Annotated in this window: 49 protein-coding genes and 3 pseudogenes (1 of these 52 running past the window's edge); 19 read left to right on the forward strand and 33 right to left on the reverse strand. The window is 71.5% G+C overall.

The genetic code is table 11. The features are described 5' to 3' along the window. Positions 1–654 precede the first annotated feature (654 nt). Entirely contained in the window at positions 655–1,182 is a 528-nt protein-coding gene (locus tag GVV04_RS03815) for a SigE family RNA polymerase sigma factor (protein WP_328822187.1), read from the forward strand. Next, the gene (locus tag GVV04_RS03820) at positions 1,179–2,360 is read left to right on the forward strand and encodes a hypothetical protein (RefSeq protein WP_161684420.1); all 1,182 of its coding nucleotides are present in this window, start codon (positions 1,179–1,181) and stop codon (positions 2,358–2,360) included. The genes GVV04_RS03815 and GVV04_RS03820 overlap by 4 nt, the downstream gene beginning before the upstream one ends. A 76-nt stretch (positions 2,361–2,436) precedes the next feature. On the opposite strand, the gene GVV04_RS03825 is transcribed toward GVV04_RS03820, so the two are convergent. The 4 genes from GVV04_RS03825 to GVV04_RS03840 form a co-directional block, all read right to left on the reverse strand. Further along, a complete protein-coding gene (locus tag GVV04_RS03825; protein WP_161684422.1) occupies positions 2,437–4,698 on the reverse strand; it encodes a peptidase domain-containing ABC transporter in 2,262 nt (753 codons plus the stop codon). Beyond that, positions 4,695–5,687 carry a TIGR04500 family putative peptide maturation system protein gene (locus GVV04_RS03830; protein WP_161684424.1) on the reverse strand — a complete coding sequence of 331 codons (993 nt, stop codon included), beginning with the start codon at positions 5,685–5,687 and terminating at the stop codon, positions 4,695–4,697. The genes GVV04_RS03825 and GVV04_RS03830 overlap by 4 nt, the downstream gene beginning before the upstream one ends. Next, positions 5,684–6,709, reverse strand: coding sequence for an ATP-grasp domain-containing protein (locus GVV04_RS03835; RefSeq protein WP_161684426.1), 1,026 nt, complete (start codon positions 6,707–6,709; stop codon positions 5,684–5,686). The genes GVV04_RS03830 and GVV04_RS03835 overlap by 4 nt, the downstream gene beginning before the upstream one ends. A 67-nt stretch (positions 6,710–6,776) precedes the next feature. Next, positions 6,777–6,947 carry a putative ATP-grasp target RiPP gene (locus GVV04_RS03840; protein ID WP_161684428.1) on the reverse strand — a complete coding sequence of 57 codons (171 nt, stop codon included), beginning with the start codon at positions 6,945–6,947 and terminating at the stop codon, positions 6,777–6,779. A gap of 137 nt (positions 6,948–7,084) precedes the next feature. On the opposite strand from GVV04_RS03840, the gene GVV04_RS34290 reads away from it, so the two are divergent. Further along, a complete protein-coding gene (locus GVV04_RS34290; protein WP_161684430.1) occupies positions 7,085–8,515 on the forward strand; it encodes a helix-turn-helix transcriptional regulator in 1,431 nt (476 codons plus the stop codon). Between the two features lie 162 nt (positions 8,516–8,677). Here GVV04_RS34290 and GVV04_RS03850 read toward each other — a convergent pair whose 3' ends face one another. Further along, the gene (locus GVV04_RS03850; RefSeq protein WP_161684432.1) at positions 8,678–8,932 is read right to left on the reverse strand and encodes a hypothetical protein; all 255 of its coding nucleotides are present in this window, start codon (positions 8,930–8,932) and stop codon (positions 8,678–8,680) included. A gap of 88 nt (positions 8,933–9,020) precedes the next feature. Further along, the gene (locus tag GVV04_RS03855) at positions 9,021–9,500 is read right to left on the reverse strand and encodes a sigma factor (RefSeq protein ID WP_161684434.1); all 480 of its coding nucleotides are present in this window, start codon (positions 9,498–9,500) and stop codon (positions 9,021–9,023) included. 238 nt (positions 9,501–9,738) lie between these two features. Here GVV04_RS03855 and GVV04_RS03860 point away from each other — a divergent pair, with 238 nt between their 5' ends. Then, complete coding sequence (locus GVV04_RS03860; protein ID WP_161684436.1) at positions 9,739–11,043, forward strand: M64 family metallopeptidase; 1,305 nt, start codon at positions 9,739–9,741, stop codon at positions 11,041–11,043. A 261-nt stretch (positions 11,044–11,304) separates the two neighbouring features. Beyond that, positions 11,305–12,213: a serine/threonine-protein kinase gene (locus GVV04_RS03865; RefSeq protein ID WP_235965561.1), complete on the forward strand. Its 909-nt coding sequence runs from the start codon at positions 11,305–11,307 to the stop codon at positions 12,211–12,213. Positions 12,214–12,223: 10 nt separating this feature from the next. On the opposite strand, the gene GVV04_RS03870 is transcribed toward GVV04_RS03865, so the two are convergent. Both GVV04_RS03870 and GVV04_RS03875 read right to left on the reverse strand, forming a co-directional pair. Then, complete coding sequence (locus GVV04_RS03870; protein WP_235965562.1) at positions 12,224–12,931, reverse strand: hypothetical protein; 708 nt, start codon at positions 12,929–12,931, stop codon at positions 12,224–12,226. A 43-nt stretch (positions 12,932–12,974) separates the two neighbouring features. Further along, a complete protein-coding gene (locus tag GVV04_RS03875) occupies positions 12,975–13,238 on the reverse strand; it encodes a hypothetical protein (RefSeq protein WP_161684440.1) in 264 nt (87 codons plus the stop codon). 2 nt (positions 13,239–13,240) lie between these two features. Here GVV04_RS03875 and GVV04_RS03880 point away from each other — a divergent pair, with 2 nt between their 5' ends. The 3 genes from GVV04_RS03880 (at position 13,241) to GVV04_RS03890 (ending at position 20,430) form a co-directional block, all read left to right on the forward strand. Further along, positions 13,241–15,337 carry an HsdM family class I SAM-dependent methyltransferase gene (locus GVV04_RS03880; RefSeq protein WP_161684442.1) on the forward strand — a complete coding sequence of 699 codons (2,097 nt, stop codon included), beginning with the start codon at positions 13,241–13,243 and terminating at the stop codon, positions 15,335–15,337. A gap of 285 nt (positions 15,338–15,622) precedes the next feature. Then, positions 15,623–16,933, forward strand: a complete 1,311-nt coding sequence (locus GVV04_RS32760; protein WP_161684444.1) for a phospholipase D-like domain-containing protein — start codon at positions 15,623–15,625, stop codon at positions 16,931–16,933. A gap of 308 nt (positions 16,934–17,241) precedes the next feature. Further along, positions 17,242–20,430: a BTAD domain-containing putative transcriptional regulator gene (locus GVV04_RS03890; RefSeq protein WP_161684446.1), complete on the forward strand. Its 3,189-nt coding sequence runs from the start codon at positions 17,242–17,244 to the stop codon at positions 20,428–20,430. 1 nt (position 20,431) lies between these two features. Here GVV04_RS03890 and GVV04_RS03895 read toward each other — a convergent pair whose 3' ends face one another. From GVV04_RS03895 to GVV04_RS03905, 3 genes are all read right to left on the reverse strand, one after another. Further along, on the reverse strand, positions 20,432–21,259 hold the full coding sequence (locus GVV04_RS03895; protein WP_161684448.1) for an ABC transporter permease: 828 nt from the start codon (positions 21,257–21,259) through the stop codon (positions 20,432–20,434). After that, complete coding sequence (locus GVV04_RS03900) at positions 21,256–22,236, reverse strand: ATP-binding cassette domain-containing protein (RefSeq protein WP_161684450.1); 981 nt, start codon at positions 22,234–22,236, stop codon at positions 21,256–21,258. Before GVV04_RS03900 ends, GVV04_RS03895 begins: the two co-directional genes overlap by 4 nt. Positions 22,237–22,318: 82 nt before the next feature. Beyond that, entirely contained in the window at positions 22,319–22,912 is a 594-nt protein-coding gene (locus GVV04_RS03905; RefSeq protein ID WP_161684452.1) for a TetR/AcrR family transcriptional regulator, read from the reverse strand. Positions 22,913–22,973: 61 nt separating this feature from the next. Here GVV04_RS03905 and GVV04_RS03910 point away from each other — a divergent pair, with 61 nt between their 5' ends. Continuing rightward, complete coding sequence (locus tag GVV04_RS03910; protein WP_161684454.1) at positions 22,974–24,635, forward strand: FAD-binding protein; 1,662 nt, start codon at positions 22,974–22,976, stop codon at positions 24,633–24,635. 86 nt (positions 24,636–24,721) lie between these two features. Here GVV04_RS03910 and GVV04_RS03915 read toward each other — a convergent pair whose 3' ends face one another. Further along, positions 24,722–26,218: a cobyric acid synthase gene (locus tag GVV04_RS03915; protein WP_201752813.1), complete on the reverse strand. Its 1,497-nt coding sequence runs from the start codon at positions 26,216–26,218 to the stop codon at positions 24,722–24,724. Between the two features lie 413 nt (positions 26,219–26,631). Between GVV04_RS03915 and GVV04_RS03925 the strand changes: the two genes are divergently transcribed. Together GVV04_RS03925 and GVV04_RS03930 are read left to right on the forward strand one after the other, a co-directional pair. After that, positions 26,632–27,735, forward strand: coding sequence for a sporulation protein (locus tag GVV04_RS03925; RefSeq protein ID WP_161684456.1), 1,104 nt, complete (start codon positions 26,632–26,634; stop codon positions 27,733–27,735). Between the two features lie 108 nt (positions 27,736–27,843). Beyond that, complete coding sequence (locus GVV04_RS03930) at positions 27,844–28,068, forward strand: hypothetical protein (RefSeq protein WP_161684458.1); 225 nt, start codon at positions 27,844–27,846, stop codon at positions 28,066–28,068. A gap of 221 nt (positions 28,069–28,289) precedes the next feature. Here the strand turns inward: GVV04_RS03930 and GVV04_RS32765 are convergent, their stop codons facing one another. The 6 genes from GVV04_RS32765 to GVV04_RS03955 form a co-directional block, all read right to left on the reverse strand. Further along, positions 28,290–28,562, reverse strand: a complete 273-nt coding sequence (locus GVV04_RS32765) for a hypothetical protein (protein ID WP_235965563.1) — start codon at positions 28,560–28,562, stop codon at positions 28,290–28,292. 61 nt (positions 28,563–28,623) lie between these two features. After that, entirely contained in the window at positions 28,624–28,836 is a 213-nt protein-coding gene (locus GVV04_RS32770; RefSeq protein ID WP_235965564.1) for a hypothetical protein, read from the reverse strand. 40 nt (positions 28,837–28,876) lie between these two features. Continuing rightward, the gene (locus GVV04_RS03940) at positions 28,877–29,329 is read right to left on the reverse strand and encodes an iron chaperone (RefSeq protein ID WP_161684460.1); all 453 of its coding nucleotides are present in this window, start codon (positions 29,327–29,329) and stop codon (positions 28,877–28,879) included. A gap of 357 nt (positions 29,330–29,686) precedes the next feature. Beyond that, positions 29,687–30,571, reverse strand: a complete 885-nt coding sequence (locus GVV04_RS03945) for a DMT family transporter (protein WP_161684462.1) — start codon at positions 30,569–30,571, stop codon at positions 29,687–29,689. 16 nt (positions 30,572–30,587) lie between these two features. Continuing rightward, complete coding sequence (locus GVV04_RS03950) at positions 30,588–31,313, reverse strand: phosphatase PAP2 family protein (RefSeq protein WP_161684464.1); 726 nt, start codon at positions 31,311–31,313, stop codon at positions 30,588–30,590. Positions 31,314–31,588: 275 nt separating this feature from the next. Beyond that, a complete protein-coding gene (locus tag GVV04_RS03955; RefSeq protein WP_161684466.1) occupies positions 31,589–32,422 on the reverse strand; it encodes a DMT family protein in 834 nt (277 codons plus the stop codon). Between the two features lie 107 nt (positions 32,423–32,529). Between GVV04_RS03955 and GVV04_RS03960 the strand changes: the two genes are divergently transcribed. Then, complete coding sequence (locus GVV04_RS03960) at positions 32,530–35,121, forward strand: wax ester/triacylglycerol synthase domain-containing protein (RefSeq protein WP_161684468.1); 2,592 nt, start codon at positions 32,530–32,532, stop codon at positions 35,119–35,121. Continuing rightward, the gene (locus GVV04_RS03965; RefSeq protein WP_161684470.1) at positions 35,112–35,861 is read left to right on the forward strand and encodes an SDR family NAD(P)-dependent oxidoreductase; all 750 of its coding nucleotides are present in this window, start codon (positions 35,112–35,114) and stop codon (positions 35,859–35,861) included. Before GVV04_RS03960 ends, GVV04_RS03965 begins: the two co-directional genes overlap by 10 nt. A gap of 28 nt (positions 35,862–35,889) precedes the next feature. On the opposite strand, the gene hpnH is transcribed toward GVV04_RS03965, so the two are convergent. From hpnH to GVV04_RS34935, 9 genes and pseudogenes are all read right to left on the reverse strand, one after another. Continuing rightward, entirely contained in the window at positions 35,890–36,888 is a 999-nt protein-coding gene (gene hpnH / locus GVV04_RS03970) for an adenosyl-hopene transferase HpnH (RefSeq protein ID WP_201752949.1), read from the reverse strand. A gap of 2 nt (positions 36,889–36,890) precedes the next feature. Next, on the reverse strand, positions 36,891–37,850 hold the full coding sequence (ispH, locus tag GVV04_RS32775) for a 4-hydroxy-3-methylbut-2-enyl diphosphate reductase (protein ID WP_235965700.1): 960 nt from the start codon (positions 37,848–37,850) through the stop codon (positions 36,891–36,893). Between the two features lie 84 nt (positions 37,851–37,934). Next, positions 37,935–38,402, reverse strand: a pseudogene (locus GVV04_RS32780) (phosphorylase family protein); the annotation flags it as partial. A 47-nt stretch (positions 38,403–38,449) separates the two neighbouring features. After that, a complete protein-coding gene (shc, locus tag GVV04_RS03980; protein WP_161684475.1) occupies positions 38,450–40,396 on the reverse strand; it encodes a squalene--hopene cyclase in 1,947 nt (648 codons plus the stop codon). Then, a complete protein-coding gene (locus GVV04_RS03985) occupies positions 40,396–41,403 on the reverse strand; it encodes a polyprenyl synthetase family protein (RefSeq protein ID WP_161684477.1) in 1,008 nt (335 codons plus the stop codon). Before GVV04_RS03985 ends, shc begins: the two co-directional genes overlap by 1 nt. Continuing rightward, entirely contained in the window at positions 41,400–42,875 is a 1,476-nt protein-coding gene (hpnE, locus tag GVV04_RS03990; protein WP_235965565.1) for a hydroxysqualene dehydroxylase HpnE, read from the reverse strand. The genes GVV04_RS03985 and hpnE overlap by 4 nt, the downstream gene beginning before the upstream one ends. Next, the gene (gene hpnD / locus GVV04_RS03995; protein ID WP_161684479.1) at positions 42,836–43,708 is read right to left on the reverse strand and encodes a presqualene diphosphate synthase HpnD; all 873 of its coding nucleotides are present in this window, start codon (positions 43,706–43,708) and stop codon (positions 42,836–42,838) included. The genes hpnE and hpnD overlap by 40 nt, the downstream gene beginning before the upstream one ends. Continuing rightward, complete coding sequence (gene hpnC, locus GVV04_RS04000) at positions 43,705–44,562, reverse strand: squalene synthase HpnC (RefSeq protein ID WP_161684481.1); 858 nt, start codon at positions 44,560–44,562, stop codon at positions 43,705–43,707. The genes hpnD and hpnC overlap by 4 nt, the downstream gene beginning before the upstream one ends. 551 nt (positions 44,563–45,113) lie before the next feature. Next, positions 45,114–45,458, reverse strand: a pseudogene (locus GVV04_RS34935) (1-deoxy-D-xylulose-5-phosphate synthase N-terminal domain-containing protein); the annotation flags it as partial. Between the two features lie 438 nt (positions 45,459–45,896). Between GVV04_RS34935 and GVV04_RS34940 the strand changes: the two are divergent. Continuing rightward, positions 45,897–46,197 (forward strand): annotated as a pseudogene (locus GVV04_RS34940) (transposase); the annotation flags it as partial. Between the two features lie 132 nt (positions 46,198–46,329). Next, positions 46,330–48,321 carry an acyl-CoA dehydrogenase family protein gene (locus tag GVV04_RS04010; RefSeq protein WP_161684485.1) on the forward strand — a complete coding sequence of 664 codons (1,992 nt, stop codon included), beginning with the start codon at positions 46,330–46,332 and terminating at the stop codon, positions 48,319–48,321. A 294-nt stretch (positions 48,322–48,615) separates the two neighbouring features. Here GVV04_RS04010 and GVV04_RS04015 read toward each other — a convergent pair whose 3' ends face one another. The 3 genes from GVV04_RS04015 to GVV04_RS04025 all read right to left on the reverse strand — a co-directional run bounded on the left by GVV04_RS04015 (position 48,616) and on the right by GVV04_RS04025 (position 50,875). Then, positions 48,616–48,771 carry a hypothetical protein gene (locus GVV04_RS04015; RefSeq protein WP_161684487.1) on the reverse strand — a complete coding sequence of 52 codons (156 nt, stop codon included), beginning with the start codon at positions 48,769–48,771 and terminating at the stop codon, positions 48,616–48,618. A gap of 512 nt (positions 48,772–49,283) precedes the next feature. Continuing rightward, positions 49,284–50,369, reverse strand: coding sequence for a hypothetical protein (locus GVV04_RS04020; RefSeq protein WP_161684489.1), 1,086 nt, complete (start codon positions 50,367–50,369; stop codon positions 49,284–49,286). Continuing rightward, the gene (locus GVV04_RS04025; RefSeq protein WP_328822189.1) at positions 50,366–50,875 is read right to left on the reverse strand and encodes a SigE family RNA polymerase sigma factor; all 510 of its coding nucleotides are present in this window, start codon (positions 50,873–50,875) and stop codon (positions 50,366–50,368) included. Before GVV04_RS04025 ends, GVV04_RS04020 begins: the two co-directional genes overlap by 4 nt. Positions 50,876–51,136: 261 nt before the next feature. Between GVV04_RS04025 and GVV04_RS04030 the strand changes: the two genes are divergently transcribed. From GVV04_RS04030 to GVV04_RS04045, 4 genes are all read left to right on the forward strand, one after another. Further along, on the forward strand, positions 51,137–51,958 hold the full coding sequence (locus tag GVV04_RS04030) for a transposase family protein (protein WP_161684493.1): 822 nt from the start codon (positions 51,137–51,139) through the stop codon (positions 51,956–51,958). A gap of 182 nt (positions 51,959–52,140) precedes the next feature. Then, positions 52,141–52,758, forward strand: a complete 618-nt coding sequence (locus GVV04_RS04035) for an RNA polymerase sigma factor (protein ID WP_161684495.1) — start codon at positions 52,141–52,143, stop codon at positions 52,756–52,758. After that, the gene (locus tag GVV04_RS04040) at positions 52,755–53,780 is read left to right on the forward strand and encodes a CU044_5270 family protein (protein ID WP_161684497.1); all 1,026 of its coding nucleotides are present in this window, start codon (positions 52,755–52,757) and stop codon (positions 53,778–53,780) included. Before GVV04_RS04035 ends, GVV04_RS04040 begins: the two co-directional genes overlap by 4 nt. Before the next feature lie 627 nt (positions 53,781–54,407). Next, on the forward strand, positions 54,408–55,235 hold the full coding sequence (locus tag GVV04_RS04045; protein WP_328822190.1) for a TIGR02569 family protein: 828 nt from the start codon (positions 54,408–54,410) through the stop codon (positions 55,233–55,235). Positions 55,236–55,263: 28 nt separating this feature from the next. Here the strand turns inward: GVV04_RS04045 and GVV04_RS04050 are convergent, their stop codons facing one another. The 3 genes from GVV04_RS04050 to GVV04_RS04060 all read right to left on the reverse strand — a co-directional run. Then, a complete protein-coding gene (locus GVV04_RS04050; protein ID WP_161684499.1) occupies positions 55,264–55,908 on the reverse strand; it encodes a hypothetical protein in 645 nt (214 codons plus the stop codon). Positions 55,909–56,065: 157 nt separating this feature from the next. Further along, the gene (locus tag GVV04_RS04055) at positions 56,066–56,608 is read right to left on the reverse strand and encodes a hypothetical protein (protein ID WP_161684501.1); all 543 of its coding nucleotides are present in this window, start codon (positions 56,606–56,608) and stop codon (positions 56,066–56,068) included. A gap of 107 nt (positions 56,609–56,715) precedes the next feature. After that, positions 56,716–57,671, reverse strand: partial view of a CHAT domain-containing protein gene (locus GVV04_RS04060; RefSeq protein WP_161684503.1) — the final stretch only. It continues 1,561 nt past the right edge of the window; only the last 956 of its 2,517 coding nucleotides appear in the window; the start codon falls outside the window, past its right edge; its stop codon occupies positions 56,716–56,718.

Raw genomic sequence — 57,671 nt, forward strand, 5'->3', positions numbered from 1 at the left:
GCGGGTCGGCCTGGACGAGGCCGAGGCCAGGGCGCGTGTCGCCGGCAGGTTCGTGCGGATGGAGCCACGGGCGACGGCCGGGCAGTTCGTGGACTGGACGCCGGCGTACCCGGTCGGATGGGTGACCGGGGTGCGACATGACTGGGCGAACGGACGGCCGGCAGCGACCTTCAGGAGCAGCGGCGAACAGGCCCCACACGGTACGTCGAACCAATCGCGCGGTCCGGTCCGGTAAAAGATCATCGACGCGCCGGGCAACGCGGCCCGGTCCCGACATCGACTCCCTCTCGAACACCCCATCGGTTCGGTAGGGAGAGACGAATGACGCGATGGAAACGGACAGTTCGGCGCGGGTCGGTTCCCGCGCTAGCCCTGTCCCTGACAATGGCCGGTGCCGTACCGGCCGCTGCCACCCCCCAGCCGACCGGTGACCCCCCGTCGGCCCCCCGCCCGGCGGCGGGTGCGCTTCCCGGCGAGCGGACCGTGACGTTGCTGACCGGCGACCGTGTACGGGCAACGCCAGCTGGACCGCGACCGTGGACCACCCGGCTGGTAGTGGGTTCGCCTCGCTTCGGGCGTTCGCCGTGGACTCGGCCGGCAACACGGTACGGCAGACGATCGTCCACGCGTACCGACTGAAGGGATGACCTGCGGGTGCTGTTCCGAAAAAGCGACAAGGCAGCGGCCGACGAGGAGTACACCGCGTACGTCCGCACCACGATGGACCGTTGGCGTCGGGTGGCGTACCTGATGGCCGGTGACTGGGACCGGGGGGACGACGTCCTGCAGCAGGTGCTGACCGAGCTCTACCGCAATTGGAGCAGGGCGCGGAAGGCGGACAGCCTCGACGCGCTCGTCCGCACCATGCTGTTGCGCCGGTTCATCGACGGGCAACGGCTCGGCTGGGCCCGGGTCCGGCTCGGCACCGAGCTGCCAGAACGGGCCGGGGCCACCGGGGCGGACCCCACCGACCGGCTGGACCTGGTGACCGCGCTACGGCAGGTGGCACCCCGGCAACGCGCCGTCCTGGTGCTGCGCTACCTCCACGACCTGTCGGTCGAGGAAACGGCGAAGACGTTGAACTGCTCGCCCGGCACGGTCAAGAGCCAGGCCCTCAAGGGTCTCGAGAAGATGCGCCACCTGCTTCCGTCCCCCGTCAGCGTGCCAAGGAGCCAGCAATGATCGATGAGGACAACGACATCGCACGTCTCATACGCGTCAACATGGAGGGGGTCGAGGCACCCCGCTCGAAGTTCCTGGACGTGAACCGGGCGATGCGCACCGGCCGCCGCCAGCGCTGGTACGGCCCTACCGCCGGCGCCGCCGTACTGGTTGCCGCACTCGCCGTCGGCGTGGCCGTCATACCCGGTCAGCTTGGGAACGATCCCGTCAAGAGCGGTGACGCGAACATGCTCGCGGTGGGTAGCTACACGGTGCTGGCTGCGCAGTCGGCCGGGTTGGCCACCCTGCCCGAGGCCCCGGCCGCAATCGACCCGATGGGGTTGTACCTCAGGTTCGGGTGGTTGCCCAACGGCTACGACCACCGGCAATACCAGGCGGGCTTCGTTCCTGGCTCGACCGGCTCGGTCGCCTACCTGTCGGCGAAGCAGGACGGGGATGCCAACTCCGACAAGGGCCGCGTCTCGGTGACCCTCTACCCCCGGGGAGTGACCCCGGATGCGCCCCAGCGTGACGACCGTAGTCGCGGCACCGAACTCGACACTGCCGCCGCCAAGTCGGTGAACGACAACGCCGCCTCGTGGATCGCCTACAGCGGAGCCGAGGGGATGGAGACGATTCTCCGCTGGCGGTACGCCCCCGACGGCTGGGCCCAGCTCCGCTTCATGGGCAACGACCCGAGCCTGGACGTCAAGGCCACCGCACACAGGATCGCAAGCTCGATCGGGCTGAACAGCAGCGAGAAGGTTCCACTGCCCGTCCAGAAAGCCTCGTTGCCGACCGGTCTCAAGCCAGTCACCGTCAACATCTCCGACTCCGTACGGACTCCTCACTCCTGGTACGCCTCCATCACGCTGGGCACGGCGATCGACCCGGCGCAGCCCTTCACGAACACGCTGGACGTCAGCGTCTCTCCGTACAAGAAGGAAGAGGACAAGACCGAGAAGGAAAGGCTCGCCCCGGCACCGAACACGACCATCGACGGTCAGCCGGCGTACAGGTTTCCCCTTGACGGACCCGCCGCGACGGTTCGGGTCGGCAAGAGCGGAGGCGTGGTGGTCAACGTGGTCGCCGCCGACTCACTGCTCGGACAGCTCGGCCCGAACGGCGTGCTGACCACGTACCAGGGCCTGAAGCTGGTCGACAAGCCGGCGGACTGGTCCAGCCCTCTGAAGGGCTGAACCGACCGACGAGCACGATGCTGGCCCGTCGGCTGACGCCGGCGGGCCAGCACGCCCCCTACCTCGGGTACGTCGATCAGGAGGATGGCCCGAGATCCTGGCCAGGGCCTCGGTCCCGCCCGTCCTCAGCCATGTCCCCTCTCCCGCGAATGCCCCGGGAGATCGCCGCCGCGCCGCCCCATGCCGCCCCGTACGCAGGGCAGTCGGGTGGCGGCCTGACGACCGCGCCCGCCAGCCGGGCGAACGGGCCGCCGGCGGCCAGCAGGACGGCGGGTGGCCCCCACTCCACCATCCGGCCGCCGTCGAACACCAGCACCAGGTCGGCGTCGGCGACCGTGGAGAGCCGGTGCGCGATGACCACCCGGGTCATGGGTAGCGCCCGCAATCCGGCCTCGACCGTGGCCTCGGTCACGGTGTCCAACGCGCTCGTCGCCTCGTCCAGGATCAGTAGCGCCGGATCGGCCAGCAGGGCCCGGGCGAGGGAGACCCGCTGGCGTTGCCCGCCGGACAGGCCGGCCCCGCCGTCGCCGACCCGGGTCTGCAGCCCCATCGGCATGGCCGCCACGTCGTGGTGCAAGGCGGCCAGGCGGATCGCTCGCGCGATCGCGGCGTCGGAGGCGTCGGGACAGGACAGGGTCAGCGCCTCACGCAGGGTGCCCGCCCCGACGTAGGTCTCCTGCAACACCACCCCGATCTGCTGGCGCACCGAGGACAGGTCCAGCGTGGCCAGGTCGAGACCGTCGAAGCGGATCTGTCCCTCGGTCGGCGCGTACAGCCCGGTCAGCAACCCGACCAGGGTGCTCTTGCCGCTGCCGGAGCCGCCGACCACCGCCACCTTCGTACCCGGCCGGAACACGGCGGTCACCCCGCGCAGCGCCCAGGGGGAACGCCGGTCGTACCGGAAGCCCACGTCGGTCAGGCTGACCAGCCCGGTCAGCACGGGCGCGGGCCGTCCCGGTGTGGGCTGTTCGACCGGCGCCTGCGCGATGTCGGCCATCCGGTCCACCGTGGGCGGCAGCAACGTGAACGACGGCAGTCGCTGCGCCAGGGCCACCGCCGGGTTGATCGCGGAGACCGCGAGCGCCGCCAGCCCGGCCGCCTGCCCCGGCGAGTCGGCCCGCCGGGCCGCCACCAGGAGTACGAGTACCGGGCTGGCAACCGACCAGGCGGCGAGGACGGCGTCCGAGACCGCCGAGAGCCGGGCCAGCCGGTGCGACGCGGAGATCCCCCGCTGGAACGACTCCTGCCACCGCCGCAGCACCCGCCGCTGCGCCCCGGCGACCCGGATCGCCGCCATGCCCTGCAACGCGTCGGCCAGCCGGGCCGACTCCTCGCCGGAGGCGAGCAGCGCCTCCCGTTGCAGGGCGCCGGATCGGCTGCCGACCCACAGCGCGGTGACGACCTGCACGGCGATGACACCGGCGGCCACCAGGCCCAGCACCGGCGCCAGCACGGACACCACGGTCAGGTAGCCGACGGCCAGCAGCGCGTCGAGCGCCGTGGCCACCAGCGACGACGCCAGCAGGTCCCGCACGGAGCCCGCCGCGCGGACCCGGTCGATCAGGTCGCCGGCCGACCGCCGGTGGAAGTACCGGTAGACCACCTCGAACAGCCGACTCGCCGTGTCGGTGCTGAGCCGGGTGCCGATCTGCCGTTGCAGGGCCGTCACGGCCAGCCCGCGCACCAGCGACAGCGTTCCGGTCACCAACGCCAGTGCGGCGGCGGCGGCGAGCCACGACGCCTGCGGGGGCGCGGCGGCGTCGATGATGGCGGCCGTCGCCCACGGCACGGTCAGCCCCGCCACGATGATCAGCAGGGACGCCGCCGCCAGCACCGCGAGCAGCCCTCTGTGCCGGCGCAACACCGACACGAGCAGCTCCCGCACCGGTGCGGGCATCGGCGTGGCCGGCGGTGCCGGGCCGGCGGGCTCGGCCAGCAGCACCACCCCGGTCGTGCCGGCCGAGAACTGCGCGGGCGACAGCCGCCGACGGCCGACGGCCGGATCGACGACATCGATGCCGCGCCGGCCGATCCGGTGCACCACCACGTAGTGGTCGCCGTTCCAGTGCGCCACCAGGGGCAGCGCCAGCTCCCGCAGGCGGGTCGCGTCCTGTCGCAGCGCCGGCAACGCGATCGCCCGGCAACGCAGCCCGAACTCCTGCGCCGCGTCCCTCAGGTCACGCAGGCTCAGCCCGTCGCGGCCGACGTCGAGCCGGGCCCGCAGGTGCGACACGGGCACCGCCCGACCCGACGCGGCCAGCAGCATGGCGAGCGCGCTGGGGCCGCAGTCGGTGGCGGTGACCTGGAGGACCACCGGCACCTGCCGCCGGCGGATCACCTGGTCGGCACCGTCCGGTCACGGGGCAGCCAGAACCACTCGACGTCGGTGGCGGCCCGCCGGTCGGCCAGCCACTCGTCGAACACGGCCCGCTCGACCAGCGCTCGCGTGGCGGTGTCCAGCGCGGCCGGTTCCCGGGCCACCACCACGGCCGTCACCGGCGCCCCGGCGACCACCGTCGACACCGGCCCGGTGGCGTCGCGTACCTCGGGTGCCGCCGAGGCGGCGATCGTCCGTAGCACCCCGGCCGCCCGACCGTCGCCGACGGCGGTGGCCACCGCCGCGAGTGCCCCCTTCCGGCTGGTGGGCAGCGTGCCCTCGGCGGTCCAGGCGACGACAAGGGTGTCGAACGAGGACCGGTGCCGCGCGAACCAGGCCGTCACCCGGTCGCCCACCACGCGCTCGCGCAGCCGGCCGACCGCCACCGTGTCGGCTACCAGGTCGGCGAAGTCCTCGGCGGACAGGCCCCGCTCCGCGAGCCACCGGGCGGTCGACGCCGGGTCGAGCAGGCCCTTCGCCCGGCGGTACGCGTCCGCCGCCGCCTGGAGTTCCTCGTCGGGTATCTCGACGGGGTGGAGTTCCAGCTCGGTGGCGATCAGGGCGGTGTCGACCAGTCGGGTGAGCACGTCGTGGTCGTACCAGAGGAAGTCGAGCGCGGTCAGGGCCTCCCCCACCCGAAGCGTCCGGGTGCCGACCCGGGCGAGGTGGTGGTCGGAGTGCCGGATCGCCCCGCGCAGCGGCCACGGCAGCGCCGGCGCCGGGCTGTACGCGACGGAGACGGTGCCGGCGGGCTCGCGGAGCAGCACGTCGAAGGAGACCGATCCGTCGCTGGTCTCCTCGTCACGCGCGACCGCGACGTCGGCCTGCGGCCAGCGCTCCCGCAGGGGCGCGAGCCGGTCCCGGGCGTCGCGCAGGCTGACGCGCCCCGTGGTCAGCTCACGCGCCAGCGCGAGAGCCGCGTCGAGCAGGGCGGGGTCCAGGGTGGTCATGAAGCAGCTCCGGGGGTGGGCACGGCGTCGGTGAGCAGGTCGACCACGGCGGCCGTGATGGGCAGTCCGGTCTCCTCCTCGACCCACAGGTACTGGCCAGTGGGGTTGATCTCGATGTACACGTACCGGCCGTCGGGGGTGACGATCAGGTCGAGGGCGCCGTAGCGCAGGCCGAGCAGGCGGGTCAGCGCCACGCAGCGCGCCGCGACGTCGTCGGGCAGGTCGTACGTGCTCATCGGCGTGTTCCGGTCGTCCTGCCGACGCCAGTCGTAGCGGGCGTGGTTGGACCGCTGCGAGTCGATGGCCGCGGTGAACACCCGGTCACCGACGACGGTGACCCGCAGCTCGACCTTCTTGGGCACCCGGGCCTGCGCGATGAACGGGCAGTGCCGTACGCCCTCGACGTGCCCGATGTCGCGATGGCTGACCGGCTCCGTGAAACGCATCAGCTCGTCACCGATGCTGGAGAGGCCGACCTGCTTGGCGATCAGCTGACCGCCGGTGCGGCCGAACAGGTCGAGCACGACGTCCGGATCGTTGCCGACCACGGTCGCCGGCACGTCGAAGCCGAGGCGCAGGGCGAGCTGGAGCTGGCGGACCTTCTGTTGCGCCCGCAGCACCACCGGTCGGGGCGCGGGCAGGGCCGGCACGTCGAGGGTCTCCCAGACGTCGCCGACGAACTGCCGGCTCTCCTCGACCACGAACCTGGCAAACGGTTCGCCGAGGTGGGCGGGCGCGACCGGTACGCCGGGCCGGCGGAACCAGACGGCGGTGACCGCGTCGAGATCGACGACCTGGCGGCCGGCCCCGTCCCGGTGGCTCCCGCCCGGGCCGGCCCCGCAGGTGCCGGGGTGCCACCCGAGGATGCGGGTCAGCCGCCCGTCCCGGATGGCGATCGACAGCGACGCACGGGACGGCACGTCGGCCGGGTCGAAGCGGACCCAGTCCGCGCCACGCCTGCGCAGCTCGGCCTCGGCCGCGTCGGCGTGCACGTCGTCGGGGGCGGTAAGGATGAGAATCATGTGCGCGCTCCGGCGGGTCGCCGTCGACGGCACGGACCGGTGCGGCCGGGCCGTCGACGGCAGTTGATCAGAAGTCGGCGTCGGTGTCCGGCCGTCCCCCGCCGGGGATGTCGTCGATGGTCTTCGACGAGCCGGTTCCGGCCGGCGGGAGGCCGCCGAGCATCCGGGCGAGCTGCTCGTCGGCCAGTTCCACCCCGTCGGCGGGGATGGCGTCGATCCGCACGGTCCTGCGCTTCATGGTCCTACCTCTATCCACATCGGTACGTCGACCGGCCAGTCGGCCGGCCGGATATGTGGAAAGCAGTGTGGGCCGGCGGGCGTCGGGCGGGCACCAGGGTGATCCCTGGGCTTGGACCCCAGTTTTAGGCTTTCCTGGTGTCTACCGAAATCGTGGCCGAGCGCTTCCTGTCGGCGGCTGACGGCGCCGACCCGGACCGGGCCGCGCGGCTGGTGTTCCAGGCGTTCGTCGCGCTGTCCCGCACCGCCGACAGTCACCAGATGATCCCGCTCATGGCCCGCGTGCGGGGAGCACGCGACGCGAGCCGTTCGGCGCGGACGGAGCTGATCTACCGCACGCTGGTGGGGATCGTGGCCACCCGGGCCCGCCTCGCCGACGGCCCGGAACACCTCGACACCGCCGTACGGATCTTCGACGAGAACGCCTTCGGGGACGATCCGGTTCTGGTCGAGTGCGCGCTGACGGCCGTGATGACCCTGATGCGCCCGCACGAGGCGCGGCGCTTCGCCCCGCTGGTCGACGCCCTCGACCTCACCCCGGCGGACCGGGCGCGCATGCTCGCGATGGTCGGTGTCGGTGACGCGTGGGCCGGCAACCTGGTTCGGGGGCAGGCCGAGCTGCGGGAGGCGGCCCGGCTCGCCGCGCTCTCCGGCAGCCTCGACGTGCAGGCCGAGGCGACGTCGTGGCTGGCCAAGTGCGATGCGCTCCGCGGCGACCTGGACCTGGCGGCGACCCACCTCGACCAGGCCCGGGAGCTGGCCGCGCGGGTCGGGTCGGCCTGGGTCGCCCGCCACCTCCCCGAGTGCACGGCCGCGCTGGCGTTCGCCCGTGGCGACCTGGATTCATGGGCGGGGCTGCTCGAACTCGTGGTCGCCACCGACGCCGGCGTGACCGCCGGCCTGCACTACGAGCACCGCTGGGAGCTGGCCACCCACCACGCCCTGGCCGGCCGGCCGGAGGTGGCCGCCGGCCTGCTCGCCGCCGTCGACGACCCACTCCCCGCGTGGCCGGGCGGGCCGGCGCTGCCGGCGTGGCGGGCCTGGATCCTCGACCCGGACGCGCCGACGACCACGGCCGCGCTGGCGGCCACGCTCGATGAGCTGACCCGGCCCGCCGAGCAGCTGCTGGCGGCCCGCATCGCCTGGCTGCTCGGCGCCCACCACGGCCGGTCCGGCCGGCGGGGCGAGGCAGCCCGGCTGCTGGAACAGGCGTGCGCGGGGTACGCCCGAACCGGTGCCGCCGGCATGCTCTCGCTGGTACTGACCGACCTGCGGCTGCTCGACGGTCCGCCGGCCACCACTCCCCCCGCCGTGGGCCCGACCCGCGCCGACGGTCCGCCGACTCTCGACGCGGCGCCGGGGTTCGCCAACCGGATCGGCCAGCCGGCGCTGACCGGCGCCGAGGCACGGGTCGCCGCCGCGATCGCCGACGGGCTCAGCAACCGGGAGGCGGCCCAGCGCCTGTTCGTCTCGGTCAAGACGATCGAGTTCCACCTCGGCAACATCTTCCGCAAGGTCGGGGTCCGCAACCGCACCGAGCTTGCCACCCGGCGGACCCGAACCGGTTGACCGGCCCCAGCGACCCCACCCGAGCCGTGCAGCGCTGAGAGAGCTGGCGACTCCCGCCAGGACATCGCCAGCGGGCGGGCGACAGCAGCTCCGACGTCGGTGACCGCGTGCCCGGCCCGTCCCCGGCAGGGTCGGACCGGGCACGCGGTCAACGTGCCGTCGTCACCAGGCCCAGACAGTCGGTTCACCGAGCTGATCGCTGCCGGCGCTGAGGCTCGGCGTGGCTTCGGTCCGCAGGACCCGGCCGTCCCTGTCGAGGATCCTGACTCTGGTGACCTGGCGGGGATCGACGCGGATCGCGCCCACACCGGCTTCCAGTCGGCCGCTGGCGATCGTCCGCCCCTTGCCGTCGAGCAACTCGGCGCGGACCGCCGACTCCGGCCCGACGACCAGCACGCCACGCGTCTCGCCTGGCATCTTGACGGCTACCAGGTCAGGCCGCCCCGTGACGACGGTCCAGAAATCAACCGGTGGCGCGGACTCTGGTTGCCGCGACGGATCCGCATCAGCCGTGAGCAGGGCGGCGCAGCCGCCGGCAGTGGAGCAGGAACTCACCAGCACGGCCGCGGGCGCGCCGGGTACCCAGTCGGGCAACCGTCCGCTCCAGATCACCTGGGGCACCGGCCCGGCGAGCCCGTCGGGCCGGCAGTCCGCGCAGGGCGTCGCGCACCTCTGCGCGTACGACGACGTCGTCCGCCACGTCCCGGCTCCGGCCCCGGTCGGCATGCAGCCGCCAGGCACCGGTCACGCCGGCCAGGAACTCCCGGGAACCGAACCGGTGCCACAGGCTGACCCGCTCGTTCACCATGATCCGGCGGACGTATGCCATCGGTTCGTCCACCTGCCGCCACCGGCGCATCGCCTGCATCAGCGCGTTCTGCACCAGATCTTCGGCCGCGTGCCGTGAACCCGTCAGCAGGTATGCGGTCCGCAGTAGATCCGCATACCGGAGTTCGACGAACTCGCGGAAGCCATCATCCGTCACATGCACCCTCCAGCCCTACGTGGGCATCTTTGCCGAGAAGATGACCCTGAGCCGGCGGAAAAGGTTGACCGCCGACGGGAACTGGCCCCGGAAGTGTCCTGATCTCCGTGTTTCGCCCAACCTGTTGACCTGTAGGAATGGGCCCGCCTGGTGTTTTGCCCAAACTGGCCACGCGCACGTGACCAGACCGTGACCCATGGACGAGACGATCTGCGCACTTCCCCAGATGGAGGATTCAGTGCGCAGATTCCCCGTGTTCATCGTCGCCGTGCTGGCCGCGACCGGCCTCTCCGTTACCCCCGCCAACGCGCAGACCCCGAGCAAGAGCAAGGTGGAGGTCTTCAACGAGTACGGCCCGCAGGGCTATGTGGCGGCGCCGACCGGGGCGGGCACCCGGCGGAGCCTGGCCACGCCGGCCGCCACCGTAACGCCGATCGAGGTCAACGGCCCCAGCGACAAGCGCATCGACCTGGTCTACCTCGGTGACGGCTTCACCGAGGCCGAGCAGGCGCTGTACGCCACCGAGGTGGCCTACAGCTGGAACATCCTGGCCCAGCGTGAGCCGTTCAAGACGTACCGCAAGCTCTTCAACGTCTGGCAGGTCAACGTCGTCTCCCACGAGTCCGGATCCGACAACGACCCCACCAAGGGCGTACTGAGGGACACCGCGCTCGACAGCACCTACTACTGCGAGGGCCTGGAACGCCTGATCTGTCTCGACATTCCGGTGGCCGAGTCCTATGCCGCGCTGGCTCCCGCGTTCGACCAGATCGCCGTTGTCATCAACAGCCCGAAGTACGGCGGCGCCGGCTACATCGAGGAAAACCTCGTCACCTTCTCCGGCGGGCACCAGTCCGGTGCGGAGATCCTGCCGCACGAGCTCGGCCACTCCCTCGGCGACCTGGCCGACGAGTACCCGTACTGGGCCTATCCCAACGACGGCAGCGTCTACACCGACGAGGAGCCGTTGTTCGCCAACGTCTCCATCCACAACGCCGAGCAGCAGGCCGCGCAGCGGACGAAGTGGTGGTATTGGGCCGGTGAGAACACCCCGGACGGCGGCATCATCGACACGTTCGAAGGCGCCTATTACCACAACCTCGGCATCTACCGGCCCAGCGACAACTCCCTGATGCGTTCCCTGCTCAAGCCGTTCAACCTGGTCGGCCGCGAGGAGATGACCCGGAAGTTCTACGAGATGACCGGCCTGGTCGACAGCGCCACCCGCAGCAACGCCCCGGTGAGGGAACCGGCCACGCTGTCGGTCACCCCGGTGCCCATCCCGACCGTGTCCACGCGCTGGTTGATCAACGGCCACGAGATCACGGAGTGGGCCGGCCGAACCTCGGTCAAGGTCGCCGGCAAGAAGCCCGAGCCGCACCCGGCGCAGCCGTGGTGCGGTCGCAGGGACCTGCGGGTCAAGGGCACCTGCACCTACACCGTGCAGGTCTTCGACTCCACCCAGTTCGTGCGTAACCCCGCCTACCGCGACGGCGCCCTGACCTCGACGATCACCTGGACGATCCAGGACAAGCACCACTAGCCACTCCGCGTAACGACGAGCTACGCCGGGTAGCCAGCCGCGCTTCGGTGCGGCGACACGCCGAATCCGTTGGGCTGCACCGAGAAGACGCGGATCCCGGCATGAAGGTGGTCCTCCCACAGATCACCTTCATGCCGGGTTCCGCGTCGACATGAGACCGGACCGTCCCGCGCCCGGCCGGGCGGGTGTCCGAGGCTGGGACGGCGGGCCGTTATGCTGAGCCTCGTGGTAGTGGGCACGGTCCTCAGGGGCCGGTACAGGTTGAGTCGGTTCCCGCTGGCACACAAGGGCATGGGCGAGGTTTGGACAGCGCAGGACACCCTGCTCGACCGACCTGTCATCGTGAAGTTCGTCGACGCCGCCATGCTGAACGTCGACCTGGTGCGACGATTCCGACGTGAGGCACTGCTGACCGCCCGGCTCGATCACCCCGGCGTGCCCGCCATCTACGACCTCGGTGAGCATGACGGCCGCCCCTACGCCGTCCTCCAGAAGATCGACGGGATCTCTCTCTCCGACCTGGTGGCCGAGCAGGGCCCACTCCCGATCGGCTGGGTGGCCGCCATCGGGGCACAGATCAGCTGCGTCCTGCTCGCCGCCCGCCAGATCGGCCTGGTGCACCGGGACATCAAGCCGAGCAACGTCATGCTGGACAGGTGCGGCGCGGTGAAGGTGCTCGACTTCGGTCTGGCTGACATGCCTGATGACGACCGCTACTCGCGGATCACACAGTCCGGACAGACCCTCGGCACGGTGGGCTACATGGCGCCCGAACAGATCCTCGGTGGCCCCATCGACCATCACACCGATTTGTACGGCCTGGGGGCCACGCTCTTCGATCTGCTCACCGCCCATCCGCCGTTCGGCGATGTCACCACCATGACCACCTTGCGGCACCAGTTGGACGGCCCCCCTCCGCGCCCTACCCATGTGCGGCCGGAGACCCCGGCTGTGCTCGATGACCTGGTCCACGCGCTGATGGCGATCCGCCCGCAGGACCGGCCAGCCACTGCCGCCGAGGTCTACGCCGTCCTGGCTCCGCTCGCCCAGGACCTGGCACCGATCCCGGGGGTGCTTGACGATCCCGCCGGGGCCGTGCGGGCGTACGCCGCGATCGTCGGGCGAATCCCACAACAGTCGCACCTCCTGGTGACAGCGCCCCCCGAGTGAACCGAGCGACTCAGCAAGGATCGACCCGCCCCGCGGCAGTCCGTTCGACACGAGCCAGGCGCGGATCGCTGAACCACCGGGGTAAGAGCGCCGCCTTCTGCTCGGGAAAGCGGGCACCGCGATAGTGGAAGATCAGGGCACAGTTCTGCCCGCGCGTCTCGGTCGTCAAGGCGCGCCGGGCCAGCGGCGAGTACATGGCGCTGTGTTTCAACCACGCCGCCTCCTCGCCGTGCCGGTCGAAGCCACGGCCGCTCGCCGCATGCCCGAACACGTCGTGGACCGCACGGAACATGTCGTTCTCGCCGTCGCTGAGGTACGGGTGCGGGTTGCCATTGGCTGCGCTGGCCCACACCTTCAGCCGACGTCGCCGCACGTCGTCGACCATGGACCCGACCTCCGCGTACGGGTCCTCGTCGACGATCCGCACGGTCACGCCGAGGCCACCGAACTCGGCTCGGCCCACCAGGAAGTGGTACTGCTGCACGGTCTCGCGACAGAACGCGGCGTACGCGGCATGGGCCCGCTCGTCCCGGTGCGGCGCGGCCATGTATGCGTCCGCGATGGCAGCGCCGACGACGGGGTCAAGGCGCACTCGCTCGTACGCCTCGGGAGAGGTGGTGCCCGTGGAGCCCGCGCCATACCGCCGCGCACCGTCGTGCACGTACGTGACCGGCGGAAAGGTCGGGGACGGGGTAGTGGGCAGCGCGGGTGCGAGCAAGGGTGTTCATGGTCCTCCTTCGGTTGTCGGGATGAGAGTCCGGTCAGCGGGCGGCCACGCCCTCTGGCATGCCGCGTGCCTCGGGGCCGTGGCTGGGCGTCGTCTGCTGCTCGCGGCGCAGCGTCTCGCCGAGCACGCGGATCTCGGACGCTCGACGGTTCTGGTGCAGCTTCGCGATCTTTCCGATGATCGTGCTGTGCCCACGACGCGGCATGGGGTCCTCCAGGGATGAGGTGTGAATCGAACCATCGACAAGCTGTCGCCTGTGAACACGATGCACAATAGATTTCGGCGTGGTAGCGTTCACGCGTGATCCAAGAGCCGAGCACGGCCCCCAGCGACGCCACTCTGACCGCCAGCGGCATCGCGCGGCTGGCCAACGTCGGCAGGGCCGCGGTGAGCAACTGGCGGCGCCGCTACGCCGACTTCCCGACACCCGTCGGCGGCACGGCGACAAGCCCGTCCTTCGGCGCACGCGAGGTGGAGAGCTGGCTCCGTCGCCACGGCCGGCTGCACGAGGCCGGCGCTGAGCAGTGGGCCTGGCGACACATCGAGAGCTACCAGCCCGCTGCGCAGATCAGTGACGCGCTCAGCATCGCCGGCGCCTACCTTCTCACCCGCTCCGATCGGGCCGAGGCCCCGGCCGACAGCCCGCCCACTCCACGAGGGCTCCTCACCCACCTGCGCACCATCGACCCCGACCTGGCCGAACTGGTCGACGACGTGCTGCCGAAGCAATGGACGCCGCAGCTCACCAGCCTGCTGGGCGCGGTCGACCAACTCAGCCGGGAACGGGGCCCCGAAGCCGCCTTCGAATACCTGCACAGCCAGTACGTCGCCTCGGCCCACTCGCTGTCCGGCCTCGCCGGCACGCCGGACAGCGTCGCCGAAGTGCTGCTGACCCTCGCCGGCTCCGGAGCCCGCACGTTCGACTTCACCAGCGGCACCGGGTCGATCCTGCGGATGGCCGCCGACCGGGCACTACGGGGTGCCGCAGTCACCCGGTGCTACGCACAGGAGATCAAGCCGCAGTACGCCCTGATCACGCTGCTGCGGCTCTGGTTCGTGCACCTGCGTGCCCGACGCGCCGGGCACGCGGCGGAGCCGCCCGTCGTACACGTCGGCGACAGTCTGCTCGCCGATGCCACGCCCGATCTGCGGGCCGACGTCGTCGTGGCGAACTTCCCGTTCGGCATTCACGACTGGGGTCACGATCGCCTCGCCTACGACCCCCGCTGGGTCTACGGCCTACCCCCGCGCACCGAGCCCGAACTCGCCTGGGTGCAGCACGCCTTGGCCCACCTCTCCCCCGGCGGCACCGCCGTTGTGCTCATGCCCCCGGCTGCCGCGTCGCGTCCGGCCGGCCGCCGCGTCCGCGCCGAACTGGTCCGCCACGGAGCGCTGCGCGCGGTCGTCGCCCTCCCCGCCGGCCTGATACCACCGACCGGCATCGGGCTGCACGTCTGGGTGCTCACACTGCCCGACCCACACCAGCCACACGCCGGAGACCTGCTCCTGGTCGATACCACTACCGCATCGGCCGGCCGGACCATCGCCGACATCGCCGGAACCGCGTGGCGCGCCTACCTGTCCGGTCACTACACCGACGTGCCCGGCGTCCACCGCGCCGTACCCGCAGTCGAGGTGCTCGATGATCAGGTCGACCTGACACCGCAGCGCTACCTGCCACAAGCCGACGAACTCGCCGCCAGCCCGGCACAGATCATCGCCAGGATCGGCGACTTCGATCAACTCCTCGACCAGGTACGACGCAGCCTGCCGGCAGTACGACAGGCACAGACAGCAGCGCTACGGGCAGCCCCCCAGGCTGACATCGCCGACCTGATCCGGTCGGGCAGCATGTCCGTACAGCGCGCGGTTTCCCGTAGCCGATCAGCCCACGCCCTCGCCAGCGGCCTGGTGCTGACCGCCGCCGACATCCTGGCCGGCGCCCCGGCAACCGGCTCCGCGGCCCGCGCCCCCGACGACGACCCCGGGCCGCGAGTACAAGCCGGCGACATCCTCATCCCGGTCATCGGTCGCAAGATCAGCGCCCGGGTGGCCACCTCGGAGCAGGTCGGAGCCGAACTGGGAATCGGCGTCCAGCTGCTACGCGTCGACCCGGCCCGTTTCGATCCGTGGTTCGTCGCCGGTGTCATCTCCCGCACAGACAACCTGCGTGTCGCCGGCCGAGCCTCCAGCACCGGCAGCGGTGCCCTGCGCATCGACATCAGGCGACTCGCCATCCCCGTGCTGCCGCTGGACCAGCAGCAAGCGTACGGACATGCCTTCTGCCGGCTCGTCGAGTTTCGCACCGGACTGGACCGGGCGGCGGCGAGCGGGGCCGTGCTGGCCCGCGAGATCGGCGACGGCCTAACCGCGGGCGCCCTCGGCCTCCCGTCCTGATCGGACCCTTTCGAGGGCGAGCCGGCGTCACCTCGGCGGCGTCGGATTCGATGCCCGCGGGTCAGTGCACACAGCCCGCACACGGGCGCCTCCGGAGGGTGGCGCGGTAACGAGACATCGGGAACACTGTGGACGTCGGCAGTCGACCCGCCAGGCGTCAGCCGGACGCGACCACCAGCCGTCCGGCCCTGAGACCCGGGTGGCGACCGCGCCGGTTGCCGCGCTTCGCGCCTACGTTGCCGCCGCAGCCGGGTCGGCCGTTCCCACCACCGAGAGGATCACCACATGATGCGCAAATCCTCAGCCGGTTTCGCCACGATGCTCATCCTCGCCGCGCTGATGGTCGCCGACCCGGGCCGCGCCACCCCGGCGACCGCGGCGACCAAGCCGGTGATCAACGGCGCCGTGTTCAACGACCCGGTCGGTACGCCGGAACAGCAGAGCGCCATCTTCACGCAGATCATCGCGCTGGTGAACGCGACGCCCTCCGGCGAGGAGATCAGGGTGTCCATGTTCGGCTTCGGCGACGCGGCCGTGGCCGACGCGCTCAACGCTGCCGCACGCCGCGGCGTGCGGGTGAAGGTGATCCTCGACGACTCGTCGTATCTCGACGACAGCGGCAAGCCCAAGGACAGCCCAGCCTGGAACACGCTGAGCAATCCGACAACCGGGCTCGGCACAGATGACAGGAAGCCGTCGTGGGTGGTGGTCTGCGACGACCAGTTCGAGGACAACGACGGCGTCGACGACGTCAGTCGCGGCTGCCTCGCCACCGCGCCACCCGGCCCGGCCTACAACCACAACAAGTTCTTCCTGTTCTCCAAGGTCGGCCCGTTCGACGACGGCACCACGTACCAGAAGGTGGTGCTCCAGACCTCGTCCAACCTCACCGACTGGTACAAGGTGGAGACGTTCAACGACGCGGTGACCTTCACCGACGCGACGGTCTACGACGCGTACGCGAAATACCACGAGGACCAGCGGCGGCTGCGGTACTCCAGCACGGGCGACAACGGCTACTACCGCAGCACCCCGACCGGCACCACATACCGCGCCTACTTCTTCCCGCGCGCCGACTCCTCGTACAACAACCCCACCAGCGACACCATCGTCAACGCGCTGGACGAGGTCAGGTGCGCCTACACCGGTGCGGACGGGAAGAAGCACCAGACCGACATCCGCATCCTGGTGCTGGACTTCCTCAAGTCACGCAAGCAGGTCGCGACCAAGCTCGCCGCGCTGCGCGCCGGGGGATGCTGGATCGACGTCATCTACGCGGAGAGCGACACGACCATCGAGGGCATGCTGGACGGTGCCGGCATCCAACGGCTGCGTTGCATGGTCAACGTGGCGCCGGGCATCGACATCCGTCCGCACAACAAGGTCATGCTGATCGACGGCGACTACAACGGCGACATCACCCCGCGCGTGTACACCGGCAGCCCGAACCTGGACGGCTCGTCGCTGCGCTCGTCGGACCAGGCGCTGCTGCGCATCACCAGCGCCTCATACCACGCCAGCTACCTGAGCTTCTTCTACAAGGTGCGCAGCCTCTGCCGCACCGGCGTGGGTGGGGCTGTCTCGGCGAGATCCTGAGTCGCCAGCGCCGTCGACGTAGCGGTTCGTGGCCTGGGTACTCGCTTCGATCAGGACCTGACGGCGGTGGCCTGACCGGCGGTGATGACGGACCGCCGCAGACACTTGCCCGGACGACGCGCGCTGGCAGGGCCGAACGCACGGCCACGGCGGCACCGCGCCCGGCGGTGGTGATCCGCCGCTGGCAACCCGCCCGCCCTGCGGGCGAGGCCAGCCCGTCCGGTCGACGGAACGCTCCCTGGCCCCCGGCTTCCGGTGATCGAGTGGGCGACCTGTGGCCCGGTGCGGCAGTGCGGGATGCTGGTTCCGTGCAGATCACGATCCTCGGCCCGCTCGCCGTCGACGGCCGGCCGGTCCGGGGCGACCGGCTCGCGACGGTGATCCGCGCCCTCGTCGACGCGCGCGGGCGGGCGGTCTCCACCCCGTTGCTCGTGGACGCCGTGTGGGGTGGCACGCCGCCCGACGACGCGGCCGGGGCCGTCCAGGCGCTCGTGTCCCGGGTGCGCCGGCTCGGGCTGCCGGTGGTCGCCGGCCCGGGGGGCTACCGCCTGCCCGCCGAGGATGTCACCGTCGACGCGGTCGAGGCACGCGCGCTCGCCGAGCGGGCACGTGCCGAACTCCGCACCGGTGACATCCCGGCCGCGCGCAGCACGGCCGACCAGGCACGGGCCCTGTTTCCCGAGGTCCCCGAGGTGGTCGACGCCGAGGAGGCGCGGCTGTTCGCGGACGTCACCGCACTGCGCGCAGAGGCGGCCCTCGCCGGCGCCGGGCCGTTCAACGAGGCCGACCTGCGCCGACTCGTCGCGCGTACGCCCCCGGACGAGCCCTCGGCCGCCCTGCTCGTTCGCGTGCTCGCCGCCCAGGGCCGGGACGCCGAGGCGCTGGAGGTGATCGAGGTGCTTCGCGCCGAACTGGCCGACCGGTACGGCACCGACCCGTCGTCCGTGATCACCCAGGCCCATCTGGCGCTGCTGCGCGGCGAGCTCACCACCCCGGCTGTGGAGACGCAGCCCCGTGCCCGGCCGACGCGGATCGCCCTGCCCGCCGCGTGGCACCGGCCCATGACCGCCCTCGTCGGCCGGGAACGGGACGTCGAGGGCGTGGGCGAGGCGCTCGTCGAGGCGGCAGTGGTGACGATCGTGGCGACCGGCGGCGCGGGCAAGACCCGCCTCGCCGCCGAGGTGGCCCGCCGCGCGGCGGCGGCCGGGCAGGCCGTACGCGTGATCGAACTCGCCGGCCTGCGCTCACCCGACGAGGTGCTGCCCACGGTGCTCGGGGCGCTCGGCGGAGCGGACACCTCGGCGACCGGCGGCAACCTGGGCCTCGAACGGCGGGTCCTCAGTCCGGCGGAGCGGTTACGCGCCGTGGCGCCCGACCTCGACGGGCTGCTCGTGCTGGACAACTGCGAGCACGTTCTCGACGCCGTGGCCACCGTCGTCGCGGACCTGGTCGCGGTGGCCTCGCCGGAGGTCACCGTGCTCGCCACGAGCCGGGCCCCGCTGGGTCTGGCCGGCGAGCTGGTCCACCGGCTGACCGTGTTGCCGGATGCCGATGCGCTGGCGCTGCTCGAATCCCGGGCGCGGGCCGGCGGCGCGGTGCCGACCTGGGACACCGTACGCGCGCTTGCGCTGTGCCACCGGCTCGACAGCCTGCCGCTGGCGCTCGAACTGGCCGCCGCGCGACTGCGGCACATGCCGATCGACGACGTGCTCGCCGGGCTGACCGACCGGTTCGCGCTGCTCGACGACGCGCTGCGCGGCCTGCCGGACCGGCACGCGAGCCTGTGGGCGATGGTCGACTGGAGCCGGGAACTGCTCGCGCCCGACGACCAGGAGTTGCTCCAGCGGGTCGCGGTCATCCCCGCGCCGTTCACCGCGGACCTCGCCGCCGCGGTGGCGCAGGCCCCCGACGTACGACGCGGCCTGGCGACGCTCGTCGAACAGTCCCTGCTGACCCTGGTCGAGGGGGACGGCCCGCCCCGCTACCGGATGCTCGAAACCGTCCGGGAGTACGGCGAAGCGCGCCTCGGCGCCGCCGGCCACCGGGATCTGGCCATGGCCGGCCTGGTCGGTTGGGCCCGCGAGCGGGCCGTCACGCTCGCCGGCCGGTTCATCGGCCCCGACCAGATCGAGGCGCTCACCCGCTGCGCCGCCGAGCAGGATAACCTGATCGCGGGACTGCGCTGGGCGCTCGGGCAGGACGACGAGCCGGCCACGGTCGACATCGCCACCGCGCTGGTGCACCTCTGGACGGTGCGCGGCCTGCACCTTGAGGTCACCGGTTGGGCGCTGGGCCTCCTGCACGTCGAGGACCCGCACCGGCGGCGGGCGTCGGCGATCCTGCGCGGGCGGGCCGCCGGCCGGCCCCTGCCCGACGCCGACCGGCTCGCCTGGCTCTGCCTGATGATCGGCGTCAACGCCGGCATCAGCGGCGAACCCCGGATCGCAGCGCTCGCCCGGCGGGCGTTACGGGCGCTCATCGCCGAGCGGCCCGCCGAGGTGTCGCCCCGGTGCACCGTGCTGGCGTCGGCGTTGCCCGCGTTCAGCGCGCCCGACCTGGACGAGACCACGAGGGGCGCCGCCGAGATGATCGCGCACCCGGACCCGTACGTGCGGGGGCTCGGCCTGTTCGCCCGCGCCGCCATCCGGGAGAACAGCGGCACGTTCGGGCCGTCGATCGCCGACGCCGAGCAGGCGTACCGGCACTTCGAGATCGCCGGTGACCACTGGGGCATGGCGATGGCGGCGGGCGCCATCGGGCAGTTCTCCGTGCCCGGCGGGGACGCGCGTTCGGCCGAGTGGCTGGCGCGCAGCGTCCGCCACATGGATCTGGTCGGCGCCACGCAGGACGCCCGCTCGATCCGGGTACGGCTGGACATGCAACGTGCCCTGGCCGGTGACCCGGAGGCGGAGCGGCGGCTGGGCGAGAGGGCGACGGCGGGTCAGGCCGAGGAGTCGGAGATCGCGCAGGCGCGCCTCGGGTTGGCCCACCTCGCCTGGCAGCGCGAGCGGTACGACGAGGTACTCGCCCACGCCGACGAGGTGATCCGGTGCCTCGCCGGGTGGACCGGGCCGCCGCCGCAGCCGCGCGTCCTCCTCCGGGTCGCGGTGGCGGTCCTTCACCTGCGGGTGGCCGAGGCCCGGCGGGTGCCGGGAGGCGACGCCGACGCCCACGCCCACGCCGTCGCGTTGCTGAGGCTCGCCCGGGACGAGGCGCTGTCATCGAGGGACCTGCCGGTGATCGGGGCGTTGGTGGTGGGCGGTGCCGAACTCGCGGCGCACCGGGGCGACGTCGCGGCCGCCCGCGAACTGGCCGCGATCGGGACCCGGCTCGGCGCCGACGACCGGACCTTCTTCCCACCCGGAGGCGGCGAGCGGCTCAACGCCGCCCTCGGTGACGAGGAGCAGCGTGAGCCGTCGCTGGCCGCCTGGCGCGAGCGGCCGATCGCCGCGGCCACCGCCCGGATCCGCGAACTGATGGAAGACCTGCTCGCCTGAATCAGATCTTCTTGCGGTACGCGCGCAGCGCCAGCGGCATGAACACCGCGACGAAGCCGGCACACCAGGCGAGCGTCCACCACACGTGCGAGCCGACCGGGGTGCCGAGGAACAGCCCGCGCACCGCCGCCACGAGGTGGGTCATCGGGTTGACGTCCACGAAGGTCTGCATCCAGCCCGGCAGGGTGTCGGCGCTGACGAACACGTTGGACGCGAAGCTCAGCGGCATGATCAGCGCGAACATCAGGCCCTGCACCGCGCCCGGGGTACGCACCTTCATCGCCACGAGGACCGGCAGCCAGCTCAGGCAGAGGGCGAACAGCACTGCGAGCAGGCAGCCGGCGATCGCCCGCAGCGGGTCGGAGTCGATTCGGAAACCGAGCACGTAGCCGCTCGCGAGGGTGGAGATCGTGACGATCACGTACCGTACGAAGTCACCCAGGACCGCGCCGACCAGTGGCGCGGAGCGGGGCACCGGCAACGACCGGAAGCGGTCGAAGATGCCCTTGGCGATGTCGGTGTTGAGGTTGACGCCGATCGCGATGGCGCCGGTGGCGATGGTCTGCGCCAGGATCCCGGGCAACAGGAACTGCAGGTAGTCGTGGGTGGATCCGGCGACCGCGCCGCCGAAGATGTAGACGAAGATGACGAGGAAGAGCACCGGTTGCAGCGTGACGTCGATGAGCGCCTCGGGCGTACGCCAGGTCTTGATGAGGCTGCGCTTGGCGAGCGCCAACGAATGTCGGACGAGCCGGAACGGTCGTGGTCTCGCCGTGACCGTCGAGAGCGGGCTGTTCGTCGCGGGCGGTGCCTCGACCAGGGTGCTCATGCCGCGACCTCCGTGCGGTTGGTGGTGTCGTCGTCGGCTGCCGTGCGCCCGGTGAGGGTGAAGAACACCTCATCCAGGCTCGGCAGGTGCAGGGAGAGTTCGGTGACCGCGATGCCGGCGGCGGCGAACCGCGCGACGCTTTCGGTCAGGGCCGCGTCGCCGGCGACCGGCACCGCGAGCACACCCTTGCGGATCTCGTCTGCCTGGGCGCCGGAGCCGACCCCGGTCAGGATCCCCGCGGTGCGGGGCAGTTGCGCGGGGTCGGCGGGCCGGACCTCAAGGGTCTGGCCGCCGACCACCCGCTTGAGACCCTCGGGTGTGTCGTACGCGATGACCCGCCCGTGGTCGATCACCGTGATCGCGTCCGCGAGCGCGTCGGCCTCCTCCAGGTACTGCGTGGTGAGCAGGACGGTCGAGCCGTTGGTGACCAGCGAGCGGACAACGTCCCACATGTCCTCGCGTTTGGCCGGGTCGAGCCCGGTCGTCGGCTCGTCCAGAAAGATCACGCCGGGTGAGCCGACGAGGCTGGCGGCCAGGTCCAGCCGTCGACGCATTCCGCCGGAGTAGGTCTTGGCCTGCCGGTCGGCGGCGGTGGTCAGGTCGAACCATTCGAGCAGTTCGGCGGCCCGCCGTCGGGAGCCCGTGCGGCCCAGCTCCAGCAGGGTGCCGAACAGCTCCAGGTTCTGCCGTCCGGTCAGGTCCTCGTCGACCGAGGCGTACTGGCCGGTGAGGCCGATGCTCTGTCGGACCCGCTCGGCGTCGCGGACGACGTCGAACCCGCTGATCCGGGCGGTGCCGCCGTCCGGGGTCAGGAGCGTGGAGAGGATGCGTACGGCGGTGGTCTTGCCGGCGCCGTTGGGGCCGAGCACCCCGAGCACCGTGCCCCGGGGCACCGCGAGGTCCACGCCCTGCAACGCCCTCGTCTTTCCGAAGGTCTTGACGAGGCCTTCGGCCTCGATCATCAGGTCAGCTGTCATGTCGCACAGCGTGCGCGAGCCGCCTGACACGGCCCTGACACGCGACCGACACGGCGCCGAGGGCGGGTTCGGGGCGCTCGGATCAGCGCGCGGGTGCGTGGCCGGTGAGGTCGCTGTCTCGTGTCCGGCGACGGAGCAGATGCAGGGCCCGCTCCACGGCCTGCCCGACTTCGGCCGGGTCCACAGCGGTGACGATGACGCCGTAGATCATCCGATGGGCGAGCAGGACGTCGTCCACGGTGATGCGGTGGTCGACCAGCCCGGCCGCCTGCGCGCGCGGGAAGGTGTCCTGGATCAGGGACTGCAGACGCGTGCCGCCGGTGTACTCCGGCACGTTGCGCCGGGCGTCCACCGCCATTTCCACGAACGCGGCGGACTCCACGGTCAGCTGGATCACGCGGTCCCAGAGCCGGCCGAACGCGCCCGCGTCGGGCTCGGCGGCGATCGCGTCGAGCTGCGCGAAGTTCTCCTCGAACACCGCGAACGCCAGATCGAGCCGGGTCGGGAAGTGCCGGTACAGCACACCCTGCCCGACCTCGGCGTCCTTGGCGATCGCGCTGAGCGGCACGTGGTAGCCGCGCGCGGTGAACATCCGGCGCGCCGAGCGGAGGATGGCCAGCCGATTCTGCGAGGCCGCAGCCGGACCACGATTGACGCGACCGCTGGTGGAGGGCATGCTGCACTATAACAACCGGACAGGCTTGTCCGGTTGTTGGGAAGCCACGGAAGGATCAGCCATGACCGACACCACCGCGCAGTCCGCCGGCACGTTCGACCACTCCTACGACGTCGTAGTCGTCGGCAGCGGCGGGGCCGGCTTCGCCACCGCCCTGGGCGCGATCGACGCGGGGCTGAGCGTGCTGATGATCGAGTCAAGCGGCAAGTGGGGCGGAAGCACAGCGATGTCCGGCGGCGGGATGTGGCTGCCGAACAACCCCCTGATGCGGCGCGCCGGTGTCGGCGACTCCCGCGAGGAGGCGCTCACCTACCTCGAGGCCACGGTCGGTGACGCCGGGCGCTCCACCTCGCGCGCGCACAAAGAGGCCTTCGTCGACGGCATCGAGGACTTCGTCGTCACCGCCGAGAAGTTCGGCTTGACCTTCGCCCGCTCCACCGACTACCCCGACTACTACCCGGAGCTGCCCGGCGGGAAGATCGGCCGCGCGATCGAGGTGAAACCACTCAACGCGAAGGTCATCGGCAAGTGGTGGGAGACCATCAGCGCGCCCGCCGGGATGCCGATCAAGACCGACGACGTGTGGCTGCTCGGCCGCGCCTGGTCCACTCCCGCCGGGTTCGTCCGCGGCGCCCAGTTCGTGTTCCGTGCGCTCGGCGGCGTCGTCCGCGGCCAGCGCCTGGTCGGCATCGGCGCCGGACTGGCCAGCGCGTTCCTGCACGCGGCGGTGCTCAAGCACCGGATGCCGCTGTGGCTCAACGCCCCGCTGGAGGAACTGCTGATCAGCGACGGCCGGGTCACCGGCGTGCGCATCACCCGCGACGGACAGCCACTGACGGTACGCGCCACGCGGGGCGTCATGCTTGCCGGCGGCGGCTTCGACCACAACACCGAGTGGCGGCGCAAGCACCACGGCATCGACGGCTCCCCGTCCGGCAACCCGGCCAACCTGGGCCGCCCCACCGAGCTGGCGCAGCAGGCGGGCGCCGCGGTCGAGCTGATGGACGACGCCTGGTGGGGTGCCTCCGTCGCCGCCACCGCCGGCCACGATCCGTCCTTCATCGTCGGCGAGCGCTCACTGCCGTACTCGATCATCGTGGACGCCCGCGGCGACCGGTTCGCCAACGAGTCGGAGTCCTACGTCGACCTCGGCCACCACATGCTCGAACACGACAAGGACGGCGCGTACTGGATGATCGCCGACGTCCGCCACGCCCGCCGCTACCTGCGTACCTTCGCGCTGGACCCGAAGAACAACAAGGCGATGCGCGCGGCCGGGATCATGGCCAAGGGCAGCACCCTCGCCGAACTCGCGGGCCGGATCGGTATTCAACCGGCGCGGCTCCAGGCCACCGTCGACCGGTTCAACGGCTTCGCCCGCTCCGGCGTCGACGGCGACTTCGGCCGCGGGAACTCGGCGTACGACCGCTACTACGGCGACCCGAGCGTGCACCCCAACGCCTGCCTCGGCCCGCTCGAGAAGGGCCCGTTCACCGCCTTCAAAGTCGTCATCGGTGACCTCGGCACCAAGGGCGGCGTGCTCACCGACCCCGATGGCCGGGCGCTACGCGAGGACGGCACCGTGATCGAGGGCCTCTACGCCGCGGGCAACAACTCCGCCTCGGTGATGGGCCGCACCTACCCCGGCCCGGGATCCACGATCGGCCCCGCCGTGGTGTTCGGGATGCGCGCCGCCCGGCACATGGCCCGCCCCGACGCCTGACGGCAGCACCGCCGCGGACAGGTGGGACAGATCCAGAAATAGCCGTCGCGCGGTCGCCGGACAACCGGCGGCCGACGCGACGACTCTCACGCGTGCGGCCCGATCACGGGGACGGCGGGAACGCCACGCTCGGCCAGGGCCAGCAACGCATCGACGTCGAGATGCATCTCTGCCAGGTCCCCGAGCAGGTCCAGCCGAGCCTCGCGGGCAGCATCGAAGCTGACGCCCGACGGCGCGAACGAGCCGCCGCGAACGCGCGCGGCGAGGTCGAGCACGGCCGTGCGCAGGGCGTCGGACTCCAGGCTGCCGTGCCACATCGTGCCCAGGACGTTGCCGTCCTGAGCCCCGCCCAGAAACTCGGCGGCGCCCGCGTCGCGGCTGATGCGCCCGTGATGGATCTCGTAGCCCGACGCGGGCGCGCCGAACGCCTCGCCCTGCGGGAGACGCAGCACCTTCTGCGCCGCGAACGTCGTCTCGACCCGCAGGAGACCCAGCCCGGCCACGCTCGTCGGCTCCCCGGCCTCGACGCCGTCGGGATCGTGCACGTGGCGGCCGAGCATCTGGAACCCGCCGCAGACGCCGAACACCGCGCGTCCCGCCTCGGCGTGCCGGACGATCGCCCGGTCCAGCCCACGGGAGCGAAGCCAAGCGAGGTCGGAGATGGTGGCCCGGGTGCCGGGCAGGACGACGAGGTCGGCGTCGGCCACATCGTGCGGGTCGGCGGTGAAGACGACGTCCACACCGGGCTCGAGCCCCAGCGCGTCGACGTCGGTGAAGTTGCTGATGCGTGGCAGCCGCACGACGACCACCCGCAGGCCGCCCCCGGCACCGGCACGCCGGCCCTGCAGGTCGAGCGCGTCCTCGGAGTCCAGCCACACGTCGGAACTCCAGGGCAGGGTGCCCAGGACCGGACGCCCCGCAATCTCCTCCAGCCGCCGCAGCCCGGGCGCGAGCAGCGTGTCGTCGCCGCGAAACTTGTTGACGACGAAGCCGGCGACGAGCGCCTGGTCGGCCGGCTCGAGCAGCGCCACTGTGCCGTACAGCGCCGCGAAGACGCCACCGCGGTCGATGTCCCCGACGACCACCACCGGCATGTCCGCGTGTCGCGCGAGGCCCATGTTCACATAGTCACCGGCTCGCAGGTTGATCTCCGCCGGGCTGCCTGCCCCCTCGGCCACGACAAGGTCGTAGCGCGACGACAGGTCGTCGTAGGCGGCGTAGGCCGCCGCGGCCAGGTGGGTCCGGCCGCCGACGAACTCCTTGCTGCTGATCTCACCCGCCGGTCTACCCATCACGACGACGTGACTGCGCCGCTCCCCGCCCGGCTTCAACAGCACGGGGTTCATGGCCGCCTCCGGCTCCGCACCCGCGGCCAGCGCCTGCACCCACTGCGCGCGGCCGATCTCCGTCCCGTCCGCGCACACCATCGAGTTGTTCGACATGTTCTGCGACTTGAACGGGGCGACCTTGACTCCGCGCCGCGCGAACGCTCGACACAGCGCGGTCGTCACGAGGCTCTTGCCTGCGTCAGAAGCCGTGCCCGCCACCATCAGCCGGGCGGTACGGCGAGCCTGCGCGTCCATCGTCCCAGTATCGCTTCTCGTCTGCCCGTCGGACCGGCGGGCCCGAACTCTCCGAGCCGGCCCTCGTTTCCTTCCCTGCCCGGGCCCCTGGGCGCGTCAGCGTGGAGTGCCGCGCTGGCGGCCTGGGCCGGGAACTCGCCCAGCCGGTCGCGGGCGAGGGCCGACGCCTGTCGCCGGAGTAGCCCTCGTTGACGCTGGACCGAAACGTGGGCGCATCCCCACCTTGAGCGCGACACAATCTTACGGTAGCCGGCTGAATGCATTCAGCTACCTTTCAGGTTGCGCTGTTACCTTGCGCGGTCAACGGCCTCCATTGTGGATGTCGTCGATGTCGTTGCGGCGCAAGGGTTTGGCGTGGAAGTTCCATGCCGATCGGGCGCCTTGCGGTTGATGGCCTGTTGAGGGAGACGTTCGTGGTGTTCAAGAAGATGCTGGGTGCGTTCGGAGTTGGTGCTCCCAGCGTCGACACTGTCCTGTCCAATCCGAACACCCGCCCGGGGTTGTTGCTGGGCGGGCAGGTAAATCTCACCGGCGGAGGCCACGATGTGGAGATCGACCACATCAACGTCGGCCTGGTCACCCGGGTGGAGATGGAGGGCGCGGAGGAGGAGTACGACGCCTTCGTCGAGTTCCACCGCGTCGGCGTCGCGGGTGGGCTGCACCTGCGCGAGGGGCAGCACCTGACGATACCGTTCCAACTGCCGGTGCCGTGGGAGACGCCGGTGACGAGCGTGTACGGGCAGCACCTGCATGGCATGACCATGGGTCTGCGCACCGAGGTCGCCATCCGCGGGGCGGTCGACAAGGGTGACCTCGACCCGGTCTACGTGCATCCGCTGCCGGTGCAGGAGCGCATCCTGGACGCTTTCGGGCGGCTGGGCTTCCAGTTCAAGGGCGCCGACCTGGAGCGTGGGCACATCTCCGGCCTGCATCAGACGCTCCCCTTCTACCAGGAGGTCGAGTACTACGCCGCCCCGCAGTACGCCCACGGCATCACCGAGGTCGAACTGACCTTCGTCGCCGACGAGCGCGGCGTGGACATCGTCCTGGAGTTCGACAAGCGTGCGGGCCTGTTCACCGGTGGCCACGACTCCTACGGCCGGTATCGCGCCGCCCACGCCGACGCCGACAGTGTCGACTGGGCCGCTCAGGTCGACGGCTGGGTCCGTCAGGCCCTTGACCAGTACCAGGGCCTGCGCGCCGGTCACGGCTACGGTCAGCCGGCCTACGGTCAGCCCGTCCACGGCTATGGCGCGCCGGGCGGCTACCCGCCGCCCCCGCCGCCCGGTTACGGCCACGACGCCTACGGCCAGCACGGTGGCGGCCACTACGGCGGCGGCCATCACGAGGAACACCACGAGCAGCGCGGGCCCGGCTGGGGCGGGGTCGCCGCCGGCGTCGTGGGAGGTGCCGCGCTCGGCTTCGCCGGCGGCATGATCGCCGATGAGGTCTTCGGCGGCGACGAGGAAAGCGGCGACGAGGAAGGCGGCGACGAGGAAGGCGGCGACGAGGATTGAGCCGCACAGCCATCCACAGTGGAACCACCGCGTGAGCGCTATGATCTGATTTGGTAGGTTGAAACTGATCCAGCCGGATTGTCCGGCTGGGGTTTCGAAGGAGCGCGCATGCCCGTCACCGCCGACCTCACCAAGCTGGTCGACAAGGCCTACCAGGACAAGTCCCTCGCCGAGCTGGTGGACGCCCCAGTGGCGGCCCTCGCCGGGGTCAGCGAGGGCGACGCCAAGCTGCTCAAGGAGGCCTTCCAGATCACCACCGTCGGTGACCTCGGCCGCAACCCGTACTTCCGCACTGCCAGCGCGCTGGTCGCGCTGACCGGCGACGCCAAGTAACCGTCGTCGCGTCGTGTGCCCGGCGGCCAGGCCGTCGTCCGGCCGCCGGGCATACGCTGTCTCCGGCCTCTTCCCGGTCAGAGTCTGGTCACCGGCCGGGTCGTAGATGTGACGCAGCTCGGTGACGCCGAGGTCCGGTAACGCGCGGCCGCCCGGGCGAAGACGTCGGGCGGGGCGAGCAGTGAGCGGTCCTGGCCCGCAGCGGTCAGCTCGATCGGCGGTCAGCCCGCTTCCGCCGGCGCGAGTTCCACGTCTTCCGGCGTCGGCAGGTCGCGCATGCCGCGCAGGGGAGACAGGAGGCTCGGCACGACGCTGACGGTCATGCCGGCCGCACCGATCCACAGCGTCGCGGCGGGACCGAACGCGGAGCCGGCCGCCCCGCCGAGCAGGCCGCCGAGGGGAATGCCGCCCCAGGAGACGAACCGGGCCGTCGCGCTGATCCGGCCGAGCAGGTGATCCGGCGTGAGTGCCTGCTGGAAGCTCGACTGTGCCACGACGCGGACGACGCCGCCCAGGAAAAGGCAGGCGAGCCCGACCGCGCGATCGTCATCGCGGTCAGCGCACCGACCTGGACGCGGTGGCGTCCAGCGCGATGAGCGCGACCAGAGGCACGGCGAGGAAGACGGTCCGGTCGCCAAGCTGGCCGAGCGCGGTCGCGGCGAAGAGGCGACGGAAGTCGGGGTCGCGCAGGAGGCCGGGCGACCTGGCCGGTTCGGTCCCGCCTTCCTCAACCGTGCGTGGTCTCCCCCATGCCGCTGGCAGGCGCATCGTGGTCACCTCCGAGTCGTCGCCCCGCCTCGGGCGTGCCTCAGCTCACCGCCTGCTTCACGAGCGCGCCGATCCGCGCCTCCACCTCGGGGGTCATCTCGGTCAGGGCGAAAGCGGCCGGCCACATTGCGCCCTCGTCCAGCTTCGCCTGGTCGCTGAACCCGAACGTCGCGTAGCGCGTCTTGAACTTCGCCGCAGGCTGGAAGTGACAAATGATCTTGCCGTCAAGAGCGTAGGCGGGCATCCCGTACCAGAGCTTCGACGCGAGGGCCGGGGCGCTGGCGGTGACGACGGCATGGACGCGCTCCGCCATGATCCGGTCCGAATCCTGCAGCTCGGCGATCTTCGCGAGCATGTCCCGCTCCGCCTCCGCCGCCTTGTCCGCCCGCGAGCCACGGCGCGCTGCCTTCTTCTGCTCTTGAGCGTGTTCCTTCATCGCGGCACGCTCCTCTGCCGTGAAACCCTCGTACGTGCTGCTTTCGGTGCTACTCATGGAGTGTCATCTCCTTAGTGACTTGATGTCCGCATTCTTGCGAGCGAGCTCTACAGCCCTCCGGTCCGGTCGAGGTTACCGGCCCGCCCGGGTCAAGATCGGCCGCGTTGGCCCCGCCGCACTGCCCGTATGAGGCGGGGGCGGCCTCCCACTCGAAACCGTCCGGGTCGGCGAAGGTACCGGCACTGCCGCCAATGACGAGCCGGTGTGATCCGGTGCCGTCGGGGAGAAACGCCTGCGTCCTTGGCAGCGGCACGGCGGCCATCGCGGCAACGTCGGCCACTCCCAGCAGGAGGACGATCTCGTCGATGCGTCGGCTGGCCGGTCCGGTGTTCGCCCCTGCCCAGTCAAGCCGCTTCAGTCAGCGGTTTCCTGGTCGAGGTGGGGTGCCCGCTGGGCGAGCAGGAAGACGGCACCGGCCAACGTAGCCAGGGCCAGGATCTGGCCGGTTATCTGCCACGGTCCTGTCTTGACCCGCTCGTCGAGCCAGAGCAAGCCGACGCCGAGCGACACCAGTGGGTCCGCGACGATGATCGTGGCCAGGGCCGGCGCTCCCAGCGGACCCGCCTGATAGGCGTTCTGGCTCAACAGCACGCCGAACGGGCCCAGGACGATGAGGGCGTATGTCTGCCACTGCCCGAACACGCTTAGCGGGCTTCCGTTGTAGTAGAAGACAAGGCTGCTGATCAGGCCCGCCGTGGCGCCGTAGCAGACGCCGGCGGCCAGGGCCAGCGGCAATGGCCGCCACTTCGGGCCCAGACCGACGGCGGCCACCAGACACAACGACACCGCCCCGGCCACCGCGACGCCCAGCAGCAGGGCCGACGAGAACGAGTTGAGCCCCTCCCCCCGCCCGGCGCCCGGTCGGGCGATCAACAGGAAGGCCGAGAGCGCGACCAGGCAGAGCACCGCTTCCAGCATGGTCCTGAGGTCCGGGCGCGTCCGCTCGGCCAGGGAATACAGCAGGACGTACCAGAGCAGGCCGGTGATCAGCAGCGGTTGCACCAGGATCAGCGGTGTCAGGCTGAGCGCGGCGACCTGCAGGCCGAAGGCCCCGACGGCGAGCACCACCGACCAGCGCCATTCCCGTTGGCGGATCAGGTGCAGCAGCAGGGTGGGCCGCCCGGCCGGCTGGCTGGGTGTCCGGTGTGAGGCGCGGAACTGCAACACCGAGGACGCCCCGAACGCTGCGGCCGCGCCGAGGGCAAGAGGTGCTCCGGCCAGCATCTCTCCGCTCAGCATGAGCGGTCCAGCCCGATCATCCGGGCCCGCCCGCTGCCCCACAGAGGTGGGCGCCCGGCGGCCCGTCCTGGCGCGCGGGTGGGTTGACCTGATGCTCGCCGGGTGGGTGCGGCCGGTCGAGCCAGCGGGGCAGGGGGATGGTCCGCCACGGCACCCGCAGCAGGATCCGCACGATCAGCAGGCCGAGGAGGTACCCGCCGATGCTGTCGGTGAGCCAGTGGTAGCTGAGGTAGGTGGTGCCGATGAACACCAGCACGCCGGGCAGCCACTGCATCAGACGCCGGACCGGCACGGCCAGGTACGGCGCGAGCAGGACCGCCAGCACGCCCCAGTAGACGATGCCGTTGCTGACATGCCCGGAGGGGTAGAAATCTTCGCCTTTGTCGCTGAACAACCGCATCGAGCCGTGATGCGGGGCGCCACGCGCGGTCCACCTCTTCAGCGCCACGATCAACAGGGTGCTCACGATCGGGGTCAGTCCGGCCAGGATGATCGGCCGGATCGTCCGGTGCCGCCAGGCGAGCCAGAACGACACCGCCACGGTCAGGGTGGTCAGCGGTCCGCCCTGACCCAGGTAGTCCAGGACCAACATCAGCACGGTGACCGGTGGCGGTCGATGCTGGTCGACCCAGTCCCGTACCGCGATGTCCACCTCCAGCAGCGGCGACCACCACACGAGCGCGGCGGTGAGCGCGGCGAACGCGGCGACCAGCAACGCGTCCGGCCACCAGCCACCCGGCATCGGGGCCAGGACGGGCTCTCCGAGCGGGCGCGGCGGACGAGCTTCGGGCCTCCGGGCGGGCCTCCCCGTAGCCATGCGCCCCTCCCCTCGTCTCGTCGAACTGGCAGTGAGCCAGCCAGCGGTTGCTTGAAAATACCCCATACAGTGAGAAATTCGCCGGTACGATCTCATTTATCCCAAGGAGCAGTGGCTGGTGGCGCTCCGGTCTTTCGTCGCTGGAGGCATCCGACATGTCAACGACCGCGACCCCGTGCCGGGCGCCAACGGTCCGCCGGTCAGTCGGTCCGTGGCTGGTGCGGCTGGGAGTGCCGGGCGAGCGTGATCGCGCCGGTAACGGCGAGGATGAAACCCAGCACCGCCACGGGCCCGGTGCCCGGCCGGACCCGGTCGCCGAGCAGCAGCCAGCCGGCCACCGCCGGGGCCACGGTCTGCCCGAGGATGGTCGAGGCGGAGGCGACGGTGACGGAGCCGCGCTGCAGGGCGGTGGCGTAGAGCAGCAGGCCGGTCAGTCCGGCGAGCACCACCGTGTAGCTGACCGGGCTGGCCAGCAGGGCACTCGGACTGGTAACCCGACCGAGCAGCCGGGCGCCGACCGCCGCCGCCCCGAAGGAGAGCCCGGCCAGCAGCCCGGGCAGGGCCGGCCCCCGCATCTTCGGGCTGCCCAGGAACGCGCCCACGGCCAGCACGAGCACCGTGCCGAGCAGCCCCCAGCCGACGCCCGCCGTCGCCTCCACCGGCGGGCTGCTGCTGGCCGAGATCACGAGCAGCAGCAGGCCGGTGACCACCACACCGATCGCGACCCAGTCCCGGGCGGTCAGCCGGAGCCGCAGCACCAGCATGGCCATCAGCGCCACCAGGCTCAGGTTGGCCGCACCCAACGCCTGCACCGCGAACAGCGGCACGGTACGCAGCGCGACGAAGGTGAGCCCGGAGCTGGCACCGTCCAGCACCAGCCCGGCCGCGTACGGTCCGGTCCGCGCCAGCCGCCACAGCAGTCTCGGGTCGAGGTGCTCCATGGCCGCCACCCGGCGCGTGCCGATCGACTGTGCGATCGCCGCCGTGGCGCTGCACAGTGCGGCGAGGATCGCCAGCAGAAAACCGAAGGCCATGAGAAAGTCCCGGAATCGTCGGCACCATGTCGGGTCGAAGCCCGCCTGGCATACCCACCTGCGCCAAAGTCTTGCGCCCGGTACCACCCGAATCCGGCGAGCCTGCGGTGACCGCGCCGGAGCACGGGTCGGGCAGCCCGGTCCGACCGTCGGATCCCACCGAGCCGATCGCGCGACGGGTGCTGATCGTTTCGGCTGACATCGGGGGCGGGCACGACGCCACCGGCCGGGCGCTCGAGGAACGCGTCCACGGTCTCTGGCCGGGCAGCCGGGTGGGCTGGGTGGACACCCTCGACGCGATGGGCCCGGGGGTCGGTCCGACCTTTCGTCGCACCTACCTGACCAATGTCGGGTCGACGCCCTGGTTGTACGAGTTCTTCTGGTCCTCGCTGTGGCGGCACCGGTGGTTCGCCGACGCCTCGAAGTGGTTCACCGGGTCCTGGGCGGGCCGCCGGCTCGCCCCGGTCATCGAGGCGTTCGACCCGGACCTGATCCTCTCCACCTATCCGCTGGGCAGTGCCGGGCTGGCCTGGTTGCGCCGCCACCGCGGTCTCGGCGTACCGGTCGGAGCCTGGGTGTCCGACTTCGCCCCGCACCCGTTCTGGGTGTATTCCCAGCTGGATCTGGGGGTGGTGGTGCACCCGGCGGCGCTGCCGGTGGCGGCGGTCGCCGCTCCGGGCGCGGCGCTCGGGGTCTGCGCGCCGCCGGTGCTCGCGCGGTTCCGGCCGGGCGACCGGGCCGACGCCGCCCGGCGCTGTGGTCTCGACCCGGACCGGAAGGCGGTGGTGGTCGCCTGCGGCTCCAACAGCATGGGCTCGGTCGAAGAGGCGATCGCCCCGCTGGTCGACATCGGCGACGCGGTGCAGGTGGTCGCGGTCTGCGGACGTAACGAACAGTTGGCCGACCGACTGGCACGCCTGGACGCCCCGCGCGGGCGGCTGCTGGTGCGGACCTGGGTCGACGACATGCCCACGCTGCTGCGGGCCGCGCAGCTGCTGGTCACAAACGCGGGCGGAGCGACCGCTCTGGAGGCGTGGGCCACCGGCACGCCGGTGGTGATGTACCGGCCGATCGCCGCGCACGGCGCGGCCAACGCCGCGTTGATGACCGCCGTCGGGCTGGCCGAGACGGCCCGCGACCCGGCCGCGCTGGTCGCCGTCGTCCGCTCCCGGCTGGTCGGCCCGCACCCGCCCCACCCGCTGCTCGCACCGTCCCACCCGCACCTGCCGGACCTCGGGCTGGCGGCCGTCGCCGGCGCGCGGTCGCCGGTCGCGGCGCCGCCACCCGACGGGGAGCGCCCGACCGACACGGCCAGCTGGCCGCTACGCCCGCAGGACGCGTTCTTCCGGTACGTGCAGTCGGCCACGGTGGCGCAACAGATCGGTGTGGTGCTGGAACTCGGGCCCCGGCCGGACGGCGCGGCACTCACCCGTGGGGAACTGGCCGAGCTGCTGGCGCGGCGGCTACCCGCCATCACCACCCTGCGCCGCCGACTGGTGAGCCGGGGGCGAGGGCGCAGGCCCGGCTGGGTGGTCGACCGGTACGTCGATCCCGCCGCCCACCTGACCGAGGTGCGGGTCGTGCCCGGCGACGACGGCAGCGCCGCCGTGGACCGGTTCTGGTCCGAACCGCTGGCCCTGGACCGGCCACCCTGGCAGATCATGCTGGTCGGCGGACTCCCCGACGGACGTACTCGGGTGACGATCAAGCTGCACCACTGCCTCGGCGACGGGCTGTCGGCGATCGGGGTCCTGCAACGGCTGCTCGACCCGGCCACCACCCGCCCCGGGAAACCGGGCGGGCAGGAGCCGGGCCGGGACCGGGCGGTGCCGGATGGCCGGGTCCGGCACACGGCACGCTGGGCCGCTCGCACCGCACGCGGGCTGGCCCGCCTGGCCGGGCAGGGCCGGGCCCCGGCCACCGTGCTCAACCGTCCGCTCGGCTCACCGCGCCGGCTCATGGTCACCGCTACCCTGCCCGCCGCCGAGGTGTCCCGCGCGGCGCGCACCTGCCAGGCGCACGCCAGCGAACTCATGCTCGCGCTGACCGCCGGGGCGCTGGGTCGGGTCCACCCGGAGCCGGCGCCACCCCGGTTGCGGGCGATGTTCGCGGTCTCCCACGCCCCCCGGCGGCGGCCGTCCACGCAGGGAAACTGGACCGGCGCCGTCACGCTCGACCTTCCAGTGCGACGCATCCCGCCCCGAACCCGGGTCGCCCTGGTCCGGCAGTCGCTGCGCTCCGCGCTGCGAAGCGGGGAACCCGAGGCGGCCGGCCTGGTCATGCGGGCGATGGGCGCGTTGCCCGCGCCGCTGCACGCCGCCCTGGCCCGGCGGTTCTACAACAGCCGGCACCTCAACGTGATCGTCTCCTACGTTCCGGCGCTGATGCGCCCGCAGGTGCTGGCCGGCGCGCCGCTCACGGCGGCCACCCCGGTGGTGGCGCTCGCTGAGGGGGTTCCCATCGGGGTCGGTGTGCTGCGCCTCGGCGACACCTTCCACGTCGGCGTGCTGCTGGACGGATCGCTGGCCGACGCCGGCCCCGCATTCGTCGCCGCCCTGCACGCCGAGCTGGCCCAGCTGCTCGCCGAGGCCGACCGCGCGGCGGTCACCGACGAGCAGCCGGTCACCGTTTCGGCGGTGGGCGGTTCTGGCCCGTCCCGGCGCGGGCCGGCGCCACCGGAGGCCCCGCGGTGCGGCTGACCGGCGCCGTGGTCCTGGTCACCGGAGCGTCGTCGGGTATCGGCGCCGCCCTCGTCCGGCGGCTGGCCGACTCGGGAAGTCAGGTCGTGGCCGCCGGCCGGGATCCCGAGCGGCTGGCCCGGCTCGCCGCCGAGACCGGCGTCACCACGCTGCTGACCGACCTGACCCGGCCCGGCGCCGGCCGGGAGCTGGCCGAGCGCACCCTGGCCCGGTACGCCCGGGTGGACGTGCTGGTCAACAACGCCGGAGTCGGCTGGGCCGGCCCGTTCGCCGGGATGGCCGACCCGCTTGCCGACGAGCTGCTCGCGGTGAACCTGCGCGCGCCGATCGAGCTGACCCGGGCGTTGCTGCCCGGCATGTGCCACCACGGCGGCCACCTGGTCTTCGTCGGGTCGATCGCCGGGCGGCTCGGGGTGGCCGGGGAGGCGGTCTACGCGGCCACCAAGGCCGGGCTGGACGCCTTCGCCGAGAGCCTCCGGCTGGAACTGTCCGGCCGTGGGGTGACCGTCAGCACGCTCGTGCCCGCGGTGGTGGACACCCCGTTCTTCGTCCGCCGGGGCCAGCCGTACCAGCGCCGCCGACCCCGACCGCTGCCACCGGAGCGGGTGGCCGCCGCGCTGACCGACGCGATCATCCGGAACCACACCGAGGTGTACGTTCCGAACTGGCTGCGCCTACCGGTGGCGGTACACGGGCTACTGCCCGCGCTGTACCGCCGCCTGGCCACCCGGTTCGGGTGAACCGGGCTGCTCGGCGGCAGCGCGGGCCTCAGCCCCCGCGTACCGCCCGCAGCGACTCCCGCAGCGAGGACATCGTCGCCAGCACCGCGGTCGGCTCGTGCCCGCAGTGCGCCATGCAGTTCGCGCAGCGGGCGTCGCGGCCCCGGCCGTAGCTGTTCCAGTCGGTGGAGTCCAGCAGCTCCCGGTAGGTGGTGGTGTACCCGTCGGCCATCAGGTAACAGGGCCGCTGCCAGCCCAGCAGCGAGTACGACGGGATGGCCCATGCGGTGCAGGCGAAGTTCACCCGGCCTTCCAGGAAGTCCAGGAACAGCGGCGAGTGGTTGAGCCGCCAGCGGGCCCTCCGGCCACCCGCGAAGGCCTTGCGGAACAGCTCCCTGGTCTCCGTGACACCCAGGAAGTGCTCCTGGTCCGGCGCCTTCTCGTAGGCGTACGCCGGGGAGATCATCATCTCGCCCACCCCCAGGTCGTCGTTGAGGTAGTCCAGCACCTCGATGACGGTCTGCGGGGTGTCGGTGTTGAAGACGGTGGTGTTGGTGGTGACCCGGAAGCCGCGCCGCTGGGCCTCCCGTACGGCCGCCACCGCGGCGTCGAAGACGCCGTCCTTGCACACCGCCGCGTCGTGCCGCTCGCGCAGGCCGTCGATGTGCACGGTGAAGGCGAAGTACGGCGACGGCCGGAACTTTTCGATCTTCTTGGGCAGCAGGACCGCGTTGGTGCAGAGGAAGACGTACTTCTTCCGGCGCACCAGTTCGGCGACCAGGGTGTCGATCTCGGGATGCATGAGGGGCTCACCGCCCGCGATGGAGATCATCGGCGCCCCGCACTCCTCCACGGCGGCCAGCGCCTGTTCCACCGGCATCCGGCGCTTCAGCAGGCTCGCCGGCTGTTCGATCTTGCCACAGCCGGCGCACTTGAGGTTGCAGGCGAACAACGGCTCCAGCTCCAGCAGCAGCGGAAACTGTTTCCGGCCGCGCAGCTTCTGTTCGATCAGGTACCTGGCGATCCGCAGGCTCTGGCGCACGGGCATGCTCACGGCTGTCGTACCTCCTTGGGAAGGGTGAAGCTGACGTCCTCGACGGCTGTGGTGTGCTCGCTCACCTCCCGGGCACCGAGCGCGGTGAGTGCCGCGACGAGCTCGTCGACCAGGCCGGGCGGCGCCGATGCGCCGGCGGTCACCCCGACCGTTGTCGCGCCGGCCAGCCAGCGCAGGTCGACGCCGCCCACATCGTCGACCAGGTGGGAACGCGTGTCGGCCCGCTCGGCGACCTCGACCAGCCGACGGGAGTTGGAGGAGTTGGCCGAGCCGACCACCAGCACGACGTCGGCCCGCTCGGCGACCGCGGTGATCGCTGCCTGCCGGTTCGTGGTGGCGTAGCAGATGTCGTCGGAACCGGGCCCGGTCAGCGCCGGGAAGCGCTGACGCAGCGCGTCGACGATTCCCGCCGCCTCGTCCACCGCCAGCGTGGTCTGCACCAGGTAGGACACCCGGGACGGATCGGTCACGTGCACCGTCTCGGCGGCGGCCGCGTCCGGCACCAGCCGGATCCGCTCGGGCGCCTCGCCGAGGGTGCCCTCGGTCTCCTCGTGGCCAGCGTGCCCGATCAGCAGCACCGTGTCGCCCCGGCCGACGAACCGGCGCGCCTCGGCGTGCACCTTGGTCACCAGGGGGCAGGTGGCGTCGATCACCGGCAGGTGCCGGTCGGCGGCCTCCCGGCGCACCGCAGGAGCCACTCCGTGGGCGGAGAAGATGGTGAGCGCACCGTTGGGGACCTCGTCGAGTTCGTCCACGAAGACCGCGCCACGGGCCCGCAGATCGGCCACGACCCGGGCGTTGTGCACTATCTGCTTACGGACGTACACCGGCGGCCCGTGCCGTCGCAACGCCTGGTCCACCACCGCGACCGCCCGTTCCACCCCGGCGCAGAACGAACGGGGCGAGGCCAGCAGGATCTGGTCGACGCTGCCGGCGGCCGCCGCCCACTCGGCCAGGGCCGCTGCCACCACGGACAGCACCCGCAGGGCGGTACGGATCCGGCGCAACGTGGCCGGCCGGTACAGCGGCCCGGTTGCGGTGTCGGCGACCACCCGGACGCAGGCGGTCGGACGGTCGCCGCATCCGCCCAGCAGCCACGCCGACTCGAGGTCGGCGACCAGCGCGCCGGTGCCGGCCAGCCGGGCCCTGGCCGCGCCGTCGACCAGTCGGGTCGTGGTCAGCACCGGGCCGAGGTGCACCCGCAGCCCGCGGCGGCGCAGCGCGGCGGCGAGCAGGGCGGCGGCCGGCATCGGCAGCACCTGCGGCCCCGCGCGTCCGGCGCGAGGGTCGGTGCGAACCTCGGTGGCCACCACGACGTCGCCCGGGGCCAGCCCGGGCACCAGCCCACCGCCGATACCGGCGACCGCGACCGGGGTCGCCCCGGTCGGCCGGTCGGCGGCGGCCGACCGGGCGCGGCGCGCTCCGGCGCCGGTGAGCCGCAGCGCCGGCCACCGCCCCGGGTCGAGGCCGGTCAGCCCTCGCCGCAGCGCCGTCGCCTCCAGCCGCATCGGCGCGTATAAGGTCCAGGCCGGACCGGCGGACGTTGCTGCCTCGGTCACGGCATCACCTCGGCGGTCAGGCCGCTCCGCGCGTTCAAAATCCGGCCGAGCGCGCTGATCGGGAAGACCAGCCGGTACATGCCGTAGTTGATGTAGAAGTCGCCGGGGAAGCCGGTCCCGGTGTAGTGCGGCTCGTCCCAGCCGCCGTCCGCCCGCTGGGTGTCGACCAGCCAGCGCACCCCGCATCGGGCCGGCTCGCCGGAGCCGTGCCCGGCGGCGTGCAGCGCGAGTAGCGCCCAGGCGGTCTGCGACGCGGTGGACTCGCCCCGCCCGATCCAGGACGGGTCCCGGTATGAGCGCAGGTCCTCGCCCCATCCGCCGTCCGGGTTCTGGTGCGCCAGCAGCCAGTCGACCGCCGCCCGGATCGCCGGGTGGGCGGGCTCGACCCCGGCGGCCACCAGGGCGGGCACCACCGCCCCGGTGCCGTAGACGTGGTTGGCGCCCCAGCGGCCGAACCAGGAACCGTCCGGCTCCTGGGCCCGCAGCAGCCACTGCACGCCGCGGCGTACCGGTGGCGTGCCGGCGAAGTTCTCCGCCGCGAGCGCCTCGACGATGTGCGCGGTCACGTCCGCGCTGGGCGGGTCGATGACCTCGCCGAAGTCGCAGAACGGCAGATCACGGACGATTGCCCGGGTGTTGTCGGCGTCGAAGGCGCCCCAGCCGCCATCGCGGCACTGCATGCCGAGCAGCCAGCGGTTGCCCCGCAGCACGGCGGCCTCCGCCGATACGCCGGTGCGCCGCAGCGCCATGATCACCTCGGCGGTGTCGTCGGTGTCGGCGTACCCGTTGTTGTGGAACTCGAAGGCCCAGCCGCCCACGGGGGTCGCCGGCCGGCGGACGGACCAGTCACCGCGAACCCGGATCTCCTCGTCGAGGAGCCACGTGCCGGCCCTGACCAGGGCGGGATGCCCGGCCGGCAGTCCGGCGTCCGACAGCGCGGTGACTGCGAGCGCGGTGTCCCACACCGGTGACTGGCACGCCTCCAGCCAGCGGACCGGGCCGTCCTCGGTCTGCTCGCGAACCGTGAACCGCTCCAGCCCCTCCAGCCCGGCGCGGAGCACGGGGTGGTCCAGCGGATAGCCGAGCAGGCGCAGCGCCATCAGCGAGTAGACCCATGGCGGCTGGATTCCGCCCCAGGAGCCGTCGGCCTCCTGGCGGGCCACGATCCACTCGGCGGCCCGGCGCAGCGCGTGTCGCCGTACCGGTCCCCGGGCGATCCGCTCGTAGCCGTTGGCGAGCCGGTCCAGCCGATGCAGCGCCCCGGCCCGGGACCGCAGCCGTGGTGGTCGCGGTGCCGCTGCGGGAATGCGCAGTTCGTCGATGGTGAAGCCGAGGTCCCGCATCGGGCGCAGCGCTCGGACGATGGACAGCGGGACGATGGTCTGCCGGGCCCAGCACGCGAAGTCGTAGACGTTGAACGGCATCCAGTGCGGCAGCAGCACCAGCTCGGGCGGAACGGCCGGCAACTGCGACCAGGGCCAGTGGCCGAACAGGGCCAGCCAGAATCGGGTGAACACCCGGCTCGCCGCCAACCCGCCCCCGGCGCGGACGAACCGGGCCGCCGCCGCGAGATGCGGCGCGTCGGGTGTGTCGCCGGCCAACCGCAGTGCCAGGTACGCCTCGATGGTGGTGGAGAGGTCTCCCGGCCCGCCGTGGAAGGTGGCCCACGAGCCGTCCGGGCGCTGCTGGGAGCGGATCCACCGGGCCGACTCGGCGGTCTGCTCGGCGGTCCGGATGCCGAGGAACTGCCGCAACAGCAGGTCCTCGGCGTCCATGGTGACGTTCGTGGCCAGGTTCCCCTTCCACCAGCCGGCGTCGTCCTGGAGCCCGAGCAGGTGCTCCCGGGCCCGGCGCAGGGCCGCCCAGGCCGGGTCGGACGTTGTCCCGCCCGCCTGGGTCGTGGTGGTGGTGGGCTTCGGCTTCGACGACAGCAGCTCGGTCATCAATGGTCCCGTCCGGTGGTGAAGGTGGCGATACAGGCGAACTCGTCGCGTACGTCGTCGGGCAGGTCGAGCGCGTCGAGTTCCGCCTGTGCCCGCGCCGTCTCCTGCGCTGCCCGCTGCGCGGTCCAGTCCCGGGCACCGGTCGCCTCGATCAGCGCGCTCACCCGGGTCACGTCCTCGTTGGTCAGCGGCTGCGGCGACCGGTACCGCTCGGCCAGGGCCCGGCCGGCGGCCTGACCGCTGGTCACCGCCCGTACGACCGGGATGCTCCGCTTGCGTGCCCGCAGGTCCGAGCCGACCGGCTTGCCGGTCCGTCGCGGGTCGCCCCAGATGCCCAGCAGGTCGTCGACGAGCTGGAAGGCCAGTCCGAGGTGGCGTCCGAAGCGGGACAGTCCGTCGATCAGGTTCGGTGGACCGCCGCAGAGGATCGCGCCCAGGGCACACGCGCCGGCCAGCAGCGCGGCGGTCTTCTGCTCCGCCATCCGCAGGCACTCGTCGAGGGTGACGTCGTCGCGCCGTTCGAAGTCCAGGTCGGCCGCCTGACCGGCGACCAGGGCCCGGATGTCCAGCGCGAGCCGTCGGGCGGCCGGGCAGCCCCCCGGGGTCTCGACGAGCGCCTCGTAGGCCAACCCGATCAGGGCGTCGCCGGCCAGGATGGCCGGGCCGACCCCGAACACGGTCCACGCGGTCGGCTGGTGGCGGCGCTCGGCGTCGCCGTCCATCAGGTCGTCGTGCAGCAGGGAGAAGTTGTGCGCCAGTTCCACGGCGGCGGCGGCAGGCACCCCGGCGGTGGGCTCGGCGCCGGTGGCCCGGGCCGACAGCAGCGCCAGCGCCGGACGTAGTCCCTTGCCGTGGTTGGCGGCGGGTGATCCGTCCGCGTCCCAGTAGCCGAGCTGGTAGCCCCCGACCAGACGGTTGCCCGGATCGAGCCGGTCCAGTAGGGCACAGATCGCCGGCTTGACGTAGGTCTGGATCTGGTCCATGTCGCGGCTTCGTGCGACGGTCATGATGCGGCCTCCGAATGGTGCCGGGGCCGGAACAGGAGCTGGTGGGCGACGATGTCGGCGGCGTGCTCGCCGCTGCGTACCGCGCCCTCCATCGTGTCCGGCCAGCCGGTGTCTGTCCATGCGCCGGCCAGTGCCAGCCCCGGTAGGCGGGTGGCCGCACCCGGTCGGTACGCCCGGGTGCCGGGTGCCTGCCGGAAGGTGGCTTTGGGTTCCCGGGTCACGAACGCGTCGCGTACCGGGGTGTGCCGCGCGGCCGGGAACAGGTCGGCGAGCGCCTGGCGCTGCGCCGACACGAGCTCAGCCGTCGGCCGCTCGATCTCCGCGTCGGCGGCCGAGAGCGACACCACCAGATGCTGCTCGCCGTTCCCGCCTGGCACCGACCGGTCGAAGATCCACTGCGCCGGGGACTCCACGGCGACGGCCATGTCGAGGTCGGTGACCTTGGCTGCGTAGCGCAGGTGCACGTTGACGATGGGCGCGGCGCCCAGCCGGTGCCACTGCTCGGCGGTGGGCGCGGCGACAGGCGGCACCAGCGACGCGGCGGCCTGGTGCGGCACGGACAGCACGACGCTGTCCGCGTCCAGCTCGGTGTCGTCCACACCGATCCGGAAGCCGGTTGCCTCCGGGCGGATCCACCGCACCCGCGCCCTGGTGTGGACCCGGACGCCGAGCCGGCCGAGCAGCCGACGGGCGGGAACGCCGTGCAGGTCGGTCAGCGGGACGAGCGGCCGGCCGATGTCACCGGCGTCCGCGGCCTCCAACAACCCGGTTCGAAACACCCGAGCCGCCAGCGCCAGCGACGCGTGGGTGCTGGGCAGGTTCAGGGCCGCGACGGTGATCAGATCCCACAGCCGCTGGACCGCCCGGCGGCTCTGCCCGTGCGAGGCGAGCCAGTCGCCGAAGCTGCGTTCGTCGGTGGCGGGCAGATCCGGGTCGACGTGCCGCAGCGCGGCGCTGGCCCGAACGGCGGCGAGCCGTTCCGCCGGGCTGAGCAGCCGGTACCCGGCCAGGGCCGGCAGCAGGTGCGCCGGGGCCGGCAGCCGGCGCCGGGCCAGCACCTGCGGCCGGCGTCCCGGCAGCAGCACCGGCACCGTGAACCTCGGCTGCAGGTGGGTGTCGCCGGCCGTGCCGAGCCGGTCCAACAGCCGCCGGTAGGTGTGGTAGCAGCGCAGAAAGACGTGCTGGCCGGTGTCCACACTGAGGCCGCCGCGGCTGAAGGAGTAGGTCGCGCCGCCCAGCTCCGGCCGGGCCTCCAGCAGCGTCACGGACAGGCCGAGATCGGCGAGCCGGATCGCCGCGGCGATCCCGGCCAGCCCACCGCCGATCACGCACACCGTGCCGGAACCGCCCCCCGGCTGCGCGGCCGGCCGGGTCATGCGCCCCGGCGGCGCGGCCGGCCCGGTCATGCGCCCCGGCGGCGCGGCCGGCCCGGTCATGCGCCCCGGCCGGCGAGGGCGCACGCCGCCACCCATGCCTTCTCCCAGCCTGGTAACGAGACGCGACTGCGGGTGACCGCCAGCGGATCGGCCGCGATCCGGGTGAGCAGCCGACGGTAGATGCCGGCCATCGCGGCGGTGCAGGCCGCGCTGCGCCGGTCCAGCATGGGCAGCAGCTGCAGCCCGACGTCATACCAGCGCGCGGCCCGGGCGGCCTCGAAGCGCACCAGCTCCACCAGCCGCTCCGGTGGATCGGCGAAGCCCACCCCGTCCAGGCGGAGGGTGCAGCCGAACCGGTCCAGATCTTCGGCCGGCAGGTAAACGCGGCCGCTGACCCGGTCCTCGACCAGGTCGCGCAGGATGTTGGTCAGCTGCAGGGCCACGCCCAGCGCGTCGGCCAGTGGAGCGGCCCGGTCCGGCTGGCCGGCCCCGAACACGCCGAGGGAGAGCCGGCCGACCGATCCGGCCACGCAGCGGCAGTACCAGAGCAGGTCGTCGAAGGTGTCGTAGCGGTGGCCCGTCACGTCTGCGACGCAGCCGTCGATGAGCTCGTCGAAGGCCGTCAGCGGGATTGGCATCCGCGTCGCGGCGTCGCCGAGCGCGGCGAGCACCGGGTCGCCGCCGCTGTCCTCGGGCAGCCTGTGCAGGGCGGCCCGGGTCCGGGCCAACGCGTCCAGTTTCTCGTCGGGAGGCAGCGTGCCGTCCCCGATGTCGTCGACGCGGCGGGCGGCGGCGTAGATCGCCGACAGCGCGCGCCGTTTCGGCGCAGGTAGCAGCCGGATGCCGTACGCGAAGTTGGCTGCCTGGGCCCGGGTGATCAGCTCACAGTGCCGGTACGCGGCTTCGGTTCGGGTAGTCGTCGTGGTCATCCGGCACCCCGGACTGTGGCGGCCAGCCAGTTGCCGAGGATCTGCCGACGGCGGGGCCGGACGGTGACCGCCAACGGGTCGTGGTCGGCGGCGGCCAGCGCGTCGAGCGTGGCCCGGCCGCCGGCCAGGTAGCCGCTGACCGCCAACCGGCCCCAGCCGTGCAGCGCCGACACCAGCGGCGCTCCGGCGTCGAGCCAGGCGCGAGCCCGTTCCGCCTCGAATCCGATCAGCTCCCGCAGTTGGCGGTTAGCGCTTGGGCGGGCGAGGTCCGCCTCGGTAACGCCGAACCGCTCCAGGTCGGCCGCCGGTAGGTAGACCCGGCCACGGCGGTGGTCCTCGGCCACGTCCTGCAGGTGCTCGACGAGTTGCAGGGCGGTGCAGATCCGATCGGACAACGCGACGGCCGCCGGGGTGACCTGCCCGAAGACGTGCAGGACCAGTTCGCCGACCGGATTGGCCGACAGGGTGCAGTACCCGACGAGCTGCTCGAAGGTGGCGTAGCGGGTGACGTGCTGGTCGACCCGGTTCGCCTCGATCAGCCGGACGAGTGTGTCCAGCGGCAACCCACACTCGGCCACGGTGGGCGCGAGGGCGCGCAGCACCGGGTGGCGCATGTCGGCGCCCGCGTAGAGACCGCGAAGCCCGGCCTCGACATCGTCCAGGGCGGCGAGCCGGTCGAGCCCGCCGTCCACCGGTTCGTCGCCGAGGTCGTCGACGTGGCGGGCGTAGCCGTACAGCGCGACGAGGTGACGACGGTACCGTGCCGGCAGCACCCGCAGGGCGACCGGAAAGTTCTCCCGCGCCCGGGCCTGCTCCACCCGACGTATGTCAGGGGCGATGGCTGGTGGACCCATCCGTGGTTCTCTCCTTCGTTCCTCTGGACATGAACAGCGGCAGCTCAACCGGCAGGCTGGGTCAGCCCGCCCCAGACGCTCGCCCATACCCGCCGCGACGCGACCCGGCTGCCGGTGCCGAGCCACGACAACCGGCGCAGCGCGTCCACGCACATGCCGTGGGCCTCCAGGCCGTACTCGGCGGACAGGCCGGCCCGGTCGCCGTGCGGTGCGAACGCCGTGGCAGATCGAGGGCGCGCACCGGCGTACCGGCGGTGGCGTCGACGAGGCCCTGTACTACGGCGGTGTTCACCCCACCCCCGCGAGCTCCTCCCTCGACGGTGAGGACCAGGGCAGGGTCGGCGGCCAGCACGGCGGGCTCCGGGTTGACCGGCCGCACCCACCGGAGGTGCATCGCGGTGCACTCGCCCGCCGCCCGCAGTTCCTCGCGGAGCGAGGCGGCATCTCGCGGGGCGGCCACCCGCAGGCCCGGGCACGGCCAGATCCCGATGCCGTGATGGCTCGGCTCGCCCGGGCCGGTGATCCCGGCCAGGTCGAGCACCAGGGTGACCGGAGTTCTCCGACAGGTCGTGGGGTGACTCGGCCCGCCGGGGGTGGCCGGCCAGGCCGCCCGACCCGAGCAGCTGGGCGAACCCGGTTCGGCGGCCGGTGAGCGGCTTGGGGACGTTCGCCTGGTGACCGGTGTCGAAGATGATCCGATCGCGGGAGGGCCCGAACACCCGGTGCGGCGCGATGGTCAGCTCGACCACGCCGAGGTTGGGACCGAGATGGCCGACACGCCGGCAGATCGCCTCGACCAGGAACGCCCGAATCTCGCCGGCGAGCGGCCGCAGCTGGTCGTGAGTGGGCCGCCGCCTGTGGTCGTCGGGCTGGTCGACGGTGTCGAGCAGGGACATCATCCCTCCCTCCGGCCGGTCGTGCGCGAACCCAGCGGCCACAACCCCGTCCGCAGCGGCCGGGTGTCGATCGCCTCCTGACAGCGGGACGTTGCACTGTCTGCTGCGATGCGGTGATCCGGCCGAGGGTGGTGCGGGCAGCGCCGTGGGCGATGGAGCCACCTGGACATCTGCAAAACGAGCATAACCAGTCTAATCATCGCTTCCTACTTGAAGTCGTATTTATTCCTCGTTTCGACTCGCGCGGCGGTGCCCGATGGGCTGGCGGCCTCCGATCAGCCGCTCGGCACCCCGTCCAACCCCGCCGTTGCGGCCATGTCGACCGGACAGCCGCGCTGTGCGGCGATCATGATCAGGCCGCTGGCCGCCAACGGGACCAGCATGATCAGGAAGGCATTGCGCAGGCCCTCCGCTCACCCCCACAACCGGCCGGGGACGATGTCCAGCCGGGCAGAGCCGCAGACGACCGCCCGGCAGTTCGTGGAAGAGCTGCTGTCGGCCCTGGAACCCAAGACCTGCTGGTCTCTCGCGGAACGGGGGGGTCACGCCGATCCGCAGGCAACGCAGCGGCTGTTGCGTGCGGGGTGCGGGACGCCGACGTCGTGCGTGATTGGCTGTCCGCGCGGCTCGGCCACCCCTGCGGGGTGCTCGTCGTCGGCGAGACCGGGTTCCTGAAGGAGGGCGGGTGCTCGGTCGGGGTGCAACGCAGTGCACCGGCACCGCCGGCAGGGCGGAGAACATCGCGACGAGCGCTCGGGCAGGTGTGGTGTCCCGTCTCACCGCGGACTCTCTTACCGGGCCACCGTAGCGGGCCGGTATTCTTGATCAGGACCAGACTGTACCCATATGTCCGCTATCCCGAGGGGTGACCATGCCCGATCACGCGTCCGGCCGCATCGACCTCGCGCGCCTGCAGGAAGTGCTCGACGGACCGTGGGCCGAGGTTCGCAACGCGCACCGGGACCACCTCGACGAGCGCTTCCTCCCGGTGTACGGCGAGACCGGTGACCAGGCACGTGAGCGGATCACCCGGCTGCTCACCGAACTCCCCGTCGAGCTGGGTACCGCGTCGGCCTTCCCCACCGAGTACGGCGGCAGAGCCGACGTCGGCGGCTCGATCGTGGCCAGCGAGATGCTGGCGCAGGTCGACCTGTCGCTGATGGTCAAGGCGGGCGTGCAGTGGGGCCTGTTCGGCGGCGCGGTCGGTGCCCTCGGCACCCAGCGGCACCACGACGCCTATCTACGGGACATCATCTCGGGCAAGATCTTCGGCTGCTTCGCGATGACCGAGACCGGCCACGGCTCCGACGTCCAGCAGCTACGCACCACCTGCACGTACGACCCACAGACGCAGACCTTCGACCTGCACACCCCGTACGAGGCGGCCCGCAAGGACTACATCGGCAACGCGGCCCGGGACGGGCGAATGGCGGTGGTCTTCGCGCAGCTGGTCACCAACGGGCGGCGACACGGCGTACACGCGTGGCTGGTGCCGATCCGCGACGCGCAGGGCAACCCGCTGCCCGGCGTGAGCATCGGCGACGCCGGACCCAAGGCCGGCCTGCTCGGCGTCGACAACGGGCGGCTCAGCTTCGACCACGTGCAAGTGCCACGGGACATGCTGCTGGACCGGTACGGTCAGGTCGCGGAGGACGGGACGTACGCCAGCCCGATCGAGAACGACTCCCGGCGCTTCTTCACCATGCTCGGTACCCTGGTCCGCGGTCGGGTGAGCGTGGGCGGCGCCGCGTCGGCGGCCACCAAATCGGCGCTGACCATCGCGGTGCGCTACGGCGACCTCCGTCGCCAGTTCGGCACGCCCGACGCGGACCGGGAGGTGCTGCTCAACGACTACCTGGCCCACCAGCGCAAGCTGCTGCCCGCGCTGGCCACCACGTACGCGCTGCACTTCGCCCAGACCGAGTTGGTCGCCGCGCTGAGTGAGGTGCAGGGCGGCGACGGGCCGGTCGACGAGCTCCGGCAACGGGAGCTGGAGTCCCGGGCTGCCGGTCTCAAGGCCGCGCAGACCTGGCACGCGACCCGCACCATCCAGATGTGCCGTGAGGCGTGTGGTGGTGCCGGCTACCTGGCCGAGAACCGGCTACCCAGCCTCAAGGCCGACACCGACGTCTTCACCACGTTCGAAGGCGACAACACGGTGCTGCTGCAACTGGTCGCCAAGGGGCTGCTCACCGGCTACCGCGACGAGTTCGGCTCGTTGGACGGCTGGGGGCGTGCCTCCTTCGTCGCCGAACAGGTCCGCGAGATGGTGCTCGAGCGCACCGCCGCGCGATCGCTCATCGAGCGCCTGATCAGCGCCGTGCCCGGCCGCGACGAGGAGGTCGCCGTCACCGACCGCGGCTGGCAGCTCAAGGTTTTCGAGGACCGCGAGAGGCACCTCCTCGACGGCGCGGTCCGCCGCCTCCGCAACGGCGCGGCCACGAAGAAGGACCGTCCCTTCGACATCTTCAACGACGTCCAGGACCACGTCCTCGCCGTCGCCGCCGCACACATCGACCGGGTCACCCTGGAGGCGTTCGTCGCCGGCATCGAGGGCACCGCCGACCCGGCGGTCCAGGCGCTGCTCTCCCGAGTCTGCAACCTGTACGCGCTCAGCGTCATCGAAGCCAACAAGGGCTGGTTCCTGGAGCACGGCCGACTCACACCGGCCCGCGCCAAGGCCATCACCGGCGTGGTGAACGGTCTACTCAAAGAACTACGCCCACACATGCGGACGCTCGTCGACGGCTTCGCCATCCCGGACACGTGGCTGCACTGCGCCATCCTGCGCGAGGAACCCCGCCGGCAGGAGACCATGGCCACCCACGACGCCGCCGGCGATCCGCAGACGGTCCCGGCGTAGGCAGAAAGGTTTCCGCGCGGCTGCAGCGAGCCGTGGTGTTGAAGCTCGGACAGCGTCCAGGGGGTAGTCCTTTCCGGGTACCACCTGGCACCAGAGCCGCCAACGACACGACGGCGGGGCAACCCTCATTACGGATCGCCCCGCCGTTGTTGTACGTCGGCCCGGTCAGTTGTCCGGTGGCAGGACAAGGTCCAGGAACTCGGCGTAGGCGTTTTCGTCGGGCAGCTTGCCGTTCCGCGCGAGGGCTTGGCGCAGGGAGAAGCCGGTGACCGCCGGCGGGGCCTCAGGCCACGCTCAGGCTCGCCGACCATCTCCGGCGACGACGGCCCCGGCCTGTTCGGGCTTGTGCTGGATGAGCCAGTCGAGCATCCGGGCGATCGCGTGGTTGACCGGGTAGCTGACCTCCTCGTTGGGCATCGTGCGCAGCCGGGCGGCGAACTCGAACAGCACCGCAGCGCGGATCGTCGCGCCAAGGTCGCTGAGGGGGACAATCCGGTCGAGGCTCGTTCTGCGACACGTTCTTCAGCTGGTAGAACCACGAACACCGCCACGCCGGCATCGGACCCCACACCCCGCCGACGTCCACTACGGCCACGCCCCGGCCCAGCAGATGCAACGCGGCGACGTCCTCGACACCGCCTGGGCCGCGCACCCCGAACGTTTCTCCCGCCGACCCAGACCCTAAGCGCCACACCTGCCCGACACCGTCTGGATCAACCCACCCGAACCGGCAACCGGCCAACCGCTAGCGACCTGCGCATTACGAGATCAAGATGGGCGACGGGTCGATCTGGGCACATGGTGATCTAGCAGCGAAAATGCCTTCGACATCTCTCACCGCTCCCCCACTGTCCATGGACCTCTTGCAGACTGGATGCGGACCGTCCTCGTTGCGGCGGCCCACAACCGACCGAGACCACTGCAACCGCGGCGAGGCCGCCGAAAGCGGCCTCGCCGATAGGTCACGGCTTGTCGATCAGCTCGGCCAGTGCGGCGTCGCCCTGCGCGATAACCGGGCCGCCTGGATAGGCGACCGCCACAATCCGGTAGCAGCCGTCGAGTTCGACGTACGTCTGCGGGTCACCGCCCGTCACCGACCACAGCAGCGCAAAGCGGCTGGCGTGTGCGCTGCACGGCTCGGCCGGTCCGGCAGCCTTGAGGACGTGCTCGATCGCCGTCCGGCGGTCCGCCGGCAGCACCGTCCCGTGCACGAAGTTGCCGGTGCCCGGCGCGCTCTTCGGCACGTCATAGACGCAGAGGCGGACCTGCTGCCCGGCAGGGAACGGCTCCGGCAGGGCTCCGCGGCGGACACGGTTCCCCGCCGTCTCCACCGACAGCATGTCTTTCCAGGTCTGGCTGCAACCGGCTGCGGCGGCCTCGGCCGACTCGATCTCGGCAACCGGGTGGGTCGCCACGGTGGTCAGCGGCAGTGCGTCAAGGGCCTCACGCACCGCGGGCCGGGGCTTGCCGCAGCGATCGACAGGAAGGCCGGGCCGCACCCACCGACCGCCGGCGTCGACCAGCGCTAGCCAGGGGAACACCACGGCTTCCATGGTGCATGGTCCCTCGGTCCGCGGCTCGTCGGGCAACCGGAGCGCGGTGACGAGGGCATCCACCTTGTCGGCACGGCGTTCCGTCGCCACCCTGTCCTGCCCGCCATCGGGGCGTTGCTGCGTCTCCAGTTCGCAGATGACGGCCGCGACCGGGGTGAAGCCATCGAGCCGGGGCAGCGTGGCCACCTCCCCGGCCCCGATCCTCTCGCCTGCCGTGGCCATTTCCGGCGCCGCGTCGGCGCACGAGGTCCAGCGCCCTTCTCCGCCGGAGTCGCCCGCCGTTCGGAGTGGAGGGGCGTGGTCGCCGGTGATCATCTGCACCCCTCCGACGCCGAGCGCAACGGCCATGGCCACGGCGAGCGCGCTACTTCCGATCACGCGCTGCCGGTGCCGACGCACCCGCGCCGCCAGCGCGCCAACCCGATCCATCGGCGGCGTCAGCCGAGGAACAGCCTCGGTCAGCAGGCGCTTGATGTCCTCATCTTCATGCGTCATTTTCGTGACCTCCAGGCGGCAGACATCTCAAGGTGCGGATCGGTACGCAGAATCCGTAGAGCACGGAAGGCCTGTACCTTGACCGTGTTGTGCGAGCATCCGAGCACTTCCGCTGTCCGCTGAACCGTCAGGTCCTCGACGTAGCGGAGCACCACGATCGCCCGCTGCTGCCGGCTGAGCCTGGCCAAAGCGCGACGTACCGCGTCCCGGTCGGCGGACTCCCCGGCTATGTCGCCGTACTCGGACTTGTCCGGTGGCTGGCTCGGAATCTCGCTGCGCCAGTGCCGCCGCCACCAGGACACGTACGTGGTGAACAGCGCCTTGCGCACGTACGCCTCGGGATGCCCGACGGTCGTAATCGTGGCCCAACGCCGCCAGACGTTCGCCAGGACCGTCTGTAACAGGTCCTCGGCCCGCCCGGCGTCGCCCGTGAGCAGCCAGGCCGAACGCAGCAGCGCATCGGAGCGCGCCGCCACGAACTCGGCGAACCCGTCCGGCGGTGTCACTTCCCGGGCTCGTTGCATGTGTATGTGTACCTCCCACCAGATAAACGCGGTGGAGGGACGGTGCGGTTAACGCGCGAGCAGATCAGATCTGCACCCGGGCAACAGTAAGCCTTTCCGCGTAACGGGGTGAGTACTGAGGGTGTCCGTCCTGGTGGGCGGTGCGGACACGCCCGACCCTGTTGTGGTGCAACGTGAAGACGCAGAACCCCGGTATGAAGTGGTCCTCTCACAGATCAACTTCAGTTGGGGTCCTGCGTCGTCATGAGTGTCACATACACCGCCACGCTGCCGGTGCGCGAGGAGACCGTGTTGTTCCTGTCCGGGCTCCTGCACGCAGAACGGCAACGGCGTGGAACCCGCGCCGGGACCCGGGCGCTGGTCTGTTTCAAGCAGGCGATCCTGTTGTTGCGCTGGTTTGTGGACGGCACCCGGGTAAAGCAGTTGGCCCTGGACAACCAGGTCAGCTCGTCGACCGGCTACGACTACCTCCATGAGGGCATCCGGGTCCTCGCCGCGCACGCGCCGCGATTGGAATCGGTGCTTCTCGCGGCGAAGACGGCCGGCTATGCCCATGTGAACATCGATGGGACGCTGATCGAGACCGACCGGTGCCGTACGCCGGGGCCGAAACCAGGGGTGGATTTGTGGTGGTCCGGCAAGCACGACAACCATGGTGGCAACGTGCAGATCGTGACCGCTCCGGACGGGTGGCCGCTGTGGACCTCACCGGTACGGCCCGGCCGCGAACATGACACGACCGCCCTGCGTAAACATGACATCCTGCCCCTGCTGGCCATCTGGATCACCGACCAACGGCGGGTGCTCGGCGACCTCGGCTACGAAGGGGAAGCCGGCACGATCACGATCGCGTTCAAGAAGCCGAAGAACTGCTCCTGCACCAGCGTGCAGCAGCAGTTCAACAAAACCCACAACGGGGTCCGTGCCATCGGCGAACGCGGAAACTCCCTGCTCAAGACCACCTTCAGAGCGCTGCGCAACGTCAGCCTGTGTCCCTGGAACATCGGCCGGATCACCGCCGCCGCCCTCGTTCTCCTACACGTCGACCACAACCGCACAACCTGATCACCCAACGCCACGACCCGTTACGCGGAAAGGCTCACTGGCCGTCAGCCAGAATAGCCCGCCTACTTGCGGGAACGCCTCCGCCTCGCCCCTCCACACCCGCGAACACTCCTGTCGCCATCGGCGGAGTAGAGACAAGCCCCCTGTCGTGTACGGGGGTACGTGACGCGAATGGAGAGTTCATGGGTGTGGTGACACAAGACGCGCACACCGCCGCGGAGGTCACCGATGCCGAGATCATCGGCCGGATGCACGGGAATCCGGCGGCGTTCGAGGCGATCTTCGATCGTTACTACCCGGCGATCCACGGATACGCGAGCCGGCGGCTGGGGCGGGACCTGGCCGACGACGTGGCCGCGGAGACCTTCCTGGTCGCGTTCGACAAGTGGCGGCGCTACGACACGGCCCAGGACAGCGCCCGGCCCTGGCTGTACGGCATCGCGTCCAACCTCATCGCCGGCCACGAGCGGGCCGAGACCCGGCGGTACCGGGCGTTCGCCCGCGCGGAACGTCTCTCGACGGCCAGCGCCAACCTCGACGTCGACGCCGAGCAACTCGCCATCCGGCTGGACGCGGAGGCCGTTCGAGGTCGGCTCGCGGCTGCGCTGCACGAGATCACACCCTCCGAGCGGGAGGTGCTGCTCCTGGTCGCCTGGGCGGACCTGACAGGTGAGGAAATCGCCCGCGCGCTGGAGATTCCGGCTGGCACCGTCCGTTCACGGCTCCATCGGGCACGCAAAGGATTGCAGGTCGCGCTAGGTGGCGCCGACCCGACCGCGATTGGAAGGGATTTCGAGTGACCGACGACATCACCGCCCTGCGTGAGTGCTGGCACGGGGTCGAGCCGCCGTCGCCGGACGCGCAGGACCGGGCGCGGGCGGCGCTGATGGCCAGGATCGCGCAGGCCGACGTCGCGGAGGCGCCCGTACGGGAGCAGGTCAAGGCTCGCGGTTGGCGCCTGCGGGGTTGGACGTTGCGGTCCGGCATCGCCACGGTGGCCGCAGCCGCCTTGGCGGTTGGCCTCGTCGCCGTTGGTAGCCTCGACAAGGGGCCGGACGAGCCGTCCGGAGCGTCCGGGTCTGCGGCCGTGACCTTCGAACTGGCTGCCGCCTTCGCCGAGACACAGGCGTTCACGCCGCCGCGACCCGACCAGTGGACCTATGTCGAGATCAGGGTCGTCAACGCGGACGCGGACGTCAAGAGCAAGGGGCTGAAGCCGGAGGTGACGACGCAGCGGTGGCGCCGGGCCGACGGCAAGCAGGCCGCCGAGATCGTTGACGGGGCACTCGAGATTTTTGACAAGCCGCCAGGATTGACCCGTTACCCCCCGACGGACTATCCGACGCTGGCTGGACTGCCCACCGATCCGCACGCGCTGCTCGACTGGCTACGCGCGAGGCGGGGACCCTTCAACGTCGACACCGAGGAGCAACGGAACACCGGCTTGTTCTCCGCGATCGCCACGATCCTGCGGGACAATCTGCTCCCGCCCGCGGTGATGGCGGCGCTGCTGCGAGCGGCCGCCCTGATTCCCGGTGTCGACCAGGCTCCGAGCCCGGTCAGCGTTGACGGCCGCACGGCGACGGCGGTCGGCCGCCTCCAGGACGGGTGGCGGCAGGAGGATCTGCTCCTCGACCCGGACAGCCATGAGTTCATCGGCTACCGATCCGTGGCCGCGAAGGATATCGACCTCAACACCGACGAGACCACCCCCGCCGGCTCCATCCAGGGCGAACCGGTCCGGGTGAAGAAGGGCGATATCCAGGTCATGTTGACCCGGCTGGCCGGCCGGATCGTGAACGCAGCGGGCCAGACCAGCTAACCGGGGCACCTCCCTACGACAAAAAGACGCGGGGCGGGCTGGCGCCCGCCCCGCGTTGCCTCAGTCCTCGGCGACCCGGAGATCGGTCGACGCCACGCCGGAGGTTTCTCATGGAGTTGGCGCAAGCGCCAACTCGGGCGCCATGTCCATGAGAAAGCGCCATCTTCGATGAGAATCTACAACGGGGTTGTAGGTTCTCGGCGAAGTTGTCGGTCGGCAGGCGCCTGACCTGAGGCGGTCTCTGGGGTGCTCACAGGTTTGTCGGTCGATTTTTCTCATCGATCTGTCGTTTTCTTCGTGGCGCGTTCGGTGTGCTCGCGGCGTTGGGTTATCGCGGTTTAGGTGCGCAGGGGTCGCGGAAGGTGCCTCGGCGGCATGCTGTGGGCGCTCAAGGTGTTGTTCGAGTCCGCAGGGCATGTGCCAGGGTGTGTAACGCGCCATGATCGTGACGATGGCCGTTCACCCTTAGCGGCGGCGTAGCCGGAAGCGCTGCGCCGTTAGGGGTAGCGCTACCGACAACCTGGGATAGGCCTCATCGTGCGTCGACGGACGTGGGTCGGTTGCTCGGTTGACCCGGTTGGGAAATCCGGATGGCGTCGAGGGCGGGCGAATCTATGATCTTTCGTCGTGGAGTCCGCGACGAGTGGCCCTCCGCTGGAGGTCCTGCACGCGTTCGGTGTTTCAGGCGTGCCGGAGGTGTTACCCGGCGGCAAGGGTGGAACCTGGCGTATTGGTGATGTGGTGCTCAAACCGTCCGAGGGCGCCGACGAGTCGCGGTGGCGGGCGGAGACACTCGCCGTGGTGCAGGTGTCGGCGGAGTTCCGAGTGCCACGTCCGGTGCCAGCGGCGGACGGGAGCTGGTTGGTTGGTGGCTGGGAGGCATGGCGACTCGTCGCTGGTGAACCCGACACGGCGCGGATCGATGAGGTGGTCCGGGCGGGATCCGCGTTTCACGCCGCTGTTGCTGATCTGCCGCGTCCGGACTTCCTCGATGCTCGCGAGGACCCATGGTCGTATGGAGATCGCGTGGCGTGGGAGGAGGCCCCGATCTCCGGGAGTTCGGCCGGCCTGGAGTTGCTGGAGCCGCTCGCTTTGGCGCGTCGGCCAGTGCATCTGCCGGAGCAGATCGTGCATGGGGATCTGGCGGGCAACGTGTTGTTTGCCGACGGCGTTGCGCCGGCGATCATCGATTGGTCGCCGTATTGGCGACCAGTCTCGTGGGCGGCGGCGGTCGCGGTGGTCGACGCTTTGTGCTGGTATGGCGCCGGTCCTCAGGTGCTTGAACGCTGGTCGCACCTGCCGGAGTGGGGCCAGATGTTGGTGCGAGCACTTATCTATCGGATCGCCACTCGTGATGCCGCCTTTGGGCCCAACGCGCAGGCGCGCGAACCGAACTCGGCGTACCGGCCCGTCGTGGTCGTGGCGATCGCCGCGGCTCATCACCGGATCGGCTGATCGCCAGCATCCGGGCGCAGACGGCGGGTCAGCGGCCGAGTAGGTGGTCGGCGTGGTCGGTGGTCATCAGCATGATCGGTCCGGTCGCGTCGCCGGACATCCAGGTGTGGGGGCCTGCGAGAGCTGCGTCGATCTCGGACTCAGTCATCGGTACGTGGTTTGGCCAGTCGTCGTACCGGTCGGCCGGGATCAGCTCGATCAGGTCCCGGCGGATCATGTCCTTGGTGACAGCGGCGAAGCGCGGGATCAGTGGCCTGACGGCGTCCTTGTCCGTGTTGAAGATCCAGATCGCGCTGCCGGCCTCGGCGTGCCCGAGGAAGTCCTGGATAACGCCGCTGAGCCAGGCCTCTTCCAGCGCGTTGGTCATGATCACGCGTTCCTCGGCGCTGAGCTCGTCCCACAGGCTCACGGGCTGATCGTGCCAGAGTCGTGGGCGATGGCCGCAGAGCTGGCGGCGCTGGCGCAGACCCCGAATGCCGAAGTAGGCAACGCGCTCATCCATGCCGTCTTCGAACGGTTTCTCCGGGTGGAGCTCGAGGTCAGGGTCTGGTGGCGCGGACAGCCAATCGACGCCGCCGTCGAGACCATGCGGGCACGGTACCCCGGCGCTACCGGGTCGCTCGGCGACCAGCTTCTCGAGTTCGCGGGACAACCCGGCTTCGGCCTCATGCACGTCTGCGCCATGGCCAGCGCCGCCGAGCACGGATGCCGCCGCACCGGACTGGGCACCCTACGTCCAACGCTCACGGCCGCGTTGACCCGGATCAGAGCTGCGACACCGGTGCCGCCGAGGTGACCGAGGCCGCCCGCTGTTCGTCGCTCCCGGCTGCTCACCGGCCGGCCAAGTCGAGACACCCGCGACAGTTCTCCCGTTCGGACCAACTCTGTCGCTCCAGATCGGCGGGCTTCAACCGAGCGTGGTCAAGGTCGGCCCGCACCACCATCCGGAACTGCCAGATCGCCTCGGCGAACTCGTGGTACGCCCGGTGGTACTCCCCCGACGAGAGGGTCACACCGGAGCGGATCGCGTTCCGCACCCCGATCAACCTGTGGTAGGCCAACTCCCCGGCCTTGACGATCTCGATCGTACCGGCAACCAGCAGGCGTTCCCTCGCGGCGAAGATGTTCGCCTCGTGGACGGCACGGTTGGCGGATCGGAAACGGTGCGCCGCCTCCTCGTCGCCTTGAGCGACCTCACGGAGCGCACTGTGCGCCGAGTCGAGCGCCACGGCGAAGTCGAGACAGTAACCGACGCGCTCCGCCTCCCGGCTGCGCCGACGCTCCGCACGGTTGTGCTGCACCTCCACAGTCACCGCACTGGCCAGGGCGATGACGGCTCCGCAGACCGCACCGACGAACGTGATCCATTCCACGTACTCAGTGTCCGCCGGTGGTGACCGGTCCGCCACGCGTTCCTGTCTCCCGATCGACCAGAAGTCAGGAAACACCGCGCAGCCCGGTCATCGACACCGTGGGCGGGTCACCGGCGGACTCCGACGACGCAGAGCCCAGCCCAGTCGAACGGGCCGAGGTCGGGGTGCTCCTCCCGGATCTCCCGCTGCGCGTCGCGCAACGCCGCCACCGCCGGCACCCCCTGCCCGACCCGTCGCACGAACCGCTCGCCGACGTGCGCCGAGGCGACGCCACCGATCTGGCCGGTGCCGGCCACCACCGTGTCGGCGCCACCGATCAACGCACCGATGGCCAGGCTCAGCGGCTCGTACCCGTACCGGCTCGACGCCGTGCCGCTCCAGCAGCTGCTCAGCACCACCAACCTGGGCAGTCGTCGGGAAGCCAGCGCGTCCATCGTCACGCCGTCAGGGCCGAGCAACCCGGCGGCACCCGGTCGGTCACCGTGACCAGAGAGGTAGAGCAGCGCGGGCGGCGGTCCGTCGTCGACGCCCGGCAGCGCGACAAGCTCCCGGTGACCGCCGGGCCAGCTCTCCAGGGCCGACCTCAGCAGCGCATGGCCCGCCAGTCCGTCATCGAGCAGGCTAACTGCCGAGTCGGTCGTCGGCGGGCTGGCCACCGGGCGGGCCAGCAGCAGCTCCATGGTCCGCAGACTCGGTGCCAGGGTGACCTCGGCAACGTCGCAGAGATACGTCCCCTCCCGAGTCAGCGCCGCGTGCGGCAGATGCCACAGCCGTGGGTCCGGAACGATCATCACTGACCTGGGGCGCTCCGGTGAACCGTCCCAGACGGCCGAGTCGGGCAGCAGGAACGCGCCGAGCTCGCCCCACACGGCACGGGTCACCCCGCGTGCCGGCAGAACTCCGGCGGTCAGACCGTCGAGCTGCGCCGCCAAGCTGGCCGAGGCAACACACCGGGCCGCCCGCCACGTCCCGTACCGGGGCCTGGTCAGCACCGAGGACCACCAGCCGTCCGATCCCGGCCCGAGGGTGACCACCACCACGACGTCGCCCATCGCGTCGAGCA

The sequence above is a fragment of the Micromonospora rubida genome (assembly GCF_009908295.1).
In the GTDB taxonomy this organism is placed as follows: domain Bacteria; phylum Actinomycetota; class Actinomycetes; order Mycobacteriales; family Micromonosporaceae; genus Micromonospora; species Micromonospora rubida.

Bases quoted from the DNA above. Each gene is read 5' to 3' on its own strand.
- GVV04_RS03955 (WP_161684466.1), bottom strand. From the start codon at position 32,422: ATGGCCTTCGGTTTTCTGCTGGCGATCCTCGCCGCACTGTGCAGCGCC.
- GVV04_RS03850 (WP_161684432.1), bottom strand. From the start codon at position 8,932: ATGCCAGGCGAGACGCGTGGCGTGCTGGTCGTCGGGCCGGAGTCGGCG.
- GVV04_RS04020 (WP_161684489.1), bottom strand. From the start codon at position 50,369: ATGACGCATGAAGATGAGGACATCAAGCGCCTGCTGACCGAGGCTGTT.
- hpnE (WP_235965565.1), bottom strand. From the start codon at position 42,875: ATGGGTGGCGGCGTGCGCCCTCGCCGGCCGGGGCGCATGACCGGGCCG.
- GVV04_RS32760 (WP_161684444.1), top strand. From the start codon at position 15,623: ATGATGCGCAAATCCTCAGCCGGTTTCGCCACGATGCTCATCCTCGCC.
- hpnC (WP_161684481.1), bottom strand. From the start codon at position 44,562: ATGGGTCCACCAGCCATCGCCCCTGACATACGTCGGGTGGAGCAGGCC.
- GVV04_RS03840 (WP_161684428.1), bottom strand. From the start codon at position 6,947: ATGAAGCGCAGGACCGTGCGGATCGACGCCATCCCCGCCGACGGGGTG.
- GVV04_RS03985 (WP_161684477.1), bottom strand. From the start codon at position 41,403: ATGACCGTCGCACGAAGCCGCGACATGGACCAGATCCAGACCTACGTC.
- GVV04_RS03835 (WP_161684426.1), bottom strand. From the start codon at position 6,709: ATGATTCTCATCCTTACCGCCCCCGACGACGTGCACGCCGACGCGGCC.
- GVV04_RS03820 (WP_161684420.1), top strand. From the start codon at position 1,179: ATGATCGATGAGGACAACGACATCGCACGTCTCATACGCGTCAACATG.
- GVV04_RS03915 (WP_201752813.1), bottom strand. From the start codon at position 26,218: ATGGACGCGCAGGCTCGCCGTACCGCCCGGCTGATGGTGGCGGGCACG.
- GVV04_RS03830 (WP_161684424.1), bottom strand. From the start codon at position 5,687: ATGACCACCCTGGACCCCGCCCTGCTCGACGCGGCTCTCGCGCTGGCG.
- GVV04_RS03900 (WP_161684450.1), bottom strand. From the start codon at position 22,236: ATGACAGCTGACCTGATGATCGAGGCCGAAGGCCTCGTCAAGACCTTC.
- hpnD (WP_161684479.1), bottom strand. From the start codon at position 43,708: ATGACCACGACGACTACCCGAACCGAAGCCGCGTACCGGCACTGTGAG.
- GVV04_RS03905 (WP_161684452.1), bottom strand. From the start codon at position 22,912: ATGCCCTCCACCAGCGGTCGCGTCAATCGTGGTCCGGCTGCGGCCTCG.
- GVV04_RS03910 (WP_161684454.1), top strand. From the start codon at position 22,974: ATGACCGACACCACCGCGCAGTCCGCCGGCACGTTCGACCACTCCTAC.
- GVV04_RS04010 (WP_161684485.1), top strand. From the start codon at position 46,330: ATGCCCGATCACGCGTCCGGCCGCATCGACCTCGCGCGCCTGCAGGAA.
- GVV04_RS04035 (WP_161684495.1), top strand. From the start codon at position 52,141: ATGGGTGTGGTGACACAAGACGCGCACACCGCCGCGGAGGTCACCGAT.
- GVV04_RS04030 (WP_161684493.1), top strand. From the start codon at position 51,137: ATGAGTGTCACATACACCGCCACGCTGCCGGTGCGCGAGGAGACCGTG.
- GVV04_RS03945 (WP_161684462.1), bottom strand. From the start codon at position 30,571: ATGCTGAGCGGAGAGATGCTGGCCGGAGCACCTCTTGCCCTCGGCGCG.
- hpnH (WP_201752949.1), bottom strand. From the start codon at position 36,888: ATGCCCGTGCGCCAGAGCCTGCGGATCGCCAGGTACCTGATCGAACAG.
- GVV04_RS03930 (WP_161684458.1), top strand. From the start codon at position 27,844: ATGCCCGTCACCGCCGACCTCACCAAGCTGGTCGACAAGGCCTACCAG.
- GVV04_RS03950 (WP_161684464.1), bottom strand. From the start codon at position 31,313: ATGCCGGGTGGCTGGTGGCCGGACGCGTTGCTGGTCGCCGCGTTCGCC.
- GVV04_RS03895 (WP_161684448.1), bottom strand. From the start codon at position 21,259: ATGAGCACCCTGGTCGAGGCACCGCCCGCGACGAACAGCCCGCTCTCG.
- GVV04_RS32770 (WP_235965564.1), bottom strand. From the start codon at position 28,836: ATGCGCCTGCCAGCGGCATGGGGGAGACCACGCACGGTTGAGGAAGGC.
- shc (WP_161684475.1), bottom strand. From the start codon at position 40,396: ATGACCGAGCTGCTGTCGTCGAAGCCGAAGCCCACCACCACCACGACC.
- GVV04_RS03940 (WP_161684460.1), bottom strand. From the start codon at position 29,329: ATGAGTAGCACCGAAAGCAGCACGTACGAGGGTTTCACGGCAGAGGAG.